Annotated in this window: 53 protein-coding genes, 1 tRNA gene, 1 pseudogene and 2 other annotated features (2 of these 57 cut by a window edge); of the genes and pseudogenes, 10 read left to right on the top strand and 45 right to left on the bottom strand. The window is 39.9% G+C overall.

Annotated features, from left to right (window positions below):
- Window positions 1–53, top strand: partial view of a DegV family protein gene (locus tag EUBREC_RS00895; RefSeq protein WP_012741122.1) — the 3' portion only. It extends 844 nt beyond the left edge of the window; the window shows 53 of its 897 coding nt (coding positions 845–897); its start codon lies beyond the left edge, outside the window; the stop codon is at window positions 51–53.
- Between the two features lie 132 nt (window positions 54–185).
- Here the strand turns inward: EUBREC_RS00895 and EUBREC_RS00890 are convergent, their stop codons facing one another.
- The 4 genes from EUBREC_RS00890 to EUBREC_RS00875 form a co-directional block, all read right to left on the bottom strand.
- Window positions 186–1,898 (bottom strand): carbon starvation CstA family protein, encoded by a 1,713-nt coding sequence (locus EUBREC_RS00890; protein WP_012741121.1) that lies wholly within the window; start codon window positions 1,896–1,898, stop codon window positions 186–188.
- A 157-nt stretch (window positions 1,899–2,055) separates the two neighbouring features.
- Complete coding sequence (locus EUBREC_RS00885; RefSeq protein WP_012741120.1) at window positions 2,056–3,084, bottom strand: bile acid:sodium symporter family protein; 1,029 nt, start codon at window positions 3,082–3,084, stop codon at window positions 2,056–2,058.
- 81 nt (window positions 3,085–3,165) lie between these two features.
- Window positions 3,166–3,405 (bottom strand) — a binding site (T-box leader).
- 126 nt (window positions 3,406–3,531) lie between these two features.
- Window positions 3,532–4,440, bottom strand: a complete 909-nt coding sequence (locus tag EUBREC_RS00880) for a DUF5684 domain-containing protein (RefSeq protein ID WP_041253773.1) — start codon at window positions 4,438–4,440, stop codon at window positions 3,532–3,534.
- A 116-nt stretch (window positions 4,441–4,556) separates the two neighbouring features.
- Window positions 4,557–5,621, bottom strand: coding sequence for a hypothetical protein (locus EUBREC_RS00875; RefSeq protein ID WP_012741118.1), 1,065 nt, complete (start codon window positions 5,619–5,621; stop codon window positions 4,557–4,559).
- A 242-nt stretch (window positions 5,622–5,863) separates the two neighbouring features.
- Window positions 5,864–6,172 (top strand) — a binding site (T-box leader).
- 59 nt (window positions 6,173–6,231) lie between these two features.
- Here EUBREC_RS00875 and tyrS point away from each other — a divergent pair.
- Window positions 6,232–7,458, top strand: coding sequence for a tyrosine--tRNA ligase (gene tyrS / locus EUBREC_RS00870; protein WP_015517640.1), 1,227 nt, complete (start codon window positions 6,232–6,234; stop codon window positions 7,456–7,458).
- 52 nt (window positions 7,459–7,510) lie between these two features.
- Here tyrS and EUBREC_RS17640 read toward each other — a convergent pair whose 3' ends face one another.
- Entirely contained in the window at window positions 7,511–7,663 is a 153-nt protein-coding gene (locus EUBREC_RS17640; protein WP_015517639.1) for a hypothetical protein, read from the bottom strand.
- Window positions 7,664–8,139: 476 nt separating this feature from the next.
- Here EUBREC_RS17640 and EUBREC_RS00865 point away from each other — a divergent pair, with 476 nt between their 5' ends.
- The 3 genes from EUBREC_RS00865 to EUBREC_RS00855 are packed head-to-tail and all read left to right on the top strand — an operon-like array spanning window position 8,140 to window position 10,940.
- Window positions 8,140–9,144: an ABC transporter substrate-binding protein gene (locus EUBREC_RS00865; RefSeq protein ID WP_012741114.1), complete on the top strand. Its 1,005-nt coding sequence runs from the start codon at window positions 8,140–8,142 to the stop codon at window positions 9,142–9,144.
- A gap of 38 nt (window positions 9,145–9,182) precedes the next feature.
- Window positions 9,183–10,145, top strand: a complete 963-nt coding sequence (locus EUBREC_RS00860) for an ABC transporter permease (protein ID WP_041254398.1) — start codon at window positions 9,183–9,185, stop codon at window positions 10,143–10,145.
- On the top strand, window positions 10,146–10,940 hold the full coding sequence (locus tag EUBREC_RS00855; protein WP_012741112.1) for an ABC transporter ATP-binding protein: 795 nt from the start codon (window positions 10,146–10,148) through the stop codon (window positions 10,938–10,940).
- A 70-nt stretch (window positions 10,941–11,010) separates the two neighbouring features.
- Here the strand turns inward: EUBREC_RS00855 and EUBREC_RS00850 are convergent, their stop codons facing one another.
- From EUBREC_RS00850 to EUBREC_RS00820, 7 genes are all read right to left on the bottom strand, one after another.
- Window positions 11,011–11,676, bottom strand: coding sequence for a cytidylate kinase-like family protein (locus EUBREC_RS00850; protein WP_012741111.1), 666 nt, complete (start codon window positions 11,674–11,676; stop codon window positions 11,011–11,013).
- 33 nt (window positions 11,677–11,709) lie between these two features.
- Window positions 11,710–12,450 carry an amino acid ABC transporter ATP-binding protein gene (locus EUBREC_RS00845; protein ID WP_118326727.1) on the bottom strand — a complete coding sequence of 247 codons (741 nt, stop codon included), beginning with the start codon at window positions 12,448–12,450 and terminating at the stop codon, window positions 11,710–11,712.
- 10 nt (window positions 12,451–12,460) lie between these two features.
- Entirely contained in the window at window positions 12,461–13,219 is a 759-nt protein-coding gene (locus EUBREC_RS00840) for an amino acid ABC transporter permease (protein WP_012741109.1), read from the bottom strand.
- A gap of 128 nt (window positions 13,220–13,347) precedes the next feature.
- Entirely contained in the window at window positions 13,348–14,247 is a 900-nt protein-coding gene (locus EUBREC_RS00835) for a transporter substrate-binding domain-containing protein (RefSeq protein ID WP_306718548.1), read from the bottom strand.
- Between the two features lie 142 nt (window positions 14,248–14,389).
- Window positions 14,390–15,586 (bottom strand): helix-turn-helix domain-containing protein, encoded by a 1,197-nt coding sequence (locus tag EUBREC_RS00830; protein WP_148207793.1) that lies wholly within the window; start codon window positions 15,584–15,586, stop codon window positions 14,390–14,392.
- Between the two features lie 53 nt (window positions 15,587–15,639).
- Complete coding sequence (locus tag EUBREC_RS00825; RefSeq protein WP_012741106.1) at window positions 15,640–15,867, bottom strand: hypothetical protein; 228 nt, start codon at window positions 15,865–15,867, stop codon at window positions 15,640–15,642.
- Between the two features lie 31 nt (window positions 15,868–15,898).
- Entirely contained in the window at window positions 15,899–16,534 is a 636-nt protein-coding gene (locus tag EUBREC_RS00820; RefSeq protein ID WP_012741105.1) for a lactate utilization protein, read from the bottom strand.
- A 221-nt stretch (window positions 16,535–16,755) separates the two neighbouring features.
- On the opposite strand from EUBREC_RS00820, the gene EUBREC_RS00815 reads away from it, so the two are divergent.
- The gene (locus EUBREC_RS00815) at window positions 16,756–17,217 is read left to right on the top strand and encodes an NUDIX hydrolase (protein WP_012741104.1); all 462 of its coding nucleotides are present in this window, start codon (window positions 16,756–16,758) and stop codon (window positions 17,215–17,217) included.
- Between the two features lie 2 nt (window positions 17,218–17,219).
- Here EUBREC_RS00815 and EUBREC_RS00810 read toward each other — a convergent pair whose 3' ends face one another.
- The 30 genes from EUBREC_RS00810 to EUBREC_RS00665 all read right to left on the bottom strand — a co-directional run bounded on the left by EUBREC_RS00810 (window position 17,220) and on the right by EUBREC_RS00665 (window position 49,431).
- Complete coding sequence (locus tag EUBREC_RS00810) at window positions 17,220–17,603, bottom strand: response regulator (protein WP_012741103.1); 384 nt, start codon at window positions 17,601–17,603, stop codon at window positions 17,220–17,222.
- Window positions 17,604–17,619: 16 nt separating this feature from the next.
- Window positions 17,620–17,889, bottom strand: a complete 270-nt coding sequence (locus EUBREC_RS00805) for a hypothetical protein (RefSeq protein WP_306718547.1) — start codon at window positions 17,887–17,889, stop codon at window positions 17,620–17,622.
- Between the two features lie 128 nt (window positions 17,890–18,017).
- Window positions 18,018–19,016: a PDDEXK nuclease domain-containing protein gene (locus EUBREC_RS00800; protein WP_012741101.1), complete on the bottom strand. Its 999-nt coding sequence runs from the start codon at window positions 19,014–19,016 to the stop codon at window positions 18,018–18,020.
- A 182-nt stretch (window positions 19,017–19,198) separates the two neighbouring features.
- Window positions 19,199–19,468, bottom strand: coding sequence for an FYDLN acid domain-containing protein (locus EUBREC_RS00795; RefSeq protein WP_041254395.1), 270 nt, complete (start codon window positions 19,466–19,468; stop codon window positions 19,199–19,201).
- A 32-nt stretch (window positions 19,469–19,500) separates the two neighbouring features.
- On the bottom strand, window positions 19,501–19,842 hold the full coding sequence (locus EUBREC_RS00790) for an arsenate reductase family protein (RefSeq protein ID WP_012741098.1): 342 nt from the start codon (window positions 19,840–19,842) through the stop codon (window positions 19,501–19,503).
- Between the two features lies 1 nt (window position 19,843).
- Window positions 19,844–20,266 (bottom strand): (deoxy)nucleoside triphosphate pyrophosphohydrolase, encoded by a 423-nt coding sequence (locus tag EUBREC_RS00785; protein WP_012741097.1) that lies wholly within the window; start codon window positions 20,264–20,266, stop codon window positions 19,844–19,846.
- Window positions 20,263–22,623 (bottom strand): DUF3427 domain-containing protein, encoded by a 2,361-nt coding sequence (locus tag EUBREC_RS00780; protein WP_306718546.1) that lies wholly within the window; start codon window positions 22,621–22,623, stop codon window positions 20,263–20,265. The genes EUBREC_RS00785 and EUBREC_RS00780 overlap by 4 nt, the downstream gene beginning before the upstream one ends.
- 78 nt (window positions 22,624–22,701) lie before the next feature.
- Window positions 22,702–22,774, bottom strand: a tRNA-Ser gene (locus EUBREC_RS17415).
- Between the two features lie 96 nt (window positions 22,775–22,870).
- Complete coding sequence (locus EUBREC_RS00775) at window positions 22,871–24,589, bottom strand: type I restriction enzyme HsdR N-terminal domain-containing protein (protein ID WP_148207792.1); 1,719 nt, start codon at window positions 24,587–24,589, stop codon at window positions 22,871–22,873.
- A 198-nt stretch (window positions 24,590–24,787) separates the two neighbouring features.
- The gene (locus EUBREC_RS00770) at window positions 24,788–25,741 is read right to left on the bottom strand and encodes a DUF4868 domain-containing protein (protein WP_012741093.1); all 954 of its coding nucleotides are present in this window, start codon (window positions 25,739–25,741) and stop codon (window positions 24,788–24,790) included.
- Window positions 25,742–25,745: 4 nt separating this feature from the next.
- On the bottom strand, window positions 25,746–26,324 hold the full coding sequence (locus EUBREC_RS00765) for a hypothetical protein (protein ID WP_012741092.1): 579 nt from the start codon (window positions 26,322–26,324) through the stop codon (window positions 25,746–25,748).
- A gap of 106 nt (window positions 26,325–26,430) precedes the next feature.
- Window positions 26,431–28,146, bottom strand: a complete 1,716-nt coding sequence (locus tag EUBREC_RS00760) for a recombinase family protein (protein WP_306718545.1) — start codon at window positions 28,144–28,146, stop codon at window positions 26,431–26,433.
- A gap of 773 nt (window positions 28,147–28,919) precedes the next feature.
- Entirely contained in the window at window positions 28,920–30,095 is a 1,176-nt protein-coding gene (locus EUBREC_RS00755) for a type II restriction endonuclease (RefSeq protein ID WP_012741090.1), read from the bottom strand.
- Entirely contained in the window at window positions 30,095–31,240 is a 1,146-nt protein-coding gene (gene dcm / locus EUBREC_RS00750) for a DNA (cytosine-5-)-methyltransferase (RefSeq protein ID WP_041253770.1), read from the bottom strand. Before dcm (EUBREC_RS00750) ends, EUBREC_RS00755 begins: the two co-directional genes overlap by 1 nt.
- 374 nt (window positions 31,241–31,614) lie before the next feature.
- Window positions 31,615–32,049 carry a very short patch repair endonuclease gene (locus tag EUBREC_RS00740; RefSeq protein ID WP_041254391.1) on the bottom strand — a complete coding sequence of 145 codons (435 nt, stop codon included), beginning with the start codon at window positions 32,047–32,049 and terminating at the stop codon, window positions 31,615–31,617.
- Window positions 32,050–32,062: 13 nt separating this feature from the next.
- Entirely contained in the window at window positions 32,063–32,272 is a 210-nt protein-coding gene (locus EUBREC_RS00735; protein WP_012741086.1) for a helix-turn-helix domain-containing protein, read from the bottom strand.
- Window positions 32,273–32,274: 2 nt separating this feature from the next.
- Window positions 32,275–33,030 carry an HNH endonuclease gene (locus EUBREC_RS16520; protein ID WP_012741085.1) on the bottom strand — a complete coding sequence of 252 codons (756 nt, stop codon included), beginning with the start codon at window positions 33,028–33,030 and terminating at the stop codon, window positions 32,275–32,277.
- Window positions 33,027–34,286 carry a DNA (cytosine-5-)-methyltransferase gene (dcm, locus tag EUBREC_RS00720; protein WP_041253767.1) on the bottom strand — a complete coding sequence of 420 codons (1,260 nt, stop codon included), beginning with the start codon at window positions 34,284–34,286 and terminating at the stop codon, window positions 33,027–33,029. The genes EUBREC_RS16520 and dcm (EUBREC_RS00720) overlap by 4 nt, the downstream gene beginning before the upstream one ends.
- Before the next feature lie 16 nt (window positions 34,287–34,302).
- On the bottom strand, window positions 34,303–35,202 hold the full coding sequence (locus tag EUBREC_RS00715; RefSeq protein WP_012741083.1) for a PD-(D/E)XK motif protein: 900 nt from the start codon (window positions 35,200–35,202) through the stop codon (window positions 34,303–34,305).
- Window positions 35,203–35,205: 3 nt separating this feature from the next.
- Entirely contained in the window at window positions 35,206–36,537 is a 1,332-nt protein-coding gene (locus EUBREC_RS00710) for a DNA cytosine methyltransferase (protein ID WP_012741082.1), read from the bottom strand.
- On the bottom strand, window positions 36,537–37,217 hold the full coding sequence (locus EUBREC_RS00705; protein WP_306718544.1) for a DUF6339 family protein: 681 nt from the start codon (window positions 37,215–37,217) through the stop codon (window positions 36,537–36,539). Before EUBREC_RS00705 ends, EUBREC_RS00710 begins: the two co-directional genes overlap by 1 nt.
- 47 nt (window positions 37,218–37,264) lie before the next feature.
- Complete coding sequence (locus EUBREC_RS00700; RefSeq protein ID WP_012741080.1) at window positions 37,265–38,206, bottom strand: hypothetical protein; 942 nt, start codon at window positions 38,204–38,206, stop codon at window positions 37,265–37,267.
- Window positions 38,206–40,293 (bottom strand): hypothetical protein, encoded by a 2,088-nt coding sequence (locus tag EUBREC_RS00695; protein WP_012741079.1) that lies wholly within the window; start codon window positions 40,291–40,293, stop codon window positions 38,206–38,208. The genes EUBREC_RS00700 and EUBREC_RS00695 overlap by 1 nt, the downstream gene beginning before the upstream one ends.
- Window positions 40,283–43,096 (bottom strand): Z1 domain-containing protein, encoded by a 2,814-nt coding sequence (locus EUBREC_RS00690; RefSeq protein WP_041253763.1) that lies wholly within the window; start codon window positions 43,094–43,096, stop codon window positions 40,283–40,285. Before EUBREC_RS00690 ends, EUBREC_RS00695 begins: the two co-directional genes overlap by 11 nt.
- Window positions 43,097–43,222: 126 nt before the next feature.
- A complete protein-coding gene (locus EUBREC_RS17875; protein WP_012741077.1) occupies window positions 43,223–43,354 on the bottom strand; it encodes a hypothetical protein in 132 nt (43 codons plus the stop codon).
- On the bottom strand, window positions 43,351–43,674 hold the full coding sequence (locus EUBREC_RS00685; protein ID WP_012741076.1) for a hypothetical protein: 324 nt from the start codon (window positions 43,672–43,674) through the stop codon (window positions 43,351–43,353). Before EUBREC_RS00685 ends, EUBREC_RS17875 begins: the two co-directional genes overlap by 4 nt.
- 10 nt (window positions 43,675–43,684) lie before the next feature.
- A complete protein-coding gene (locus EUBREC_RS00680) occupies window positions 43,685–44,185 on the bottom strand; it encodes a GNAT family N-acetyltransferase (RefSeq protein WP_041253761.1) in 501 nt (166 codons plus the stop codon).
- 272 nt (window positions 44,186–44,457) lie between these two features.
- Window positions 44,458–46,146 (bottom strand): methyl-accepting chemotaxis protein, encoded by a 1,689-nt coding sequence (locus tag EUBREC_RS00675; protein WP_012741073.1) that lies wholly within the window; start codon window positions 46,144–46,146, stop codon window positions 44,458–44,460.
- 184 nt (window positions 46,147–46,330) lie between these two features.
- The gene (locus tag EUBREC_RS00670) at window positions 46,331–48,700 is read right to left on the bottom strand and encodes an ABC transporter permease (RefSeq protein ID WP_012741072.1); all 2,370 of its coding nucleotides are present in this window, start codon (window positions 48,698–48,700) and stop codon (window positions 46,331–46,333) included.
- Between the two features lie 14 nt (window positions 48,701–48,714).
- Window positions 48,715–49,431, bottom strand: a complete 717-nt coding sequence (locus EUBREC_RS00665; RefSeq protein ID WP_012741071.1) for an ABC transporter ATP-binding protein — start codon at window positions 49,429–49,431, stop codon at window positions 48,715–48,717.
- Window positions 49,432–49,743: 312 nt separating this feature from the next.
- On the opposite strand from EUBREC_RS00665, the gene asnB reads away from it, so the two are divergent.
- Entirely contained in the window at window positions 49,744–51,591 is a 1,848-nt protein-coding gene (gene asnB, locus EUBREC_RS00660; RefSeq protein ID WP_012741070.1) for an asparagine synthase (glutamine-hydrolyzing), read from the top strand.
- Window positions 51,592–51,604: 13 nt separating this feature from the next.
- Here asnB and EUBREC_RS00655 read toward each other — a convergent pair whose 3' ends face one another.
- Window positions 51,605–52,726, bottom strand: a complete 1,122-nt coding sequence (locus tag EUBREC_RS00655) for a hypothetical protein (protein ID WP_012741069.1) — start codon at window positions 52,724–52,726, stop codon at window positions 51,605–51,607.
- A gap of 637 nt (window positions 52,727–53,363) precedes the next feature.
- On the opposite strand from EUBREC_RS00655, the gene EUBREC_RS00650 reads away from it, so the two are divergent.
- From EUBREC_RS00650 to EUBREC_RS00645, 3 genes and pseudogenes are all read left to right on the top strand, one after another.
- On the top strand, window positions 53,364–54,044 hold the full coding sequence (locus EUBREC_RS00650; protein WP_015517623.1) for a DUF6619 domain-containing protein: 681 nt from the start codon (window positions 53,364–53,366) through the stop codon (window positions 54,042–54,044).
- A gap of 319 nt (window positions 54,045–54,363) precedes the next feature.
- Window positions 54,364–54,504, top strand: a pseudogene (locus tag EUBREC_RS16785) (site-specific integrase); the annotation flags it as partial.
- Window positions 54,505–54,638: 134 nt separating this feature from the next.
- Window positions 54,639–54,857, top strand: coding sequence for a 3H domain-containing protein (locus EUBREC_RS00645; protein ID WP_012741066.1), 219 nt, complete (start codon window positions 54,639–54,641; stop codon window positions 54,855–54,857).
- A gap of 32 nt (window positions 54,858–54,889) precedes the next feature.
- On the opposite strand, the gene EUBREC_RS17410 is transcribed toward EUBREC_RS00645, so the two are convergent.
- Both EUBREC_RS17410 and gnpA read right to left on the bottom strand, forming a co-directional pair.
- Window positions 54,890–56,896 (bottom strand): phosphotransferase, encoded by a 2,007-nt coding sequence (locus EUBREC_RS17410; protein WP_012741065.1) that lies wholly within the window; start codon window positions 56,894–56,896, stop codon window positions 54,890–54,892.
- Between the two features lie 18 nt (window positions 56,897–56,914).
- On the bottom strand, window positions 56,915–57,671 hold the 3' end of the coding sequence (gene gnpA / locus EUBREC_RS00635) for a 1,3-beta-galactosyl-N-acetylhexosamine phosphorylase (protein WP_012741064.1). 1,409 nt of this gene lie beyond the right edge of the window; 757 of the gene's 2,166 nt are visible here — the last part of the coding sequence; its start codon lies beyond the right edge, outside the window; it ends in the stop codon at window positions 56,915–56,917.

The raw sequence follows: 57,671 nt of genomic DNA, 5'->3' as shown, positions 1-57,671 counted from the left end.
CGGAAGCTTTAGCAGTATTTTTCATGGGAAAGGACAGAGAATTGGGAGCCTGATATCAGGCTCCCATTATATTTTACCTCTTTTATTCATCATACTCACATAAACTAAGAAGTCTCAGAACCCACTTATTATCGGATTCTGAGACTTTTGACTTCTATTAATAATTGCAACTTCTATCTCAAATATTAAGCTGCAGCTTTCTTGCTTTCTGATTTCTCACAGAGCTTCTTCACACCCTGAATTGCAACAAGTACACCAAGGATGAGCAGTAATACTGCGAATATAAGCTGTAATGAATTTCCAAGGTCAAGTCCTACAGAGAATAATGCCTTTGTAAGCTTGTAGATTGTCATGCCAAGTGCAGTAAATGTAACTGCCATCATGAATACCATTGGAATCCAGAGCATGCAGCCCTGACGCTTTGTCTTCTTTAAGAATACTGCGCAGGCAACAAGTGCAAGTACTGATAAGAGCTGGTTAGCTGAACCAAACAGTGGCCATATCTCTGCATAGCCTACCTTTGTAAGCAGGAATGCAAGTACCAGTGTGATGATTGTTGCAAAGTATTTGTTTGTCATCAGCTTGACAAATGGACTCATATTGTCATCATCTGTGTCTGAATCAAGCCAGAACTCCTGGAATGACAGACGTCCGACTCTGGCTACTGAATCAAGTGATGTCAGAGCGAAGGCTGATACAGCAAGGTTAATCAGTGTGAACACAAGTGAGTGTGGTAAACCGAGTACTGACAGGAAGTTTGCGATAGCTCCTGCGAAAATCTGTGGCTGTGTTGTAAGTCCCTGAGCTGCTGCCTCTCCCTTACCGAATGATGCTACTGCGATAAGTGCAAGGATTGCAAGCATACTCTCCATAAGCATGGCACCGAATGAAACTGGAAGCATGTTCTTCTCATTCTTTATCTGCTTAGATGCAGTACCTGATGATACAAGTGAATGGAAACCTGAAACTGCGCCACAGGCGATTGTTACGAATAAGATTGGGAACAGATACTGTGGGTTTCCGTTTGCATCAGGGATTGCAAATGCTGTGAAAGCATCAAGGTTACAAGCAGGATTTGCAACAAATACACCGATTACCGCACCTACGATCATGAAGATTAACAGGTAGCTGTTAAGGTAATCACGTGGCTGAAGCAGTGCCCATACAGGTGTAACACTGGCTATAAGTATATATGCAAATATAATTATGTGCCATACGCTAAGGTTTAAATACATTGGGAAATTGAGTCCCAGTGCTATAGCTACTATAAGTAATGCGATTGCAACAAGTGTGTTAATCCATTTGTTGAACTTAGAGTATTTAAGGAAGAAACCAAGTGCAACTGCTTCTATGATGAAAAGCATTGATGTAGTTGCAACTGCTCCGTTGGCTACAACCTTTGTAACCTCACCTGCTTTATCAGCAGCAAAGCCATTGAAGGTTCCGGCTACGACATCTGCGAAGGCTGCAACAACAAGTATACAGAACAGCCAGCAGAATAACAGGAATAATTTCTTTCCTAATTTACCGATGTACTCCTCGATGATGTAACCGATTGTACGACCCTTGTTCTTAACTGAAGCGTACATAGATGCAAAATCCTGAACAGCTCCAAAGAATACACCACCAATTAATATCCAAAGCAGAACCGGAAGCCATCCGAAAATAGCTGCCTGAATTGGTCCGTTGATTGGGCCTGCACCTGCTATAGATGCAAACTGATGTCCGAATACTACATTGGTATCGGCCGGTACATAGTCTACTCCGTCCTCCATCTCGTAGGCAGGAGTCTTGGCATTTGGATCAATGCCCCATTTGTTTTGCAGATAACGGCCATATAATAAGTATGCTCCACCGAGCACAACAATGGCTATTACCATCATTAAGATTCCACTCATATTATTACCTCTTTCTTTTGTTTATCTTAATTTTATTTATATATTATGTTTACTCTTTTTTTAGCAAATTTCAATAAATATTTTATACATAATTTATTTTTAATTTCTATAATTTTTGTTTAATTTACCAATCGGTTATAATAGGTATTCATTCTCTTTATGCTGTCTTTGTCTCAGCGGCTTCTTCTGCCTTTTTAGCAGCCATTTTGTCCTTTAATGCAAAGGCTCCGGCAAGCAGTGTGCCTGAGATTGAATGCCATGTACATGACACTGCACAGATGATGGCTGATTCAGGTGTTGAAGCAAACTGTGCTGTAGTGGTGGCAAGGTTTGTGGCAAGACCTGCATTCTGCATACCAACCTCGATAGAGATGGTTCTCTTCTTGGCTGTGTTCATGCCTACCAGCTTTCCTGCACCGTATCCGAGCAGATATCCAAGTCCGTTATGTAACAGAACTGCCGCAAAAATTACTACTCCTGATGTAAAGAACTTTGAGCCCTGTGATGATACAACACCACCTACAACGAATGCCAGACCAAGCACCGCAATACCCGGCATGACCTTCTGAGCCTCGGCAAATGCCTTTTTCTTTCCAAGCAGGTAGTTGAGTAAAAATCCAACCGCTACAGGAAAGATTACAGTCTCAATGATTGACACAAACATCGGAAGCGCCTTGATTGAGACATGTGTTCCGCTTGCAAGCAATGATACCAGAAGCGGTGTCATAAATGGTGAGAGCAATGTGGAAACTGTTGTCATTCCAACTGAGAATGCCACATCACCACCGCAGAGGTATGACATAATGTTTGAAGAAACACCACCGGGACAGCAGCCTACGAGGATAAGTCCAAGTGCGATTCCGTCAGGCAGATTCAATGCCTTTGAGATACCAAATGCGAGAAACGGCATGATAAGATACTGTGCGATTGCACCTACACATATATCAAATGGTCTCTGTGCAAGTATCTTGAAATCCTGTGTCGTAAGTGTAAGTCCCATACTAAACATGATGATTCCGATAATGATTGACTGACATGTGAACTTGTTGGATACCGGATCCACAAACAGCATCTGATTTACCCAGGCCATCAGATTCGGAACCAGAAATGTGACTACGGCGATTGCTATGACAACTATCGATGTGTAGTCTGATAAAAATTTACTTACTTTTTGTAATGCTTTCATTGTAAGCCTCCTTAACATTTTTCTGCTCACTAAAACTCTTTTATGGAATTAAAAAATCCCTTTCCAGATTGACATAATCTGAAAAGGGACGAAATAATCCGCGTTACCACCCTGATTCCACAGTGTATTACTGTGACACTCTGCATACCAGCATATGCTTTCCATATAACGGTGGACACCGGCGAGGTTTACAGACACACTTAATGCTTTCAGCCCGCTTCTTAGAGAGGATATTCCAATCTGACCATTACCTGTTCGCACCGCCCACAGGCTCTCTGAAAATAAATACAAATCGGACCTTGTTCTCATCAACGAATTTTGGTGAACATATTTATTTAAATCTTGTTTTGTATTATAGCCCTCTGACACTATATGTCAAGAGAATGATACAAATTTGTACTATAACATTTATTTATAGTTTTTATTCATGTGCTTTATTCTTATTATTTATTCATAATCTTTGTTGTTATACTCATCATTCCATGACTGCTGTTGTGATGTACCGTAGGAATTTTGAGCATCCCCGCCCTGTGCTGTGCCATACGGATTCTGACCATACTGCTGGTTTGCTCCGTTTCCGTACATGTTCTGGCCGTACTGCTGATTTGTGCCATTTCCGTACATGTTCTGGCCATACTGCTGATTTGCCCCGTTTCCGTACATGTTCTGGCCGTACTGCTGGTTTGCTCCGTTTCCGTACATGTTCTGACCGTACTGCTGGTTTGCTCCGTTTCCGTACATGTTCTGACCATACTGCTGACCGTATCCGTTTGAACCGTATGGATTATAGTAGTTATTATTACTATTATATCCATCTCCCACATAAACAATGTTTTTGTTGAAGGCAATAATACAGATAAAAATCACATTGAGGAATATAAGTCCGCAGGCAAATCCTGCTCCCTTGCCAAACGCATGTGCCAGTCCGACACAGCAGAGGATATTCATAACCAATGCCGCAATCATTGCTCCAATAATCAGAATAACTGCAAATATCAGCATGCCCATGTGAGCCCCGATGCGGTTTCCGGCATATCCATAGGTAGAATCATAATACGACCCCATATAACTGGATGTCATAACGGAAAGTCCTGAGGCAATAATCTCATACATCAATAAAATACATCCTGCTATACTTGCGATACTTGCCACAAGATATCCCCAGAACAGCTTCTGTTTCCCTGCAATCCTGAATTTTACATATGAGCTGTAAAACGGTACAATGGCCGCCCAGCCGTGCTCTCCTGCCTTTGCATACATAATCCATGATGCAACAATTGTCAGTACCATAACTGCCAGATTGATAAACGACTTAAAGCCGTCAATCATACTCATAATAGTATAATATGTGCTCATTTTTTCTCCCTTTCATAACCAAAGTTTGTTTGTTATTCAAAGTATACATCACCACCGGTCAGAGTGCAATAATTAAAAAGCTTTTGGAGCTTGTATAATTCACTCATTTTAAGATTCTAACAATACTCCTTTATATATTCACCAAAATATGGAAGTGCAAGTGAGATATAGCCCTGTCTGGAATTTAATATCCCTCTTTTTATAAGACGATCCCTGTACATAGAATAGCTTCCTGACTTCTCTCCCATAAGCTTAAGCACTTCTTCACGCTTGTATTCTTCCTTTTCTGTCAAAAGTCCTGCAAGAAACCTGTCCATTTCAGTCATCTCTTCCCATATTTTTTCATAAGAATATGCAAACAATTCAGCTTTGAGTTTTGGTAAAATATCTTCTAACAACTCATCCAACTTTTTCTTAAAATACAACACTCCCAATTCCTGAAATGCATATGCGTATCCTTTTGTAATTTTCGCCATTTCACGAGCCTCATTACTGTCAATATCCAGCTTACTCTTATACATTTCAGTCATTCGTATCATATTAAGAGGCTCCGTTTTAACTGTTGCCGCTCTTCTGAAAAATGTAAGATTTTTGACATTGCTCAATTCCTGTATATTTTCATACAAGCCTGTACACACAAAATAAACCGGATACCCTGCTCTGAGCCATCTGCCATATTCAGACGCAAATTTTATCATCTCTTCGGACTTTGAAACCTCATCTATTCCTATAAGTATCTTCTTCCCCTTTTTCTGTGCAGCCTGTATCATTGTCTCAACTTCTACACCGATATCAAAGAAATTATTATTGTTTTCTGCCGTATAGCCGATTCCACCACCTGTTCCCATCACTGTTGCAGAGAGGTTTATCCCTGTTGTTTTCTTATCCTGTGAACCAAAACCGGCCTTTACAAGCATTGCCGCTATCTGTCCCAGTATATCTCTTGCAGGATTTACATCAAAAACAAGCCAGTTTATATATCTGCTTTCATTGGTTCTTAATTCTTCCTCCACCTTTGCAAGTATAACGGTTTTACCGGAGCCTCTGACACCGGTTATCTTATATACCGACTCCGACGGATTATCGTAAATAAAGTTTTCCAGTATCTCCTCTGTTTTCTCTGTATGGATATATGTGTATTCCGGAGTCTTACTGAAGGTTGTAGTAAATGGATTCTGCATAAATTCACCTCAATTTATTATATGAAATTCAAAACTATTTATATTTTTTTATACTTTATATTGTTCTTTATAGTTTTTTATAAATTTTTATACTTTTTCTTTTATTTTATACTTTTTTATACTTTTTTGCAATAGTTCTTCCGACCTGTATATACCGTTAAAGTAATCACCGCTTTTTACAGCCCTTGACAAACCCCTTCTTAAACGGCTATAATATCGTCAATTGAAGCACAATTACATTTCAACAGGCTTTGATGGGAACAAGTACATTTCTGCAATACTTACAGAGAGCTGCCGGCAGGTGAGAGGCGCAAGGAAACAGATCTGGAATACATCCCGGAGCTTTGCACCGAACGTCATACCGGATGATTAAATATCCCCGGTTCGATTAATAAGCCGCAACGTATTGGCACACGTTATAGTGCCGGAGTGTTAGCAGAATCGGCTATTTTCACATATGTCGAATAATGTGTGACAACTCACGGAGGCATTCCTGTGCGAGCAGGATGCAAATTAAGGTGGTAACGCGAGAAATCCCCCTCGTCCTTAAATGGATGAGGGGGATATTTTATTTTTCAGAATACAGATTCATCTTATCAGGAGGAAAATCATGACAATTTATGACGAATTAGTTGCCCGCGGTCTTATCGCGCAGGTAACAGACGAAAAAGAAATCAAAGAGCTTATAAACAACGGAAAGGCTACCTTCTACATCGGCTTTGATCCTACAGCAGACAGCCTTCACGTTGGACATTTCATGGCTCTTTGCCTTATGAAAAGACTTCAGATGGCCGGAAACAAGCCTATCGTGCTTATCGGTGGAGGTACCGCACAGATTGGTGATCCATCAGGACGTACAGATATGCGCCAGATGATGACAACAGAGACTATCAACCACAACGTAGAGTGCTTCAAGAAACAGATGAGCCGCTTCATCGACTTTGGCGAGGGCAAAGCTATCATGGTAAACAACGCTGACTGGCTGATGGACTTAAACTACGTGGATGTGCTCCGCGAGGTTGGTGCTCATTTCTCAGTAAACCGTATGCTTACAGCTGAGTGCTACAAGCAGCGTATGGAAAAGGGTCTTTCCTTCCTTGAGTTTAACTACATGATCATGCAGAGCTACGATTTCTACACACTTTTCCAGAAATACGGCTGCAACATGGAGTTCGGTGGAGATGACCAGTGGAGCAACATGCTCGGTGGAACAGAGCTCATCAGACGTAAGCTTGGAAAAGACGCATACGCTATGACAATCAACCTGCTCCTAAACTCTGAGGGCAAGAAGATGGGCAAGACACAGTCAGGTGCAGTATGGCTTGATCCTAACAAGACTACTCCTTTCGAGTTCTTCCAGTACTGGAGAAACGTTTCTGATGCCGATGTTCTTAAATGTATCAGAATGCTCACCTTCCTTCCTCTCGAAGAGATTGACAAGATGGAAAGCTGGGAGGGCGCACAGCTCAATGAAGCTAAAGAAATCCTGGCATTCGAGCTTACAAAGCTTGTTCACGGTGAGGAGGAAGCCACAAAGGCTAAAGAGGCAAGCCATGCACTTTTCGCAGGCGGAGCCAACAACGCAAATATGCCTACAGTTACCGTTACAGCTGAGGACTTCCCTGACGGAGAGCTTGATATCATCTCTGTTCTCGTAAAAGCAGGACTTTGCGATTCAAGAGGAGACGGCCGCAGAAATATCCAGCAGGGCGGTGTTTCCGTTGCAGATGAGAAGGTAACTGATATCTCTACAAAATACACTCTCGACGATTTCAAGGGCGAGGGTCTCATTATCAGACGTGGTAAAAAGAAATTTGCCAAGGTTGTAGCTGAATAGACAGAGAATCCCCGGTAGTTACTACCGGGGATTTTTTACTTTCAGCCATATTTTATTTTGAAAATTCATTTGCAGGAAATTCATATGGCACAAATTTACTGCTACATGTAACTGTATACTCCGTTTCTCCCGAAACAGTTTTTTGTTCTGTGCCAACACCCTCTCCACAAATCCAGTATGAACCATCATTTTTATTCTTTAGCATAATATCCCCACACTAAATTAGCATAGTGTACAATAGCCATATGTTGATAGCTGACAGGCCTTGGGTAGCTGTAATCCATAAAACTTCTAAAACAGCTCCCCAATCCAGTCCAAAAACTGGAAAAATTCTGGAAAAAAGTAGCTGAAACCGCTGAAATTTCTAAAACAGCTCCCCTAACCACAGCGAAATAGCCGGAAAAATCTCCAAAAAAGTAGCTGAAACTGCTGAAATTTCTAAAACAGCTCCCTAACCACAGCGAAACAGCCGGAAAAATCCATAAAAAAGTAGCTGAAACTGCTGAAATTCCTAAAACAGCTCCCCTAACCCAGCGAAACAGAATGGCTTATTATCCATCATTTATATATATTAAACCCTACTTTTTCCTCATCTTCCCTTGACTTCTCATTAATAAGTTAATATAATTTACCTAATTGATACATCAACGCTTTAAAGCGCTGACAAAAGGAGGAATTATCATGAAAAAGAGATCTAAAATTTTAGCTTCACTTGTTCTTGCCGGAACAATGGTTCTTGGACTTGCCGGATGCGGAGATTCCGGTTCAGCAAACGGTGGCACACAGTCAGGCAAGAACTCAGATGCCAAATATCAGGTAGGTATCTGCCAGCTCGTACAGCACGAGGCTCTCGATGCCGCTACAAAGGGCTTTGAGGATGCATTAAAGGACAAGCTCGGAGACGATGTCTCATTTGACGAGCAGAATGCCGCAGGAGATGCTTCTACATGCTCTACAATCTGCACCAAGTTCGTCACCAACGACTATGACCTTATCCTTGGAAATGCCACAGCAGCTCTTCAGGCCGCTTCAGCAGCCACAGACTCTATTCCGATTCTCGGAACATCTATCACAGACTACGCTACAGCTCTTGATATGTCAGACTGGTCAGGCACTACAGGAAAGAATATTTCAGGTACAACAGACCTCGCTCCACTCGATGAGCAGGCTAAATGTATCAAGGAGCTCTTCCCGGATGCAAAGAACATCGGTATCATCTACTGCTCATCTGAGCCAAACAGTATCTACCAGTCAACAACTATTACCAAATACCTTGAGGACGAGGGATACACTGTAAAAGAGTACACCTTCTCTGATTCAAATGATGTCGCTGCAGTAACACAGAGTGCATGTGATGCATCTGATGCAATCTACATCCCAACTGACAACACTGCTGCTTCATGTACAGAGGCTATCAACAATGTCGCTTCACAGGCTAAGAAACCTATCTTCGCCGGCGAGGAAGGAATCGCTAAGGGCTGTGGTGTTGCTACACTTTCTATCAGCTACTACGACCTTGGATACACAACAGGTGAGATGGCTTACGATATCCTTGTAAATGGTACAGACATCAAAACTATGGAGGTTAAGAGCGCTCCTAAGTTCACTAAGGAGTACCTTCCGGACCGCGCCAAGGAGCTTGGAATCACAGTTCCTGACGGCTATGAGGAAATCTCAGCTGAATAAACAGCTGCACTATGGAGGTATTTAATAAAATGATTCTAATGAGTTATTTTGCAACCTTAAATCCGGTTGCATTCACCAATGCCCTTCCGGGCAATATAGCCCAGGGCCTGATATGGGGTATCATGGCACTCGGTGTTTATATCACTTTCAGACTGCTGGACTTCGCCGATCTGACGGTTGATGGCTCATTTGCAACAGGTGGTGCCGTAACCGTTATGATGACGATTAACGGCTACAATATCTGGGTTTCACTGCTTTGCGCATGTATTGCCGGTCTGCTCGCAGGACTCTGCACCGGTCTCTTACATACAAAGCTCGGCATTCCTCCGATTCTGGCAGGAATCCTTACACAGATAGCGCTCTACTCTATCAACTTAAATATCATGCAGCGCCACGCCAACCAGGCACTTAGCGCAGATAAATATAATCTGGTGCTTTCATCACGTAACCTGACACATGCGATAATTGTCGGTGTGATTTTCTCGGTTGTAATTATCGCGGTGCTTTACTGGTATTTCGGAACAGAGCAGGGCTCTGCTATCCGTGCCACTGGCTGCAACCCTGCAATGAGCAAGGCTCAGGGTATCAACATCGACAACATGAAGCTCATCGGTCTTGCGCTTTCAAATGCAATTGTAGCGCTCTCAGGCGGCCTGCTTTCACAGTACTCAGGCTTTTCCGATGTAAACATGGGCCGTGGTGGAATCGTCATCGGTCTTGCCGCAGTTATCATCGGTGAGGTGCTCGGCGATGCAATCCTCGGAAAGCACATGAATTTCATGGGAAAGCTTATCTTTGTCATATTTGGTGGAATTGTTTACTACATTGTAATCGGAATTGTTCTGTGGCTGCAGATGCCAAGTGATGACTTAAAGCTCTTCACTGCAATCATCGTGGCAATTTTCCTTGCAGTGCCTTACCTGAAGGGCAAGAGCAAGGCCTCCTTCAAAAAGGCCGGCAAGCGCTCTGCCGCAGCACTTAATGCAAAGGAGGGCAAATAAATGCTAGAGATTAGAAACGTACATAAAACCTTCAATCCGGGCACAATCAATGAAAAGCATGCCCTTAATGGTGTAAACCTAAAGCTTGAGGAGGGCGATTTCGTCACTGTTATCGGTGGAAACGGTGCCGGAAAATCTACCATGCTCAATGCTGTTGCAGGCACATGGCCTGTGGACGATGGTTCAATTCTCATTGATGGAGTGGATGTCACAGGACTTCCTGAGTTCAAGCGTGCATCATTTCTGGGACGTGTGTTCCAGGATCCAATGACAGGAACTACCGCAACCATGCAGATTGATGAAAACCTCGCACTTGCAGCGCGCCGCGGAAAGCGCCGTGGTCTTGGCTGGGGTATCACAAAGGCTGAAAAGGAGCACTTCCACGAGCTTTTAAAGGAGCTTGATCTGGGACTCGAGGATCGAATGACCTCAAAGGTTGGTCTGCTCTCAGGTGGACAGCGTCAGGCTGTTACACTGCTCATGGCTTCACTCCAGAAGCCGAAGGTACTGCTTTTGGATGAGCACACCGCAGCTCTCGACCCAAAGACAGCCTCAAAGGTGCTCGCTCTCACAGACAAAATCATCAAGGAGAACAGCCTGACAGCCATGATGGTCACACACAACATGCGTGATGCCATCGCTCACGGCAACAGACTCATCATGATGAATAACGGACAGGTTGTCCTTAATATCTCAGGCGAAGAAAAGAAAAACCTCACTGTGGAGGATCTGCTCATGAAGTTTGAGGAGGTTTCCGGCGAGGAATTTGCTTCTGATAAGGCTTTGCTTGGATAGACGATATCTATATAATAATAAAAAAATTTGCAGCTCAACACACGAGCTGCAATTTTTTGTTATATACTTTTTATATGAGCTCTCCCGCCGGTTTAATCATATCAGCCTTGATAAAGCCCTTTATGATCAGATACTGCTCTATCGTCTTCACACAGTTTTCCACACCAACACGCTCACTATTTAGTGTCAGGTCGTAGTTCACCGGATTGGTCCAGTAGTTTCCGTGTGTATAGTACTTGTAATAGTCTGCCCTAAACTTATCTGTTCTCTCAATCGTGGCATTTGCCACCTCCGGTGTCACACCCATATTGGTTATGGTACGCTCCACACAGAATGCACGCGGTGCCTCAATGTATATGCTCACCACATTTGGGCGGTTCTTTAATACATAGTCGGCACATTTTCCTACTATGACGCAGGATTCCTTGTCTGCAAGCTCGTTGATAATCTGGCTCTGATACTCAAAGAGCCTGTCATCTGATTTGAACTTCTCATTTCTTGATATATATCCCTTTGCTCTTGGAAGACCTCGCAAAAAGCTCGTAAATCCGCCCTCTTCACGCAGCTTCTCATTTACCTCCTGAAACACATTCTCGTCAAGTCCGCTCAGCTGGCTTGCAAGAGTCAGAATACGGTTCTCATAACAGTGTATTCCAAGCTCTTTTGCCAGCTGTGATGCTATTGCTTTTCCGCCTGTTCCAAATCCTCTGGCAAAGGTTACTACAAAATTATCCATTTATCATTTCCTCCTTCTGAATGCCAACCATATCTAGCCTGCCAGATATCTGCTTAAGAATTCTCTTGTTCTTGGATTCTTAGGATTTGTAAACAGCTCTGACGGTGCTGCATCCTCTGCCACATATCCTGAGTCCATGAAAATAGTTCTTGTAGAAACATCTCTGGCAAATGCCATCTCATGTGTGACGATTATCATCGTAAGTCCTGTCCTCGCGAGGTCCTTCATGACATTTAGCACCTCTCCGACCATCTCAGGGTCAAGCGCCGAGGTCGGCTCATCAAACAAAAGCACCTCCGGGTTCATACAAAGCGACCTGGCAATTGCAACTCGCTGCTTCTGTCCTCCTGATAGCTGCGATGGCTTTGCATTGATATAAGGAGCCATGCCGACTGCCTTCAGATGCGTGATTGCCCTGTCAAAGGCCTCCTGCTTTTGCAGATGAAGCACCCTTCTTGTACAAAGCATACAGTTCTGAAGCACTGTCATATTGTTGAACAAATTGAAGGACTGGAACACCATTCCCACCTTTGAACGGTAATCATTGATATCCTTTTGTACATTTCTGACCTCTTTATCGTGATATAAAATCTTTCCTGAGGTCTGTTTCTCAAGCTTGTTGATGCACCTAAGCAGTGTTGATTTTCCCGAACCTGAGGAGCCTACAATACAGATGACCTCGCCGGAATGCACATCAATATCAATCTTTCTAAGTACCTCATGATCACCAAATGATTTGCTTAAATCCTTAATTGAAATTACTGTCTCACTCATATTGTGCCTCCTATTCATTGTCCATGTACTCAACTGCGAGTGCATAGTCTGTCTTGCCCTGCAGCTTCTTTTCAATCAGCTTGAAGAGCTTATCAAATACAAAGCAAAGTACAAAGTAAATTACTGCGATGACCAGATATGACTCAAAGTACTTGTAGTAGTTTCCACCGACTGTCTTGGCAGCCATGAAAAGCTCCTGCACAGCGATAACATTGAGCACTGATGTCATCTTCAGATTTAAAAGGAATGTATTTGCCATCTCAGGAATGATGTTCTTGAATGCCTGCGGCAAAACTACATAGAGCATTGTCTTAAACGGTGACATTCCCATGGCCCATGCGCCCTCGCGCTGTCCCATATCTATTGAACCGATTCCTGCTCTGACTGTCTCTCCCATGTAGGCCCCTGTATTTAATACAGTTACGAGAATACCTGCAAATACAGGTGTCAGGTTTTCATAGCCCATCTGACGTATTCCATAATACACAATCATCGCCTGAACTATCATTGGTGTGTCCCTGAATACTTCAACATAAACTGTAAATATCACCTTTACTATACGGATAAGGACCTTTTTTACGATGTTGTCGCCATCGTTAAGCTTTACATCATTTACTATGCCTACGATATATCCCAATACGAAGCCAAGCAATGTACCAACTACCGATATGTACAGCGTAAGCCAGGTTCCTTTGATAAACATGCTTGAATATTTCTGCGCCAGAAATACCATCCATTCTAACGAATTACTTGGATTACTTATCATCATACTGCTACCTCACTTTTATCTCTCTAATCCCCAGCTTACGCCGGTTTATCAGACTATTGTGGGATGATGCGATATAACATCATCCCACAGTCTTTCATCTTTTCGTGAATCAGATAAATCTCTAACAACTAGTTGGCTGCCGGCTGCTGTGTCAGAACCTGATCCATCAGCTCATCCATCTTTGCCTTGTCATTCCAGCCGATTGCATTCATGGCATCCTGGATTTTATCTCTGAGTGCTGTATCATCCTTTCTTGTTGCGATACATACATTTACCATTTCATCATCACCTGTGAATGTATCATTCTCATCCAGCTCGATAATCTGTAAATCATCATTTGTCAGTGCTGCTGACTCTGCTGTCGGAACATCGATTACACATACATCTGCGCTGCCGTTTGATATTGCGAGGAAGCACTCTGATGTAGTCTCAAAGTTTCCTGACTGCTCAGCACCCTTTATCTGGTCTAAAAGTGGAATCCAGCCTGTTCCAAGCTGTGTCGTTACTTTGCAACCTGTATCTGCGAGATCTGAAAGACCCTTTACAGTTGAATACTTGCCGCCCTTCTTAACAACAATACAGTTGTTTCTATAGTAATAAGGCTCTGTGAATGCGTATGACGCTTCTCTTTCCTTTGTCTTTCCCATACCGGCGATGATACAGTCATAATCTCCTGCATCGAGTGAGATACCGATTGATGACCACTCAACCTTATGTACCTCAAGGTCCATTCCCATCTGGTCTGCAAGCTTCTGTGCCACTGCTACATCATAGCCGTATGCATAGTAATCAGAGCCTGCTATCTTGACTGCCTTGCTGCCGTCCGGTGTGGTATCTGTATCCTGTGTCCAGTTGAATGGAGCATATGCACATTCCATACCGACCTTTAAAACCTTCTTTGATGAGCTGTCTGCCGCTGAGCTATCTGAGGCAGCTCCTCCTGATGACGAACCACATCCAAACAATGTTGTCACTGCCATTACACCTGTCAATATCAATGCTGCAAATCTCTTACTTCTCTTCATCATAAGCTTTTCCTCCTTGATTATTGAAATACGAAAAGGCGCCGGAGTTTTTCTCCAGCGCCTTTGCTTAGTTCGTATAATAAACTTAATGAAGCAGCTTTGCAATGTTAATTTTGCACAATTTGTTTGTGCATTTTTACAGTGACTAATTAAACATAAGCCTTTTTACAAGAATACAATTAACTACATCCAGATATTCCATCGAGTCATCAAGGCTGATTTCCAGTATTTCCTCTATCTTTTTCAGACGGTATTGCAGGGAATTACGATGAACGTACATAATCTGTGCCGTTTTTCCGACATTAAAGCCACACATATAATAATTGAGCAGCGTATCTATGAGAAACGAGCCGTTTGCATTGTCATACATCTCAAGCCGCTTTAGCTTCTCGTTGCAATAATCCATGATTTCCTGCTGATTGCCACTGTTGAACATATACTTGTATATGCCCATGGAGCTAGCACTGATTACCTTCTTGTTGGTCGGATTGGGTAAAATATCCTTTTTGGGGATGAGATTTTTCGCCTCCTGATAGCTCTTGCCAAAATCCGCAGGCTTCCTGTATGCAGCACCGAGTATGCATGTGCTGTGAATGAGCCCTGCAAATGGTGCACGACTGTCTAAATCCCCAAGTATCCTTTCAATCTGATGCTCTGTCTCCATATCCTTTGTCTCCTCAAAAAGAAGCACAAATTTGTTCAAAAACCTCATATACATAGGCTTTTTCTTCATATGGATAACCTCGCGGTTCAGGCAGTCGGTATAGTATGTATATGTGTGCTCGTCCTGCTCCAGATTCACTCCGTATTTGCGGTCTATCACGATGATTCCCACTCTGTACGGCCGGTCAAAGGTCAGACCAAACTGTGCAGAAATCTTCTCGATATACTTATCATTTACCTCATATCCAAAAAGCAGATTGTACAGGTAGTCCCCGGTCCTTTTATTATCCACACTGGTCTCTAAAAGCAGCTCTCCGACGCTCTGCGCAATATCTACAAAAGTAGCTCCTTCCCACCGGATATAAAACAACGGCAGCTTGAGCTCATCAGCCTTGTCCTTCATCCTCTGCGGGGTCTCTTCCCTGTCCTCCACAACCGAAATCGCAAAACCCGATATTCCCAGCTCATTCAGCTCAACCATGGCATCATATGCCTCGTCCATGGAAAATCTCTTATAATCTACCACAAGCAGCGCAAAGTTGCCCGGATTCATATGATCCTTATAAGGCTTTGTCTGCACCAGATACGTCCATGACACCATCCGGTCAAGCCCTGTTGCTCCCGCCACAAGCTCCATTCCGTCCATTTGTAAATTGTTAACATCCCTGCATGAAATCATCTGCGTCTCCCTGATAACATTAAGCTTCGGTAATTATCCCAAGCTGCTTCACATTACTTATATCCACAGCCGCTTCGCCCCGGCATATCCTCTCCGTGCACATACCTGGCATTGAACTCCATATTTATCTCACGAAGCTCCTTCTTTCCGTCAATATAGTCCTGATACATCTCGGCAAGTCCCGACATGCAGCCATCGCAGGTGGCCTCGATATTGCCAAGCGACTCTGCCACAATTGCCTCGCGTTCCTCTTTTGTTGTCTCACTAATTAAATATCCCATTTCGTATGTTTCCTTTCCGGCTGTTCACATATTAAAAGCCCAGATTCTCATCCACAAGAATAATCTGGAAACGTCCCTTCACCCTTGAGAAGCGTGTGGTCAGAATCTGACAGCAGATACACTGTGGGCTCTTGCAGTCAAAGCAGGTGCCGTTCTTGGAGCATGGTGTGTCGATGCCAAAGCGCTGTGCGTTGATAGGCGCAGCCTCATTTCTCGCACGGCTCATAGCGTCTGCCTCTGTCTTTACTACCTTGTTCATGCCTACTATAAGAAGCACATGCTTCGGTCCGTAAGCATATGCTGCCACGCGGTTTGCATTTCCGTCAATATTGATAAATACGCCATCCTCGCTCATCGCATTGACACTTCCAAGGAAATAATCCGATGTAAATGCCTTTAACGCTATCTCCTGCTTCTCCTCCTGCGTAGACACCTTGTCCCTGTCATAAAACTGATATTCTCCGTTTGAGAGGGCCTCATACAGACCACATTCCTTCACCGATGTGGCACCGCCCATATTGATTGAGCTTCCCTTTGGAATCAGCTCCAGTGCCTTCTTAACAGCATCCTCCTTTGTCTCTACATAATATGCCTCCATGTTGCGCGACTCAAGCGCAGCCACAAGGCGCTTTCCCAGTAATTCGTTTCTCATTTTTCTTACGTCCATAGTGTAAACCTCATTTCATGCTTATTGCCAATTCCAGTTTGTGCAATTAGCTGTATTAATTGTTGTTATTATACTACTTTACAGGGGGCGTCTGCAATTTATTCGGGAATAAATAAGCTTATTATAAATTTTCCTATAAAATTTAGGCTGCTATGCAGATAGATATTTTTCCTGTCTTCCCCCGCACATTTTATGTTATAATCATCTGACGGAGGTACATCATGAAAATAACTACTCTATGCTACATAGAACACGATGGACAATATCTCATGCTTCATCGTATTAAGAAAGAAAATGATATAAATGAAGGAAAATGGATTGGTGTTGGCGGTCACGCCGAGAATGGTGAATCACCCGAAGAATGCTTGCTCCGCGAAGTCAAAGAGGAAACAGGGCTCACACTTACATCATACCGTTTCCGCGCGCTCATAACTTTTATAAGTGATAAACAGGAGCCTGAATTGATGTGTCTTTTCACCGCTGATGAATTTTCCGGCAAGCTTATAACATGCAACGAAGGTGACCTCAAATGGGTGGATAAAACTATCGTGCCCACACTTCCTACCTGGGAAGGCGACGCTATCTTCTTAAAGCTCCTGCTAGAAAATGAAGAAAATTTCTTCACACTTAAGCTTGTATATGAAGGTGAATCACTGGTTGATCAGAAGCTTGAGATTTATTAGTATTATCCTGCCACAAGACTATTTACAAGCTTCTGCATATCTGCCTCCCAGTTTCTTTCCCTGCTATAATAAACACAGCCATATATTTCCGGGTATTTGAGATTCACGCTGGAGCAGAGAATTACAGGTATTGTGATTTTGTTCTTAATCACTCTGTCAATCAGAACATCTCCTGATTGTTCCTCTCTGCCACCCGGCTCATCGGGATAATACATATCAGTAATTATCAGATCATACGGATTATTACTATCTATTGAGTTTTTAATCTGTTTCCACCCGTCTGCGAGATTATTGGACCATTCGACATCTTTAATCCCACATCCTGACAGGGCTTTGCAAATATCATTGTGTTTAAATGTATCATCTTCGATATTCAGTACTCTCATGTGAATCCTCCTGCCTTTATCTGTTTAAGTATTCATTCCATCTTGCATTCGTCTCCTCAAGCTCATGCTTTTGCATTATGCGATTGCGGTCGCTGAGTATCGCAAGCATCTCATCAGCGATTTCTTCCATGGGAAGCTTTTTATAGTGTGACAGATATCCTATCATCCTTTGAGTTGTCCAGTCGGTATTTAGGTTTTTCGTTATCTCATCGCAAAACGGCTCCGGATACCCGCGCCTAATCAATATATCATATAGCTCCATACTCTTTGCTGTTTTTGGTTTCATATAGTGCCTCTCCACGTCTGCCAGATGCATATGTTTTCCAGTACCCTTTCATGTCAAGTATATGAATTCATAAATTTAATTCTAAGTTTTTTCAACAGGCTGCTATTTTAGTTATACAATACTAAATTTTATTTAATCCGTTTCTGGATATCTTCAACGGATGGCAGTTGTTCTTCCAGTTCATCCGGCAGAATGCTTGTCACTTTATATTCGCTCACACCAATTGGTTTGGAAATATCTTTGAGCGAATATTCCGCTACCACGTTGTTCTTGCTCTTACAAAGGAGCAGACCAATGGACGGGTTATCCTGCTCTTTCTTTAATATGCCATCCACTGCCGACAGATAGAAATTCAGCTGCCCGGCATATTCCGGCTTGAATTCCCCGGTTTTTAGTTCTATGACTACATAGCAGCGCAGATTCAAGTTATAGAATAACAGGTCAATATAAAAATCATCGCCGCCCACGTTCAGATGATACTGATTCCCCAAAAATGCAAAACCTGTTCCAAGTTCCAGAAGCAGCTTGGTGACATCCCTCACCAATGCCTGTTCAATATCCCGTTCCAACATGTCCTCTCTAAACGAAATAAAATCAAACACATATGGGTCTTTCATCGTCTGCGTTGCAAGCTCACTTTGAGGTGATGGCAGTCGATTTTCAAAATTTGTGACCTTGTCCGCCAAAACCTGCCGTTGATATAAACCACTTTCTATCTGATGCACAAGAACATTATGCGACCATCCATTTTCTGCTGTTTTATGAATATACCATACACGTTGTTCTTGGTCTTTTACCTTTTCCAAAATTGCAATATTATGGGACCATGGAATTTGTGCAGACACCGTCTGCACAAATTCACGATCCGGATAAGTCTCAGCGAATTTTGCCATATACTTCAGATTTCTGACGGAATATCCCTTGCTCTTTGGAAAAGCACTTCGTATATCCGTGGCAAGATTGTCTACAAACTTGTTCCCCCACGCTTTATGCTCATTGATTACACAACCAATATCATGATACAAAAGCAACATATCAGCATTCACATGAATCGTCGCATGATATTGTGCAGCCTTTATTTCACTTTTTATATTTTCGATAACGGATAGATACTCCGATGTATTCATCAACACACGCCTCGCCTCACTTTCTCATAACTGTTTAAGCATTCATTCCATCTTGCATTTGTCTCCTCAAGCTCCATACTCTTTGCTGTCCTTGGTTTCATATAGTGCCTCTCCAATCTTCTCAATCAATGTCACATCCGCCGGCAGCTACTTTACATCTGCATCTACATATATCTGCATTCTTATATCCAGCTAAAATCGCCACCTGTCACAGCAAGCGATAACAGCTTATCCATCTTCTCTACCTCTTCAACGCCTCTAACCATCTGAATAAGATTCGCAGATTCTACAACCTTTGGCATCTCCTCATCAGGTCCTATCTCCATATCTGCCTCTTCTCCACAGTATGGACATACCAATGTTGGTGCAATTTTTAAATCCAGAAACCTGCTTCCACACTCTTTACACTCATAATAACCGCACTGCTGGGTGCCATCCGGTACATAATACATATATAATTTCCTGCCTTTCATTTCCTTTAGTGTTATTTCCATGTCTTCCATACATCCGGCTGGTACCCGATTGTTGACTGCCTGCCGTTTCTAACCACCGGTGTCTTAATCACCTGCGGATTTTCAAGCACTTTATCCAGCTTGTCCTCATCTGCTATGTACTTTATAAGTGCCAGCAAATCCTTATCTTTGCCATCCCAGTTAATCATATTGTCAAGACCGCCATTCACTTGGGCGACAGAATTAAATTCGCCCTTGCTCATGCCTTTTTCCTTCATGTCGATAAACTGAAACTTTATCCCACGCTCCTTGAAAAATCGCTGTGCTTTCTTTGTGTCATTACATTTCTTTGTTCCGAAAATTTGTATGTTCATGCTATTTGCTGTCCTTGGTTTCATGCAACTCCTCTCCAATCTTCTCAATCAGTGTCACATCCGCCGGCAGCCACTCCACGTCCGCCAGATGCTCCTTTGTAAGCCACTTTGCGTCCTCAGCCTCCTTTAGGATAAGCTCACCGTGAATTACCTCACACCAGAAGCAATCCATAGAGAGATGGAAATTAGGATAATCGTATTCTATCGTATCTATTAATTCTCCGACAGCAATTTCTGTGTCCAGTTCCTCCATTATCTCCCACTTTAGCGCCTGCTGCGGTGTCTCGCCAGACTCAATCTTGCCTCCAGGAAACTCCCAGCCGCCCTTGAACTCTCCGTAGCCTCTTTGGGTTGCAAATATAATCGGTTTATTTTCTTTATTGACTGCTCTTATGACGGCAGCCACTACGCGTACTGTTTTCATATTGCCTTAAGCTCCTGTGTATTATTTTGTAATCTTTGTTGTAAATTGCTCTGCAGATATCGAAGCAGATCCTCTCTTACAGGGTGGTGCATCTTCATCTCAAACTTGGTGATATCGCGCTCTTTGCCATTGTTATCACGCTTTCTGGCAGCGCGCACATCAACTATATCAAACTCTCCCATATAGTAAAAATTTGACTCCGCATCACTCTTTTTCACGAGCAGATGCTTTCTTTTTGTGTTCACTACATCTGAAACATATGAGCTGTCCACGCCCCTGCCAATCTGCGAATCCCATCTGAAAATCATATTATCTTCAAACGCATCCGCGTAATCCGGCTTTCCATCTACATAGTTTTTCTGCTCGTCTGTGCTTTCCTCTTTATGATATGTGACAAAGATAAATACATCATCATCTATGCGCTTCATTCCGTACATGGTAGAGGAAAGATCCCTACCACAATTCATCAACAGACTAACATCACGCCTGGAGTATTTCTCATACAATACAAACGGACTCTCATTTTTGAGTGCGGTCTGATATTTATCATGGTATCTTTTGAGTCCTACCTCTATTATGTCATCTATCTGCTTTTTGAACTCTTCATTTTGAAGCCTTGTGGTAAAGTTATTCATCCTGCGGAAAATATTATTGTTATCCTCCTTTAGAATATCTATTCTGCAAAATCTCTTGTACTCATCATCCTTGCTGACAAACTTTCCCTGCAACACATCAGCCGCATTGTCAAGAGACTGCACATTTACCTCGTAATCGTATCTTTGTGTGAAAACCTCTCTTATCTCTTTCATTGAAAGAGACGGTTTCTTCATAAGCTGCCTTAAAATCTCCAATTCAAACGGTCTCGTACCACTTAGGATAGTTTTAGACAAATACTCAAGAGTTGTTTTTTCCTGCTCATTTAATCTGCCGGTATAAAGCTCCTTCTCAACCGCTTCAAGAAATGCCTGATAGGTCTTGTACTCTTTTATTATTACAAGCGGGTCTACCTCTCCATTTTCATAAAAATCCAATAGGTACGGCACTCTTCCAAGCCTGTTTTTCAAAGAAACATAGCTCTCTCTTATAATGGATTTCATACCCTTTATTTTGCCTATCGACGCAAAAATCCTGTCCTTTGCAATCTCATCAAAATGCACTGTCGAAGCGCCGGGAATCGTATTATTTCCGCTGATAACATACTTTCTGATTGTATCTGCATTGTAAGAGCGGTCGCCCGACAATGCGACTGGTATCATAAAATTGTTGTTATAGTTGCCAATGAAATCAAGTATAACAACATATTCCTTGCCATTTGCCTTTCTAAGTCCACGTCCCAGCTGCTGTATAAATACAATTGGCGATTCTGTCGGTCTGAGCATGATGACCTGGTTTACCTCCACGATATCAACACCCTCATTTAAAATCTCGACGGAAAATATGTAATCCAGAGGCTGCATGTTTTCATCGGCTTTATCTACTTTATCCGTTTTCTCTGTTCTCTCCGTGTCAAATATCTGATCTGCATTAGTTTTGTTAGTGGTATCTAACGTATTTTCATCCATCGCAAGCCGCTCAAAGGCTCTCTGTCTCTCCTCCTCTGTGGCATCTCCATTTAATGCGATTGTACGGAAAAATCTGCCTGTCTCAGGATTTATTGTCTGATTAAACTTATTCGATAATTCGACTGATTCATCTATCCTGCTGCAAAAAATCAGTCCCTTCACCCTGTCGCCGCTATGTCCAAAATAATTGGCCTGCTCAATGATATGCTTTACCCTCTCATCACCAACAAGCTGGTTGAACGATGATTCTGTAAGCTTTTTACTCTTTATCTCCTTGTCACCAAGCAGTGAAACATCTGTTATTCCAAAGTAATGGAACGGGCACAGCATGTTTTCCTCCATAGCCTGCTGCAAACGAATCTCATACGCAATCTGATAATTAAAAATCTGGTAAATGTTTTTTCCGTCAATATCATCATCGCGCTTATCAGGGGTCGCTGTCATTCCAAGCCACAGCTTTGGTGTAAAATAGTTCATCACCTTCTGGTATGTGTTAGCCGAGCTGTGGTGTGCCTCGTCCAAAATTATGCAATCAAAGTCATCCGGTGCATATTTTCTCAAATGCTCATCACGATTTAAGGTCTGTACCGTTGCAAAAACATAATCCCTGTCATAGTCACTGTACCCTGCACCGACAAGTCCCATAGAAACTGATTTATCAAAAATCTTTTCATATGATTTCTTTGTCTGTCTTGCAAGCTGACCTCTGTGTACGAGAAACAGCACTCGCTTGAATCCCAGCTCACGCATGGCAAACGCAGATGCATATGTTTTTCCGGTACCCCCTCGTGTCAAGGGTGTGATGGGGACTTTTTTAAGTAATTTTCATTTTCTCAAATGGCATCTTTACCAATAGCAATATTCAATTTTAAAGGCGAGGTGCAGGAGTCGAACCTGCGTCCTTTACCAGAACTGGTACTGCGCCTCTCCGCTGCGCTATCCTCGCTTAAGGCGGTGGCGGGTTATGGAAACAGCTTTGCAATCATCTATATTGTACCATTGCTAAATAGATTTACAAAACATCTACCGTAAAACATTCTTTTTATTCAACTGTATATTTTCCAATCTTTACAGGATTTAATAATTTTACTCTTTCTCGACTAACCTTGCTTTCCATTCTTCGAATATCTTCAAATAATGCATTTAAGTCTAACTCATCTTCTGTACTATATTTTTCAAAAAGATGTGCCAACAGAAAAATAGGTACTGCATGTCTATTTTTTTTATTATCGTGAAACTGAATCCGCTTATCAACAAACAGATACAGAATATCCAAATTAGTAATTTTATCAAAATCTATTTCATTATCAAAAATTTTTGATATTTTCTCTTTTCCTAACCCTAAATAGAATTGATGTTTTTCTAATTGTCTTGAATACACTTTTCTAATAGCATCTTCTATCTGCAAATAATCATCATGATTCAAATATACATTTTCTTTCCATTTACATTCCAGAACTAACAATTTTTTTGTCTTTATGTCATAAATTGCAACATCAATATCGCTCTTCAAATCTCTACCATTAAATTTAAGACCAGGCTCATTATATAGATAATTTGATCTTACCATTATATTCTTATATTTTTTACTATGGTTTACAACATAATCTACAATAGATTGAGACACAGTATCATCCTTCTCATAAAAATCAACAGCTTTATAGTAATGGCCATTTACTATGGAAAATTGAAAATCGTTCAGCACTATAGAACTTGGAATCCAAATAACCTTTTCTCGACATACTATGAACGGAAATTCCAAAAAAGATCCACCTTGAACACTCGGGTCAACAGAAAAATATTTTACATAAACCTTCATTACATCATTAGAAAGGCCTACTTGCTTTCCTAATGCCAAGAGTTTGGGCAGTTCATACACACAATAATATTTCCCATCTCCATAACCTGTCGTAAATGTAAGCATTCTTTTTACTGAATCTACCCTGCTCAAATAGTAAAATAATGTTAAAAATGAAGCAAGTTCATCCTTACTATTTATTACACTTTCACCATTATCTCTATATCTACTTTTTAATGTTGAACTTGATATTTTATTAAGATCTATCAGTATACGTTTTTTACATAACTCAAAATACTTTAAATCTATCACCGATGTCATTCTTCGCAAAATATTAAAATATGTTATTACCAATTGGGGATTTTGGGACAAAACAAAAACATTTATTTTATCAAGCAAATATTTCTCACACTCAGTAAAAACATGCCTTTCTGCTTCTGAAGCAAGGGCATCATCCAATCCATAATAATAAATCATCTCTTTGCTATATTCGTCCTTTATTACTGGAAAATAAAAACCTAAGTTACCATTTTTTTCTTCTCTGATTTCAACCTTTGAAGAACCATCTCTTATACTCTTTATCAAATTCGCTTTTGAATATTCATCATATATCTTTAACACCCATTCTATAAATTCATATTCACCTGGTAACTGTTCGCCAAACACTGCACTCTGATACTTTAATTTTCCGTTCTTTTCCATTATATTTTTAATGTACCAATAGACAGCTTCTCTCAATGGATTGACTGATATCATTAATTCATTATTAGCAAACAATCCATTATTAAGAGATTTCATCGACATATCATTAAATTTTTTCTCAACCACAGACAATGGATAAAGTATTTCTTTTCCAAAATCATGTGAAATTTTTTCATATACCCCCTGAAAATTATTATCTATATCTTTATTAATTTCTGAAAATAAAACTTGTCTTAATTCATACTCTTCTTGTCTTTCCAAGCTAATCATCCCTCCCACAAATTTTCATTACTTTTTTCATCATAAACAACTTTAATTTGCTATCAATAATATGGTATTATGAAATGTCTCTCAACCTATAATTATCCACACGTGGTTATAGAGTACGGGCCTTACCCCTTTTTGATGCTTTATAGCTATGCACATACCATAGGGGAAATTTAAAACATTACAATCCATTTACTCATCTTGACTTTCACTATTTAATAATGTTTTGGACGTACTATCATACTCCATATCAGTCAATTCCGATTTAACATAATCATCATTAAGCAATTTCATAAGATTATCGACATCTTTTTTCGTATTTGTACGAATCTTTCCATTTTCAATATGTATAATATTTTTATATCGAGGAACTAATGGTATTTTATTTATGAGTTCATCTTTATCCATTGCCAACACTGGTGAATTCTTCACTTTCATAAGTTTTTTGGATATAGTTAATTTTTCTCCAGTTTGATATTCCTTCAATGTAGCTATATTTCCAATAATATCTAATTCTTCCAGTTTGGAAATAACACTCTGTGCTTGGTTACGGACAAACACTTGAAAGCCAAAAAAATCTTGAAGAACCTTAACATTTCTTACCAATATAGTATTATCTAAGATAAGTAACTCTCCTCTTTTATCGATTTTCAGCATTTCTTTATCGACAATTTCAAACACATTATCTTTTTGTATTATTCTTAGATTATTTTTTGCCTGCAATCTGGATCCTACATATGCTTGCTGATATATAAACAATTTCTTGCTATTTAGATTTATTTTGAATAAAAAGCCAAGGACATTTCCTATGTCCTTTTCGTCAAAATTGAAAACCTCATCCATACTATCATCATTTAGCAAGGCAAATGGTTTGTACTCATCACTTTGCTCCAAAACATAAACTGCCTTTTTATTATCTATAACATCTAAAATATCACAGTACACCACCTCATCTTGCAAATACTGTGTATTAATAATCTCCAAAGCAATAGACCGAATTCTATCTTTCAAGGAATTCATCGATATCATCTTCTCAATATAAAATCCCTGCTCCTCACCTTTTAAGCAGACGTATACATCAACACCGCACACTGCACCTGTTTCTGTAATTTCTTTAATTTTTGATGTTATCTCTTGTTTATTCATGAATTTATCCTTCCTTTCTGATAACTAAAACATTGTCCTCTATCTTCTTGTACTCTATTGTGTTGCGACTATCCATATTGCCTCTTATCAATGCAATATACTCTCCATCTGGCAAATGCTCATTGTCAACAAATTTAAATTTATACACCTTATATTTCAATATTATTAGTACTGGGTTTTGATAGTATAAATTGGTTTTCGACAACAAACATATTATTATAACAACTAGAAAAATCATCAATAATAAACCATTCCACGTCGAAATATCGTTAACCAACAATGGCAAAATAAGTGTAAGAAAGAAATTCAATCCGGCATCTTTTTCTTCTTTGATATCCTTAACTTCATAACCTCCAACTACGTCATATCGTTGAAAACATACAAATTTAATAAATATGATCAAAGACACAATAACCCAAATCAAACAAATCCACATTCCTATATATAACGGCAAATGTTTATAAACCATCTGAATATTGAACAAATTGCCAACCACACAACCAAACTTCTCAAATGGAAAATATTGCAGTATTGTTAATAAAAATAACGGACTTAACGACAAAATAATCAATTGCTTCTTCAATCACTTCACCTCTTTTCCTTCTTGACAATATATTTGTTTTGACTTTTCGCTCCCATTCCAATTATACCACCTCCTCTCACTAATCTCCACCGAATATTCAGTATTATCAAGGCTTTCGAGCCTTTTCTGTCTCCCAAAACTCATCCTTAAACTTCCACTTTATCTCCACCCTGTCCTTTGCATACACAACAATCTCCTCCACAAAAGCATCCACCATTTCCCTGTTAAGTCCCGTCAGCTTCAGCTGCCCTTCCAACATCTCCAGACCTGCCACTTCCGGCACATCAACATCTGCCATCTTGGTGACTGCTGCCCTCTGCTTTTCGATATTCTCCCGCAGGCGCTCAAGCATCTGCTCATATATCTTACGCTGTTCCAGATATGTTTCCTTATCCGTCATGCCAAGCTTGTAACTTTCATAAGCTTCACGCAGGTTCTTTTCGATCAGTTCACGGCTATGCTCCATATCTGAAAGATGCTTTTCTGCCTGCTTTAATCGTTCTGCCTGTTTCTCCCGTTGCATATCCACAACCTTTCTGGAATCCACCAACACATCAATCATCATCTGAAGTGCTTTCTTCACAACACTTTCCATATAGGCATCCAACACGCTGATATTGCATTTTCCATCAGTCTTATCCAGATAATGATTTGCACAATAATACTTCGGTCGACCGGCATAAGTATGGGACAGGCGATGCCCACAGTTTCCACAGATCATCTTGCCGGTCAGGCAATGTGTTTCATGCTTTCTTTTGGCACTGGCACATGTATTTCCTTTTCGCATGGCAGCGGCTTTTTCAAAATCCTCCTTGCTGATAATTGCCTCGTGACAATTTTCCACACGCTTCCATTCATCCTTTGGAAGTGCTTTTGCATGTTTATCGCCAACATTCTCAATCTTGAAGCGGCTGTAAATCATCGTGCCGGTATATTGCTCATTTTCGAGGATTCTTCCTATTGCAACATTATTCCAGAGAGGCTTTTTCTCACGATATCTGGCAAGTTGCTTTTCACTTTCTGTCTGCATGGCAATATACACGCCCGGCGTATCTATTCCATCCCGGTTCAGTCCTTCTGAAATTTTGTACATAGATTTTCCAGACAGAAACTCTTTGAAAATGCGCTTTACAATCTGACTGGCAAACTCATCCACAACCAGCTTATGCTTGTCCTCCGGACTTTTCACATAGCCATAAGGAGCATAGGTAGCTATGTACTTACCATTGCCACGCTTTGTATCAAGTGTCAATGATACTTTGGAAGACTGCTCCTCACTGAAGAAATCATACATGATTCCCTTAAATGCAACATCAATCTCACCAATACCACCCACATAATCTGCGCTGTCATAATTATCGTTTATAGCAATAAATCGCACACCCATAAAAGGAAATATCTGTTCAATATATTTTCCCTGCTCGATATGATCTCTGGAAAATCTGGAGAAATCCTTTACAATAACGCATGAAATCTGCTTTCTTTTCACAAGGTCCAGCATTCTCTGCATATCCGGGCGGTCCATATTTTTACCTGAATAGCCATCATCCACAAACTCCATCACACTCATTTTGCGAAGTTCCTTATTTTTATTAATAAATCCACGGATAAAAGCACGCTGATTGGTAATACTGTTGCTCTCATCTTTTACAAATTCATCTTCCTTTGATAATCTCAAATATATTGCTATCTGCTCCAGATATGCTATCAACAACTCCTCTAGCGTTGATTGTTCACCATATGACATGGTTACTTTTATGGCACTCCCTTTATCTGTATCTATTTCAATTGTTTTATCTGTAATATCTATTTTTTCTTCCATCTGCGCTACCTCCATAAAAAAACGCTATCCATAGCTCATTCGAAAATGCATAAACTATGGATAACGATTTTGGTTATCACTAATTCTGTTCTGGACTTCTTTTAACGTCCTATGAAGGTATACGCCGGTCTTCCTAACCCCTCATCGCCCCGTATACGTAAAGGTGTACTCACCTCCGGGAATTACAGACGAGCCACTAGCTGTGTTCACGACGCCCTCCTCCATTCTGGAGAAGCACTATCTCCCCTACATGCATTGCGGGGATCGGGACGAACCTCTCGCCCCTCATGGGTTATTATCCTTACGCAACATACCTGCTCCCGCATTGCCCGGACTTCTGTCCAGCCTCTTGGCCTTCATCTCTCAATCCATCAGCCTACTAATATGATAACTGTGACTTTCATCCTGCGGGTATATGATCCGTAATTTTACTCAAATCTGTAACTGCTATTCAGTTGTCAATTTTCATTTTCTCATTGGCTTGTCTCAAGCCTGGATATAGTATAAACCCATCCTGTCTCGTCCACAAGGGACTATCATGGTCTATTTTTGCGAAAAAGTGTCAGTTTGTGACATTTTTCTGATTTCCACAAAATATCATACTGCCTCGGTCAGTGATTGTACACTTCTGCAGAGTATGAAATTTGCAAATCGTGTGTTCATTATACAATGGGGTTTTGTGTTTGTCTATGGACAGGGTTGGTGTTTTTTTAGTAAAATTCACCATAATTTGGTGTTATTAAAAATCCGCATATTATTAACACTGTAGAGACTTAATCAGTATTTTGAATACTCTTAATATACCTTACAAAACGAGATATTGTCCAAATTCTATCTTGTCTATCTCTTGGATAACATGATATGTATGGTTTAGGTACCACAAGAATAACTTTTTCTGCCTCCATCTCATCCATTTGCATAGGTGATACTCCCTGTTGCAATGTGCATAAAAACTTATTTTCATCTTTTAATCGATTTGCCTCATTCAGAATTTGACGCCATCTATCCTTACAAGTTGTTTTAGCTGCCAAGGTCGCCAATTTACTTACAGGATATGTCAAATCACGATATGCCACTGCTGATGGAAATAGAAAATCTGGTTTCTTTTTTCCTTCTGTAACAGGTTGCGCATCATAAATAATTTCATTAGCTACAAATATTGCCTCCAAATGATGTTCTAAACTCTTTCCTGCTCTGCTCTTACGTCTATTTAATACAGAATTCGCAACACTAACAAATTCTTCAACTGACGGAAATCCACATCTTACAATATCTCCGTATCTATATTCTTCCAGCGCTCTAAATAATGCATATTCCATATTAGTCCATTCTATAATCTTTTTATCAGGATTTGTAATCAAATACTCAACATGATTATACACTGCATCAGAAATATTTCTTGCAGCCGATGACATCACCTCTGTCTCTGGAAATTCTACTTCCAACGAGGAAATAAATGTTTCGATAGCCTGCTGTTCTATAACACTTCTTTGTACGCCTCCGGCTCCAAACAAACAATTAGTCTCTGTTGCACTTATCCCAAATGTACTCAAAAATTCTTCTATTTCATCCTCCGTATCCATTATAAATACGGAATAATCATCCCAACTTTGTTTTGTCAAGACAAATAAAGAACCTGTTCTATCCGGATTAATTATATCAAAGTCTCTTCCAAATTTCGTAATTCTCAGTTCCTTTTTGCTACTGTAATAAGTAAATGTACTTTCTGTAACCAAATCTCCTTGCCATGTTATCTTAACATCTCTCTTTAAAATATCATTATCTGGCAATATTTCTACAAATAACATGCGACTTGCAGATACTGACACAAGAACTCCGCCTTGATGTCCACCTGTCGCTCCAGTATCATTCGCAGATAAAAATTTGCAAAAAGCCAATTCACTTGCAACAGTTGATTCTATTGCTTTGTTTAGTATTTCTGTTGACATTAAATCGCCTTCCTTTTTTCATTCTGAACATCCGATTCTAATAAATCAATTTTTTCTACAATCAGTTTTGCAACATTCTCTATTAATGGAACAACTACCGAATTTCCAAACTGTCTATACGCTTGCGTATCAGACACCGGTATTACAAAGCTTTCTGGAAATCCCTGTAATCTCGCGCACTCACGCGGAGTCAACCTCCTCGGATTTTTTCCCTTTTGAGCTATTAATATTTCTGATCCATCCTTATGATATCGTGCACTAATAGTTCTAGATACTCCATCCAAAGGCGCAATTCCATAACCAAATCCATTACCAGCTGCCCTATGTTTAGCAGCATAATTCTGAAGATATGTCCATAAATTATCAGACAATGTATATTTATCATCTACCTTTTTTTCTAAAATGTCTCGCATCACTGGTTTCGGATTGACTGGCGTAATGTCAAAATCAAACTCAATATCATCACCATATCTCTCCATGTCAAAGCCAACAATTATAATTCTCTCTCTATGTTGCGGGACAAAATTCTGTCCGTCCAACACTGCAAAGAAAACCTTATATTTCAACTCATCTAATGATTCTAGAATCGTTTTAAAGGTCCTTCCTTTATCATGACTCTTCAAATTTTTTACATTTTCAAGCATAAACGCTTTGGGGCGCTTTTCTTTTAAAATTCTGCAAACATCAAAGAATAATGTTCCTTGTGTTTTATCTTCAAACCCAGTCTTTCTTCCCAAACTAATCTTCTTCGAGACGCCCGCAATAGAAAACGGTTGACACGGGAACCCTGCAACCAATATATCATGATCAGGAATTGTTTTAGCGTCCACCTTTGTAATATCGCCTTCCGGTTGTTCCCCAAAATTAGCATAATATGTTTGCTGACTATACTTATTCCATTCGTTGGAATATACGCATCTTCCACCAACATTCTCATATGCAAGTCTCATTCCTCCAATTCCCGCAAAGAGATCAATAAAAGTAAATTGAGATTTTAAAATAGGTATCTGTTTCTTTTTCTTATCTGTAATATAATATACTACTGCTTCTCTTACACAAGCTTGCATTGATTGTTCTGTTTCAACAGAATATGTATTAAGTTCTTCATACAATGCATCATCTACTCTTAAATGCATCTGTTTCATATAATTGCCTCCGGGAAAAAATATGTACCACATGTTTCCCTTACATTATACAGCATCATTTACAAAAAAGCAATATGATTTTCGAATATATGTTCGTTATTTTAATCGCCATTTTTTTGTTGTGACATCACGTTCTACAATCCCTTCGCTTTCCAACGTTCTCAATAATCCAACAAGCCAAAAATTCTGTTGCGTCGACGTAGCTGTAGGTTGTTCTCCCCAGTCTAATCCACATACTCTAAACAGCTCCGCTTGCTTAATACCTTCTGCACTTGGTTGACACGCTTCACTCTGTTGCATAAAACTCATTACAAGTTCACGCGTCTGTTTCCTAATATCCTCCCCCCATTATTTCAAATCTACTCTTCATAGAATCAATCCTCCATCTTTATATCAAATATTATCTCTTCTATAGCCTTTACACACTCATCTGTATGCTTTTTTATATCTTTACCCCAAAATCTTATAACCGTCCATCCCATAAATAACAATTTTTTATTAACCATATCATCCCTTTCTCTATTTTTAGAAATTTTGTTCACCCAAAATGCACTATTATTACTTTTCTGTAGCCTTGGCTTTAGCACTTCCCAGTCTTTTCCATGAAAAAATTCCCCATCGCAAAATATTGCTATCTTATATTTTGTCAACACAATATCCGGATTTCCCGGTAACTTTTTATAATTCTTCCGGTACCGATAACCTTTTGCCCATAAAGCTTTTCTAAGGATAATTTCAATTTTAGTATCTTTTCCATGAATATTTTTCATGTTTTTATGCCGTTGTTCTTTAGTCAAAACATCCGCCATATATATCACCTTCTTATACTGTGTCTCCATCATCCAACACAAAACTTCTTTCAAAAGTAACTCCCGCGGCTTCTGCTATATCCTCAAGCTCTGCCACAGTAAAACTTTCTCTTTTCAGTTTTGCATTAAAATTTTGAGGTGTTGTTCCCAATCTCCTTGCCAACTCTGCCAGACTTATTTTCTGTCTGACACACAATACTTTTATTTGCTCAGATATTGTCATTTTTATTCTTCCTCCTTACCATGAGTCAGATGCAAATCCAATATAATTTTATCAGTCTTTCCGTCTGGATAAATATACTGTAATTCATCATAATCAAATTTTGGATTTAATACATGAATCAGACTATGATGATTTGGACACAATATAAGAAGATTATCTGATGAATTATCAACACTCTTTGAAAAATACTTAATATGATGAGCTTCTGCAATATTAACGCCATGTTCTTCACCGACATTTTGACCACATATCTGACATCTATACGCATATAAACGCTTTAACATTTCTACCTTCTTTTTGGAATAAGTACGTTCCATCACAGATTTTACCGTTTTATTTAATGCTGCCGTATTGTCATCAAAATTTAGATACGTTTCAACATCATATTCTGAAACAGTTTCTTCATCTACTTCCAAATTAATCACCTGAGATTCTTCCATTGTTCCATCCAAAACTGATTTTACAATTTCTGTTATTTCTTCAAACTCCATTACATTCCATTGCCCATACAGTTCTTTTACCGTCTCTGTTGGTTTTCTGTTGCGTTGTCCAACTCTTCCGTTATCAAAAAACACATCAAATTCATCCCGCCTTCGCCTTAAATAAGCATTAGGTTCAACACCCGGACCGGTAATTCGTACTGATAAGTCATCCATCGCTTTTGACACCGGTCCACCATATCCCAATTCACGAAATGCGTCATCATTAAACTTTGAAATGTAAAATGCCACTAAAGACTTTTTCTGATTTATTGTCATTTTCTTTCACCTAAAATCTTCTCATTAATATCCATTATCTGTCTGAAAATAGCTTCCAAAACATCAACCACGATACTATTACCTGCTAGTTTAATAAGCTTCTCTGTTGAATACAAATATCTATTCTTTGTTACCATAGGATTATCACTGATTATCCTGTCAAAATCCGATTCATCAAATCCCATCAACTTAAAGCACTCTCTTGGAGTCAGATATCTCCATTTTGTCTTTCCTCTTGCCCGATTCTTATAAATAATCAAGCCGGAATTAGGATTACGGTCCTGCTTTGTCGTTACTGTATTAACAACGATGTCCCTAATCTCTTTTCCATCATACAGCAATTCATTATCTTCCCATATTTTTCTTCTGGAAGGCGTATCATTAGGTTTACTTGCATCAGCTTCTTCCTTATATCTGGGAACATCATCGTAATCTAAACAAAGAATGTCTTTTAACCTTAAATTCCTTTGCTTTAAACGCGTTGCTTCATCCTTTTCCAAATTATGTTCTTCAAAGTACTTTTCTACTTGGGCTATCGTTTCGGCATTATTTTTGCACAATATACTGATCATATATGCTCTTTCTCTTTTTTGAGGAATACCAAAATTTTGAGCATTAAGCCTATATATTTTATTATAATATCCCAGATTTTCTAAAGTTGCCTTCCAATCACCAAAATCTGCAGCATGCGGTTTTGACAGAATATTGGTTACGTTTTCCATAAGCAGAAAACGAGGTAATTCTTTTCCCATTTCATTCATTTCAAGCAATATACGTTCAACTTCCCAAAGCATACCAGAACGATTATGTGCATCCCTTGCTATTCCACTTTTATTCCCATGCCAGCATCCACATAATGATAAATCCTGACAAGGAAATGAATATGTGAACAAATCAATATTGTCGGGTATATCACTTCCCATAACATCCGTAATACTTACCATATTTCTTGTTTCTTTTATTGCTGCATACAATCTTCGTTTCAAATGCATTGGCATTCGCCTAAACGTCTCATCACTCATAGGTTTCTTTCCATCGGAACTCAGCGATAAACCTTTTAAAAAATTTGTAACATCTTCATCTGAAATTTCTGCATATTTATTAATATCAATTTTGCCTTTATGTATCAGACAATATGCCAGTATTGCGTTAATATCCCAATCTGCAGTATTTACAATTTCAAAAGGTTTTCCAATTCTTGTTAATGCTTTTGCCTGACTTCCAATTCCACTAAAAGTTTCAATTACTCTAAACATTTCTTTTCTCCCGGGATCACCATACAGTATATTCCAAGCCATCCAAATCAATGGTATATGTAATTTGCGTTATTGACTCCGGTATATGATCATCCTTAAATGAGGCTTTTGTTATCTTCGGAAATTTATCATCAACCTCATATTTTCTTTTTTCTAATACTTTGTATTTTTCTTCCCTTATACTTGCACCCCGCTCATATCCCAACTGATATAACTGCTGTTCAATCTTATCTTTATCATATCCATCTGCAACTAGTCTATCCTTCATATCATTTATAGATATTCCTGTTCTTGACTGTTCTAATCTACAGAAATACAACTGTAATCTTTTTAAACTTTGGAGCTGATGCTGTCCAGATATAGTAATAGTAGCACCATAACGTTTTACTGTTGACTTAACTTCATAGCTGCTCTCATTTCCCTCTATATCGTGGCTCCCAGAATTAACAGCTGTCCATTCCACAGTATTATCCTGATTGTATAAATCATCTAAAACCATCATTTCCGCAATTACACTGTAGGCTTCCTTATTAGAAATGGTGTTTCCCATTAACTCACGCCATTTTTTCCACCATTCCAATGGCTCAGACATAAGATTTTTTCTATCCACACCATCAATTCCAGGCTCTACAAATTGCGCACAGACCGTAGCAAATTCATATCGTAAACTATCAAGCATACAACTCAGTATAAGATACTTCTTTTCTATCCCGCCAATTGCAAGAGTTCTTGAAAACAATCTGCTATTGGCAAATTTTTCTGAAATATCTCTGATATCATCAAATTCAATAGCAACACCATATCCTTCATTATCACGGATAACCATTGCTGAGTATTCTTTTGGTAACGTTTTAATTTCTCTTGCACCATTTTGTGTCGATGCAAAATACTCTCTAATCTCCTCCAGTATTCCCATGGTCTATTCCTCCTCAAAAGTATTCAACACTGTTCTTGCAACTCCATACGCCAATAGCGGGGGCACAGCATTTCCAATTTGCTTAAATGCATCCCCCATAGAACAATCAAAGAAAAAATCATCCGGAAAAGATTGTAACCTTGCTGCCTCTCTTACTGTAATTCCCCTTGGTTCAATCGGATGAATATGACTATACGTGTCCTTTGCCAAATGTGCCACTAATGTATGTGATGGTTTCGTTTCATCCAACCGCTTCCATTTATTTTCGAATTTATCTTTATCATATTGCGGAACCATTTTATTATAGAGACTAATGTATTCCTCACTATCCTTCTCGTACCCAAAAAGTTTTGCCTCTTCATAGAATAGCTCTTCTGCTATCTTTGTCGCCGCAATATAATTATCTCCTTGTTGCATTCTCTCAAAGATCGGGAAATCTCTGGTATTCCTTCTGAATGCATTTGCCGAAACACCAAATCCCTCTTTACCATACCAGGTTCTCATTAATTCTTGATATTCATTCTGTGCTTCCGTTTTATATGGATACTCAATATTTAATGACACCAATTTATATTTTGAGTCTGCTGTCGGAAATACTTCTGGTAAATCTGAAAAAGCATCTCCTACAGTAACCCATGGTTTTAATTCATCTGTTGTTCCATTGGGTTCCACAAAAAATTGACATTGCTTATATCCCTCAAATCGTTTTTGATGCTGGGTCAATACATCAACCTCATTTCGATGTGTTGGATTTGGTAATTTTATCTCTTTTCCTTCATCCCCCTTGATTGCTACAACAAAAACTCTCTCTCTTACCTGTGGAACACCATAGTCGGCAGAATTAAGTATTGTCCAATATGCCTTATAACCTTTTTTAGTTAACTCAGTACATACTATTTCTGGTATATTTTTACCGCCAAAATTTGTTGATTCCGGAACATTCTCCATCACAACAGCTCTTGCTTCCAATTCAAATACAAATCTCAAAAAATCCTGATACAGATATCCTCTTGCATCTTTTATATTTACTCTATCTTCACCGAGTGATCTAAGTTTCCCGCGACCTGCCATAGAATACGCCTGGCATGGCGGTCCTCCTATAACAATACACCCCTCATCTCCAAAACTATTTTTAAACACACTTGCTTCTATTTCTGTTATATCTCCACATATATGTGTTTCTTTTTTTCCATAGCGCCAGGAAAGATTATAAGAAATGGTTTTACATGCTTCTGGCATCAATTCAATTCCTGCCACAATATCAAAACCCGCTTTTTCAAATCCGAGTGCCAATCCACCACACCCTGAAAACAGATCAATAATTTTAGGTAACATTACACACGCACCCCCGCGTCTATAAATAAAGAGCGTACATATTCTTTTTCGCCACCCAAATATAATGCCGGATCCACAACCATCACTTTAGCAGTGTTCAATTTCATTACAATTCTGAATAAATCATCCTGCTGCGTTTTTGTGTTCGTATTGTATTCATCAAGAACCTGTTGCGGTATATGACTATAGTAATACATAATGTATCTATATACATTTATAAACGTTCCCTTACGTCCTGTTCTTTCCTCTAAATTCAATATACTGTCGGTTGTAAAACAGGGAGCCTCCAATACTTTGGCAGTTGTCTGCATATCTCCCTGCCACGACAAATGTACGTACCACCAAATTGATCTAAGCCATATTCTTGCAGGTTTGCTCCAATAATGACTCTCATTATCATATCCCCATCTTTCAGCAACGACATCTGGTATAACCTTTATCGAAAGATATCTCCAAAAATCGTCATTAGCTGCAGCTCTAAGGTTAAATCCCGGCACACGCCACAAATAATCGTACAACAAAATTCCAATGTGAGCATCTATGTAGTAGTCTTTTTTTGCTATACTATCCGGGCACTCACTTCTCACCTTTTGATTAAACTCTTGTATATCTTTACGTATCTTCAAATAATCTCCCTCGACTTCCGGCAATGAAGGATAATTCAAAACCCATTCTTTCATTGCATTCTGAGCCTCCGAACGATTTAATGTTTTAATAATCATACTTTCTATATCCTTTGATCAAAAAATTTTCTTATAGACAATGACATTGCCTCCGGTCCAGAAACATCCCACTCCAATGTATCAATGAAATAGTGGATAGCTTCTGACACACTACCATTTTGCAAATCCTCACCAGAAGTAGTTGCATCCCAATAATCTTCCTGTTCTTTTAATTTTGTAATAATAACAGCTAGTGCACTTGCCATTATTTCCTTTAAAAGTTGCTCATCAAATGTTCTTTTCGTTTTATCTAAATACTTGTAATTTTTGTGTGCAGTATTTATGTATATAGAAACACTGTCTGAAAACAGGTCATATGTAGGATCTATCCAATCACATTTTACATACCACAATGGCTGACCCGGTTCATGTATTTCATACATAGGAAATACTGAACCATTTCCATCTAGCCTTATTACAAATTTATTATCTAACTCTCCTAAAATACATCCATATTGATTAGCCAGATGTTCCTCTCCCCAAAGCGGAGTGCCTGCTTCTTTCAAATAAATAATTGTCGAAAATTCCACACTTCCTCTTAATTGAGCTTCTGAGAATTCATAATTTAACTCAAATTCCAAATCTCTTTGGGAATTTTCTATCTCTCCAATCGGAATAACACCTCTTTGCTTTGAATCAGGGGATGTCCACATTAATGCTATTCCCAGTTTTGCATTATTACATGCTATTCCGTTTGGTCCAAACAAACACTGATATGTACGAATTGAATACTTTCTTCTAATACATAACTGATAATCATCCGGAGACCATATTCCCTCATCATCGATCACTTTATGAACTATAGTACTGCTATCAACTTCTTCCGTACGCAATACATATTCCTGATCATTTCTTACATAATAAAGCTGATATGGTGATGCTTGGAATCTAGTTTTACTTAACAAATCATCCGTTATTACCGGAAAAAGTGAAATATTCGCTGCCATTATTTATCACCTTCATTCTTTTCAACATTAAACAATGGTTTAATATCTTTTCTATTCAACTGCAAAGTAATATCAAGTTCCATTTCTATCAAATGCTCAGCATCTGACCTTACATGTATACCATAACCAGCACCATTTTTCGTTTTAAGTAATTCACAGGAAATGTCACTTATTCCAGAACTTTCATTACTGCTAGCTACTGCCATTTTTAAATTTGTTTTTAGTTTATCTACTTTTGTAACAACAATATCTGCAGAAACTATCTCGAACGGCATGGATAATCCCATTTTTTCTTCCCAGTCTTTAGGTTTAATTGCACCTGTCTCAGAATCAATTGCCAAATTAATCCCTGTAGCCAAAATCTTTCTTCGCGATTTGATTGTTAACTTAACCGTCATCCCATTCGCAAAATATTTTGTTTTTGATGATTCATAACCAAAAACAACATTTTTATGTGTTTCGGTGTGTCCACTTCCGCCTTGTCCACCACTTGTTCCGCCACTTGGCTTTTTACCAAAATTTTCAGGTGGTAATAACAAATCTCCAAACATTTTTCCAAGACCAGAGTTTAATCTGCTAGTTGTATCTTCTTCCTCTACAAAAAATTCCTTAGAAATTTTACTATTAATCTGCGCTTGTACCTTTGACACAATTCTCGGGTTATTATTACCCATACTAAAGTCTCCCCAAGAAGTATGATCGGCCATCTCACTTTTTCTTACATATTCCTCAAGACTATATGGCTCTCTTGTATTAGTAAGTTTATTTTCTGAGTTTAGCACAAAAATAGCAAAAATAAATTCATCTTTACTAGAAGCACTTATTCCATCAACCCAGTTTCCCACATCCTCATATGATACAATCATCCCTGGTTTACGAGTAAAAAATAAAACAGGTTTATTCTTTTCTTTATCCTTTATTTCACAATTAAAATACATGTACGGCTCTGGTTTGTTATCTGGATATCCTGTTTTCAATATTTTACGTGGAACTTTCGTATACGCAATCGTACCAGCCTTTGTTGTTTCCAATACCTTACGCAAAAGAATGTCTTCTGATTTACACTCCACGCCGTCTTGTGCCAAAATATCATTCCCAGCCTCTTCTGACACAGCCCTATTGTAAAGTGCTTGTACAATCTGAAATGCAGGTTCCATATTGTCTAAACCAATTCCTTTTTTATTGATTCGTGCGCGTAGAAATTTCCCATATGGATATTTTTCATTGTTTAATCTCGGAGCATACCATCTTTGTATAGAGATTCGAAGATAATCTTCAATACTGCATCTCCAAAAAGGACGTATTCTATTATCTTCACTATCTTTATATTCTATCTGATTATTTTCAAGTAACATCTGTTCATCAATATAAGGAATGATTATTGTGGTTCCTGTTAAATCACCTTCATATGGTTCAATTCCAAATATATTTAAAATTTTTTCAATATACTTTTCATCTGTAATAGGTTTTGTTTTGTTGCTTCCGATTTCCTGTCCCCACCATGCTATACCTCGCTTTGATTTTCCCGGCAAAGCAGGAATAAGTGAGTCAGCATTCATTTCATTTTCCACCAGTGAAGCTGCTAATCGCGACTCATATATTCCTTCTTCATTCAGTATTCTGCTATAATAAACAACCAGTCCTATTCCAACTCTGAAATATACAGTTTTACCAAGTCCCCATGAACCACCTGCACCTTCTGCTTCCTGTGGTTTACTTATTTCATAAATCAACTTTAATAAATTTCCATACTGGTTATCTGTTACTTCATCATAATGCAGCTTGCCTGTCAGTCCAACAGTATTTGAATCACGTACTGCTATGAATTTGTACGTGTCTTTCCAATATTTTCTATTTAAAGTTTCTGTTATGCCCTCTAATTCCTTATTTAAAGATATTTTATTAAATTCTCCTGTAAAAAAATCTACAGTCACATATGGGTCTGTATCATTTTTTGCATCCAGACTATTCTGTATGGATTCTCGAACCAATAAATCTAAAATAGGCATATTATTATTTTGTATCAATTTTAGTAATGAACTCCCCGACTGAGTCATTCTACCAGGTTCAGCAATTTCAATTTTCATTTGTTCCCTCCAAGTCACCTTCGTCGTCAAACGGATTATTTTGCATATGTATAGATACAGTCGCTGTATAATCTGTTCCGCGCTTTCCACCCGGAATATTCATACAAATACCTACAATATCCTCAACCGAATCTAGATCTTCTCTCGTATCAAAGCCTTTTACCGCTTTTGAATCTTTATCTATTACATAAACAATCAACTGTGGAGTTGAATCTAAACCAGCTAAACTTCTAATCTCTTTTGCATATTTTGATTTAAAATTCTTAACCTTGCTCACAATCTCTTGCGGCTGTCCTTCCAAATCTATATCAGCTATAATATCTTTTGGATCCCTTAAAACACCAATATTTATTACCGTATCCGATTCATTATTCAATTTCTTCCTTGTACGGCTTACTTTTTTTACCGGACCTACTGGTGAATTCCAAACAGAACCACTACCTTTTCCAGCCAAAATAATATTCCAATTTTCAAGTTTCCCTTCTGCTGAAATTTTTTCAATCCAAGCAATAACAGAAGCTATATCATTGAAAACTCCTAATCTCGAATTAAATTTGTACTCTTCAAGATATTTTTTCACCAAAGAGAATTCAACATTCCTCCAAATAAAAGAATTTTCCGCATGTTGATTGCATTCTTTTCGTTCTTCCGGTTGTCCTAATGAAGCAATAAACTTTTCAGTCTCAACAATGTTATGTTTCAGCACTGCTACATCATTATCAAACAAATATGTCTGATTAAAAGAGCCACTGAAATCCATATCTGTTGCTTGTGCACTCTGCATCCTGTTTTTTGCAGTTATACGTATAAAACTTGCTTTAGGAGTATTTTTCACTCTTGGTCCATAATTTGCCGGACTCTTTCCTAAGGTGTCCATTTCATGTATTTCATCACGTAACTCCTGATCCAGCGCTGCAAGAAATTTAAATTGATCATTTGTCTTAGATGTAATCCATAATCTCGGCAACAACTCATACCCTTTTCTGTATCCAAACCATCTCCCCATTTGCATAAGTGTATCCGCCTGACTGACAGAACGAAGAAAAAATGTGCTGATAAGTCCTTCAATTGTTAAACCTCTGGACAAAGTTGCTCCACCCACAACAATAAACGCCGGTGCTGGTGTTGGCATATTATCAGCCGTAGGATATGCCAATCTGACATACATTCCATCGTCGGTAATTCCATTATTCTTGCAATTATCAATACACATATGAATTCCTTCGTGATATGCGAACTCATCGTCCTCATCCAATGGAATATTAGTTGGTTCTTTACTCAACAAAATTGTAATTTCCTTACGTATGTCCTCAAATGAAGGATATCTGTTTATTTCTTCATCCTTCCTATCGTATTGTGGATATTGTTCTCTAAACTTTTCAAATGTAAATTGACTGGTTTCTGTATTCCATACTTTTTCACATCTTCTAATCATCTCATCTACATCTTTGCTCACAATCCAATCTCTGACCGCTTCTGCAATATTCTGATGATGATCAGTTTTCTGACTTGTATGTATCAACATACTAATCGGCTTTCCGTATCCCCATATTCTCATGCAGGCTACGCCACACAGAAACCAGCATATAGCATCCTGTAACGCAAGTGGAACATACAGGGATCCTTCTTCATGAATTTCTTTGATTGCCTGAAGATCATCCTCATCAATAATTCTCACGATATCTAAACCATCATAATCATAATCCCCACCCTCAAGTCCAAATATCTGTTGTGGTCCAAAATATTCCTTTGACACGCTTAATGTTGATATAAAATTTCTAGGATATAACGAATCTTCTCCAGCCTCATTTAATATATTTGCATATGGCGTGGCTGTATATCCAATATAATTCATCGCCTTATATTTATTACTGATTTCCTGCGATTTCTCATTTCTTCCATTTACCAAATCTCTTATCAATCTATTAATTGTTCTAATCGTTGAACTATTAACATTTGCTGTGTTAATACCAGCCTGGTCAGCCTCATCATCTATAACCAGTATCTTCATCTGTTTTTGTTTATTACCATCAGATTGCAGCCATTGTATAAGCCCCCTGAGTCTTCCCGGATTTTTCAGACAAACTGTAAAATATCTCTGTTTTGACGTTTTATCAAAGTGTAAATCCTGTGTTCTTTGTCCTAACATTGGTTTTTTAGATAAATGCTCTAACCCATTCCAATTGAGATTGCCCTGACAATTTAAGTCATTTAATAACCGGTTTTGTGTTTGTTGCCTAAGATTTTCGATGGTTCCAGATAAAACTATAAACATATTCCATCCCCAGTCAGCCGCCATAGCCATTAAAGCTGCCATATTTGCAGTTTTTCCAGACTGAACATTACCAATAACCAATCCCTTAACTGGTTTCATTTCGGTTGTGTCACTGCTCAGTCTCTTCAAAATCTTTAATGTAGTTCTCTCCATCTCATCAACGATTTCTTCTTTAAAACCACCCTTAATCAATTTTTTTCTATATAACTGCCATGCGGATTGTGGATCTGCTGGTACCGTAACATCATTATCTTCGCCTTCACCCATAATCATAGCCTGACCACTAAGATAATCTATAACCTGTGTCTGTTCTTCTGCCTCTTTTTGTAAGCGAACGAGTTCTTTCCATTCACTGCAACTAACTTCTTTCCAAAAATTCAATAAGGACTGTTGGGTTAAGAATTCTGATAATCCTTCATCATTACCACGCCCCGCATAATCAATCTCTTCCCACTTCATGTTACGATTTCTCGCATTACGAATCCATTCTCTGTGTTGATCATATTCAGGCAAACTAAAATTAGACATATGCATTCCTCCATTGGTACATTTGAAATTTTATCGACAATTTTTTACCTTTTCCATAACCCTATTATAAAACCAGAGTTTTATATCGTCAACTTTGTTTTTTACTTTTCAAGGAAATGTCTCCAATCAAAGGTTTTTACCCTCTTTATGGTTATTTGACAAAAATTGCGGCTGATAAGCCAGGCTCGAATTGTATCCACTGTTGATGAAGCCGGTTTCCAAGCCGGCACGTAGTTCTGCTATTTTTTGTTTATTCATACTACCTCCCACAGCTCATTCCATCCGGCATAGCCCATCGATACAAAGTATCTAAACCATATGCGCCATGCATCATAAAACAAGCTGTCCTTGTTCTCCTCCGCCAATATCACCAGGTCAGCACACCTTACCACATAGTCCTTATCCTTTGTGAAACGACCTGTTGATATGCCATTTTTGTATAGCTCATACAGATTTTCAAGGGCAGCCTTTGCTGTTGCCATGTCAAAATTGCAGGCCCCACTTTCGCTGATTTCATTGAATTTAAGACACTCCCTATAATTTTTTTCTATAACGTTATCTGATACTTTATTTTCCATATTATCACATTCATCCCTTTAACACCATCTCATGCCACTCTTCTCCGCCCCAGGTAGAGTCAGCAATCCCCAGATCCTGCAATCCAAACTTCTTATACATCTCTACCTTCTGCTCTAAGCATGTCAGAAACAGCTTTTTTCGTCCGTTTGCCTTTTCACGCTGACTGTAGCGGTGCACGAGCTCTCTGGCGAGTCCCTGTCCACGATACTCCGGCAGCACGTCAAGGCCAAGAAGCATCACATTCTTACCGTTTTCATCGCATAAATCGATGTCCGTGAAGAACTCATCCCTGAACTTTTCCTCGTCTGTTGCCACACCATTTAAAAAGCCCGCCAGCTTACCGGTTGATTTGTCAATTACCACGAGAAATAACTGTGGTACCTTTGCAATTCTCTCTGTCATTGCCTTTGGAGAACATGCCTCATTCGGTGGGAAACATATCTGCTCAATTGCTATTGCCTGTTCTACCTCGTCTGGGTGTATACTTCTAAATTCAAAATTATCTGTCATTATTTTATACCTCATTCTTCTGTTTATCATATATTAAGATTTTTGTGTTACCGGCCACTCTCAAGCGTGAACAGTAAAATTTTTTGTATATGTATATAATACGTGTTTTTGCTGATATAATCAATAATCCCCCAAATACCAAAATCAGCCACAAAAGCATTTTACTGCTTTTACGACTGATTTACATTGAAAACTGACAAAAACCTCCTTTTTGCTTTAATGATAAACTTAAAGCGCAAAGGAGGTCAATGTTCATTTATGAATACTTACAATTAATTATTAAAGAACGATAATGCTTCCTTCAATCCATCAGACTCATCATTCATGTGTCCTGCCATTTCTGAAACTCCGTGCATCATCGCATTGAGCTCCTCGATGTTGGCATTCATCTCTTCGGTTGCTGCGGCATTTGCTGCGCTGACGTCTGTCAGGCTGTTGCTGCTCTTCGTGATGTCATCGTTCAGCTCAATCATCGCAGTGACAAGCTCTTCGATTTCATCAGCTTTTTCTGCTGTCTTTTGAATCTGCTCATCAAGTGAGCCAAATTCATCGAGTACTGCCTTAATCTCTTCCTTCTGCTTGGCATTATCCTCGACGATGGTGCCGGATGCCTGAACACAATACCTGCACTCTTCAACCAGTGATGATATTATCTGCTTGATATTCTCAAGCTCCGTATTGGTATTGTCTGAAAGCACTCGAATCTCCTGTGCCACCACTGCGAAGCCTTTTCCTGCATCGCCGGCTCTGGCTGCTTCTATAGATGCATTGAGTGACAAAAGATTGGTTTCACTGGATATTTCCTCAATGACAGAGACAATATTGCTCACCTTGTCAACCGTAGTATTTACAGTTTCTATGCGTTTTGAAATTGCTGAGATACCCTCATCCATCTTGTGGCTGCTATCCTGCATGGATTTAATCTTGTCATTCATGATTTTACTGCTATCCTGCACTGCTACCGTCTGGTTTTTGATTTCATCAACAGAGGCATTAATGTCCTTTGTTTCATTGCTCATCTCCAGAAGATTTTCATTAATCTTGGAAATAGATGCTGCCATGCCTGTAGAGCCCTCTGCAACATCCTCGACGGCCTTGGATATCTCGTTATTTGCAGCAAGTGTCTGACTGCTTGTGTCATTGAGCTCATAGCTGTTTGATGACATCGTATCACTGGAATTTCTTATCTTTCCGACTATACTTCCAAGCGATTGTGTGAGCTCCTTCATCTTTTCTATAATCAGGCCTATCTCATCATTTGACTCCTTGACCACACTGAAATCTGCCTCAATATTACCATTGGCAACATCCTCAATTATTGTACTGACCTTTACAAGCGGTCTCATGAGCCTGCGTCCCATTATGAATGAGATAGTAATTGCAATAAGCACAACAATAGCAATGATTCCAACGGCAACTCCTGTTACAGTAGTGATTCCTGCAAGTGCCTCAGATTCATCTGCTGTAAGCACAAGTATATTTTCATTGTTCAAAATCGTATATGCCGAATACTTTGTTGTTCCATTGAAATCATATTCTACAACAGTCGTGCCCGGTTTTTTGCCATCCTGAAGCTGTTGTACAACGCCTTTAATTACAGCATTCTCAACAGGCTGTCCAACCTTTTCCTTTGTAGGATGATAAAGCATTGTGCCATCATTTTGAACCACATACATGTATGCACTGTCCATGCCTTCAAGCTTTACATCTGAAAGATTATTGGCATAACCATCATAATCCAGATCATCAACACCTGAATTACTAATCTCATTTTCCATGATTTTTGACGTTGTATTAACAACATCTACCATGGTATGCTTGACACTGTCTGTAATTTGTTTTTTGGAGCTTTCAAGAATAAATACCATACAAATTACATTTGAAACTATAACAGCTAAAATCACCATTACTATGATTTTGGCTGCAAATGTACCTCTTTTTTTAGTTTTACTCTGTTCCATATGACCATCTCTCCAATCCTATTGCTACTGCTACTCCTTTAGCTTAAAATTATAAGACAATATTACCATTTTTGGTGAAATTATACAATAGTTTATCAGTAAATAAAAAATTTATCTACATTTTGCCTTTGATTAATTTGTCGCGCAAATAGGGTTAATGTTCAATCATAAACAGTTATACTACCTATTCCACATTCTTTAGTGCCATGTCCATCGGGATTCTCTTTATTCTACTGAAATCAAATACTGTCACTATCAGGTAACCGATGAGCACAAACGCAAACATCTTTACATAGCCGACATGTGTCATATGGAATGAAAACCAGCCGCTGAAGGTCTGAAGCATTATGCGCCATACAATGTCCATTACTTTTGCACCAAGCACTACGCTAATGATATCTGATATAACCACCACGATGGATGTTGAGGCCAGATAAAGACTTGCAATTTCTCTGTTGTCGTAGCCTAAAATCTTTGTCATCGATATGGCTGTCTCATTTTTCTCGATGATGAGCTTCGTGAGCAGATATATCATGACGGCTGAGAGCAGTATGCAAAGCACCTGGAAGTACTGCATGTATGAGCCCATGGAGTGGTCGAGCTGGTCTGCCATTTTGGTGATGTCGCGTATCGTGATTGTTGTTGCGATATTGCTCTCATCGATATCCTTTATCTTTGTATCCGACAAAAATCCGCTGAATCTGCCATCTGCAAAATCAAAGGTATCCGCGAAATGCTCTATCGGCATAAACACCGCGATGCTCTGGGATTTATCGTAGGTTCCCTTCACCTTGAATTTGTATGTTTTTTTCTCGTACTGTGCATCAAACTTTATTGTATCGCCCGGTTTTATACCATATTTATCTGCAAATGAGTCTGATATGTACACCTCATTATCCTTAAGCGAATCCATGTCCTTAAGCTTTACGTATGCACTGTCTGTTTCCACTCCGTAGACAGACACCTCCTCGTCAAACTCATCTGTCCTCCTTAAGAGCGATGTCATGTCAAATTTCTCTGCATCACTGTTATCGGTTTCAAGCACGTTTCCGTCTGCATCGACATAGGATTTGAGTACGTACTGGTATTTTGCAAACATCATACTGTCGGTATTTTTCTTGTAATAATCAAGTGTATCCGGCATGCCGACTGCCATCGCGAGCATTACCATGATGAAAAATATTCCCACAAAAAGTATCAGATAGTTTGCCACATTCTGGAACATGATTCGCAGTCTGAAACGGCTCATGAAGCTCCAGTGCGGAAGCCGCATTGCTTTTTTACGCTTTGTTTTCTTAAGGTCATGACGCAGAAACTGAAGCGGTGTGTGCTGCATCATGCGGATTATCACGATAAGATTTACAACCAGCATTATAATCACCGGAGCAAGCGTTGTTTTTATGAATGCGCCCGGATTCCAGATTGTGTGGTATGTCGGCAGGCTGTAGCTGTTGTAATACATGCCCACAACCACATCCTTGAACACCGTATAGCCCAGTATATTTCCTACTACTGCTGCCAGAAATGTTACAATGACAGGCATTGAAAGGTAATGCCTAATAAGCTCGCCCTTTGTGTAGCCCGACGCACGAAGCGTGCCTATCGCTGATGATTCATTTGCTATCGTATTGCTTATGGTCACTGCAAAAATGAATGCGATTATCACAATAAGAATGTCTAAAAGCACTCCTCCCATGGCCTTGTCTGAGCCCATATCGTCCGTGGCAAAATTTATTGCCGGATTTGAGTAGCGCGGTGTGTAGTCCTCCACTTCATTGCCTGCTGCCATAACCTGTGACACCATCGCCTCCAGAAAGTCATCTGATTTTTCCTTCTGCTCTATGTCGTCAGCCGGCTCATCCTCGTATTTCCATGCATATGTATAGTGAATGCTCTTGTGCAGGCGCTCAAAGCCCTCCTTTGTCACCATTGCCACATCAAACTTTATCGCATCAAACATCATATCGGTCTTCTTTTCATGCAGTGTGGAGTAATTGACATATGCGATAAGGCCCGATACCTTGAATTCTTTTCCGCTGACCTTTATTGTGTCACCGACCTTCATGCCCACGTTGTCTGCATGCATTCTGTCCACAGCGATTTCGTTCTCATTTTGTGGAAATGAGCCCTCGATGAGACATGCAAGGTTGATATTCCCGGTCTTTGTGTATACACGGATGGTTCCGTCCTTTTTGCCGTCTGCGTCGTAGTCCTCAGTCTCATTGCGATAGAAATTCTCGTAAAGCTTGACAGGAGTTTTGCTGCTATCGCTGTCTTTTTCGTCTGGAGCTGTTTTTACCTCGCCTGACTCGATAGCCGTAACAAGCTCGCTGTCAGCCTTATCCTTAAGCTCAAAATGTCCATCCTCCTGCTTGTATTTACTTACCCCCTCATCCGCAGAGGTGAGCATACTGTCGTTTGCCACATACATTCCGGATACAAAGCCAATTGTCAACACGAGGAAAAGAAATACAACAAGATATTTCTTCCAGTCACCGATAATTTCCTTTGGTATACGCTTTATCAGAGGATTTTTTATCTTTTTCCTGCTCATAGGTCAAATCCTCCTTACCACTCAAGCTCTTCGGCCGAAACCTTATTTGTATTGATATCGTTGTGGCGCACGGCTCCGTCCCTAAGCTTTATCACGTGGTCTGCCATGTTTTTGATGGCCTCATTGTGTGTGACCATGATTATGGTGTTTCCGTACTTTTTGTTGACATCCTCTATGAGCTTCAAAATCTCCTTTGAGGTGTTGTAATCAAGCGCTCCTGTAGGCTCATCGCAGAGCAGTATATCAGGATTTTTCACGATTGCACGCCCTATTGACACACGCTGCTGCTGTCCACCGGATAGCTGATTTGGAAGCTTATAGCGGTGCTCGTAAAGCCCCAGCGTGTGAAGCAGCTCATCGATATCCAGTGCGTTGTCAGACAGATAAGCGCCCACCTCGATATTTTCCTTTACATTCAGATTGGCAATCAGGTTGTACATCTGAAATACATATCCCAGGTGCTTTCTGCGGTACTGTGTGAGCTTTTTCTCGCTCATATCCTTCAGCTTGTCACCATTTATGCTGATATATCCGGAATCGGCGCTGTCGATGCCTCCGATGATATTGAGCAGTGTAGACTTTCCTGAGCCTGACGGTCCGAGCAGCACACAGAATTCACCCTTTGCCACAGAAAAATTCATGCCTCGCAGCACCTCCTGGCGCGTCTCGCCGCTTCCGAAGCCCTTTTTCAAATCCACTATCTCTAAGAACTTTCTCTCTTCTTCTGACATATGATATCCTCTCTTTCAACATTTCAAATTACATTTACCTTATATAAGGTTATAGCTTTAAAAACAATTACCAGTCAGATTGTACTTACTGTAGTTATCTGTCATTTATATATGTTAGTGTTATCTAACTTTATGTAATAAGAGTAACGCTATTCTGCCTTTATTGTCAATAAAAATTTTATAATCAGCTTGGTAATTGATTAATACAATGACTTTTGTCCACCATATCATTTTATTTTCTGACCGGATTAACAGCTTCAAGGCGTATGCATAATATAAATTAAATCTGTTTTTACGGAGATATGAATTTTTATGTGTGGTATTGCCGGATTCTGTAACTTTAAAGAAGACTTTGAAGAGAACACCGATTACTGGAACTTTCGTCTTGAGAAGATGCGTGCTGTGCTCGCCCACCGCGGCAACGATGCCAGAGGACGCTACCTTAAAAAGCATATTGGTCTGTCGCACAGCCGTCTGGCCATCCGTGATATCCTGTGCGGCGACCAGCCCATGACGCGCACCCACAACGGCTATGAGTACACTATCTGCTATAATGGTGAAATTTACAACACAGATGAGCTGATTCCCGAGCTGTCCGAAAACGGCTTTGTATGCTCCACAACCTCAGACACAGAGGTTATTCTGTACGCCTACATCCATTGGGGCGCTGATTTTGTCAATCGCTTAAACGGCATTTTTGCATTTGCCATATGGGATGCGGCTAAAAGCAGGCTGATTTTATACCGCGACCGAGTGGGTGTCAAACCGCTTTTTTATGCCATCCGAGGGGATTCTCTGGTGTTTGGCTCCGAGCCAAAGGCCTGCTTTGCTCACCCTGCAGTAAAACCTGAGCTTGACAAACAGGGCTTGCAGGAGCTTCTTGCTATCGGGCCTGCGCACACGAGCGGACTTTCCCTGTTTAAGGATTTGTTTGAGGTTTTGCCGGGACACTTCATGATTTACTCCCGGGATGGGCTGCATGATGAAACCTACTGGGAGCTTACAAGCCGGGAACACACCGAGAGCTATCGGGATACCGTTGCTCACACACGTTTTCTGGTGGAGGATGCTATAAAAAGGCAGATGGTTTCCGATGTGCCGGTATGTACTTTTCTGTCAGGCGGCATCGATTCAAGCATCGTGACCGCCATCGCCGCAAACTATATGAACACACGCGGTAAAACGCTCAACACCTTTTCCTTCGACTTTAAGGACAATGACAGGTATTTTAAGGCAAACGCCTTTCAACCGGAGAGGGATCTGCCCTATGTCAATCGTATGCTTGAGGAGTATGAGACAGCCCACTCCTATCTCGAGTGTGATGAGAACTCTCTCTTCAAAGCGCTCTTTGCCGCAGTCGATGCAAAGGATATGCCCGGCATGACCGATGTGGACTCGTCACTTTTATATTTCTGCAGCCTCGTCAGCCGAAAAAATAAGGTAGCTCTTACCGGTGAGTGTGCTGATGAAATCTTTGGCGGATATCCGTGGTTTTACCGCAAAGAGCTGCTGGAAAGATATGGCTTCCCATGGTCATCGGATGTCGCTCCACGCCTTGCTCTTTTGCGCGATGATGTGGGTTTGGAGCTTGATTTATCCAGTTATCAGGCTTTTCGATATGAGGAGTCCAGGTCAAAAGCACCTCTCCTTTACGGCGAGGACGGAGAGGACGAAAGCCGCCGCATAATAGGTTATCTCAATATCAAATGGTTCATGCAGACGCTTCTTGACCGCATGGATCGCACCAGCATGTACTCCGAGCTTGAGGCCCGTGTACCTTTTGCCGACCATCGTATCATTGAGTATGTCTTTAATGTGCCTTGGCATATGAAATATCAAAACGGTGTGGAAAAGACTCTGCTTCGCGATGCTTTTTCAGATGTCCTGCCACCTGAGCTTTTGCACAGAAAAAAGAGCCCATATCCAAAGACTTATCATCCCGGATATGAAGCTCTCCTTATAAAGGGAATGGAGGAGATATTAGACTCCCCTAACGCCCCTGTGCGCACTCTCATTGACGCTGACAAAACGCGCGAATTTTTAAAGGCACCGGCAGAATACGGCAGTCCGTGGTTTGGCCAGCTCATGGCAGGTCCGCAGCTTATCGCATATTTCATCCAGATTAATTACTGGATGGAGAAGTATCAGCTGTCTGCCTAATGCTCATCCATGACTAATTGACCTTGCGCTCTATATCAATGATGTTATTCTCTATGATATTGTTTTCTGTAATGTTGTTATCTATGCTCTCTGCCGAAGAGGTGCTTTCACTCTCCTGCTCTTTCGGTGTAAATCTTCTCACCTTATCCATGAGCTGAGTCTTCTTCAGCTCATGCTTAAGCTCAACACGCTCACTCTTCTGCTGTCGTTTTTTCTCCTTAAGCTCGTACCTGGCCTGCTTCTTTGCGAGCTTATTCTGCCTCTTCTGCTCCTTTATGGCAGCCTTTGTCTCTCTTTTGGCCTGCTTTGCCGCAAGCTTTGCTTCTTTTGCTTCGTTCTTTATGCGGCTCTTTTTGTTCTTCTTGACACTCTTTTTAGCCACCTTATGTAATTCCTTGAGGTCTGACTTTGCAGCCTTTATATTTTTTCTGTCCTTGCGGTATGGATTGTGCACAAAGTATCCCACAGTGCCTATCATCATAAGAAGCAGTGCCAGCGCCTCTCCAGCCATCGTGACATACTCCAGATACTGCGGATACAGCTTGTAGCCTGCCATCTCCGCCGCTATCAGGATAAGCGGAATGAAAAACAATATATTCTTTCGCTTTTGGGACAATAACGCTCCCTCCGCACCTACACACATGAGTACATACAGGCACAGCTGTGAAGTCGGTCCATAGGCATATGCCACAATCGCAGCCATTATTACAGATATGCAAAACACTATGAATGCTTCTCCGCGGAACAGGGCATTCCTGTACTCTTTTATGCCCTCCAGCTTGTCTACCGATATGCCATGCAGTGAATATACCTGGTCTGTGATATCCTCCATGCAGTCCTCATGGTATCGCTTCAGCTCCCTGTTGCTGTTTATATCGGCATCTATGGAGCGTCTGCGCTCTGTAAGCAGCTTCTGCTCCTCCATGATCTTCTCCCATGCCTCATCCTCTGCCTCACGCTGAAGCTTCACCTGCTCGTGAATCCACTCAGCCCGCTGGATGCGCTCGCTCTCCTGAGGGATAACCATCTGCTGCGCGTCAACAGTCTGCTGCGGTGTTTGAGTCTCCTGCGTCATGCTGTTATTTTCCTTTTCTTTGTTTATCATTCCGGTTTTCTGCCTCTTTCTTCTAGACATTTTCTTCCTCTTGCAATTGTTATTTACTGCTATATATCTCTATTAAAGCATATTTCAGCGGAATTTTCCATAGAATATGCGCATGATATCCGCAAACCCTGAAATTTTTGGTGCCCGATACCATTAAATTTTTCAAATTAGAATTGAGATTTCATCTATTCCAAGTAATTTCATAATTGTTATATTTTATTATCAAATACCTCTCAAGCCCTTGAAAACACTAAGTTTATCACAGGTTAGCTTTCCCTTATTATTTCCCTTGTGTTATATCGTCCCGTCAGTGTTTACGAACTCTCATAAGGGCAAATACAAGGGTGCAGGACATCCAGTGGATGTCCGCTTTGCACCGACCGTAGCGAAGCGGAGACCAAGAAAAATCTATAAAACAGTATAACACAAAATAAAAGTGACTTGGTGAACTGATTGAAATGCTTCTGATGTTTATAACGAATGATTGATTGAATGATAAGGAGATTCTCCATCTGACCGCCCCATACAGTGAAGAACGCCGAGAGGCGGCGTGGGAGTATGCCAGAGAACACGATGCTGCCGACAGGCTGAAATGACGTGGATTTGTTCATAAGTTTGTGTTATACTTCTTTAATAATTGGGCAACAAACAGAAAATGGAGGCATCTATGAAACATAACAACCTTATAATCATGTCTGCATTAGCACTTGTGATTAGTTTAACCGGGTGCGGAAATACAAATAAGCTTTCCGAATATGACATGACCGGAATTAGTTTTATAGAATATACTGACATAGATACAGTATGCGAAGATGAAGAACTGATAACTGCTGGAAGCAATTTGCTATCTGACCAAGAGGACAATTTGCTCCTCTCCTATGTAGTAGATAGCGCTATTGAACTTTCTACCGAGCTGGGAGATTATGACCATTTGGTGTTTACAAATCCCAAATGGATTGAAAACTTTGGCGATTCTGGCAAATTAAAACCCATAGAATATAGCAGCTTATCAAAAAGTATGCAAGAGTTTTTAGACAGTCAAATGCCGATATTGACAAACGACGGAAGTGTATTGCCAGAAGGAACAGGGTTATACGAATACGAAGGTGGCGGTCTGCTTGCATTTCCTATAAATGTAACTCTTGGATCAGCGAAGCCGATAGAAGCAAAAAATCCTCTGGTTATGCTAATAGACAATCCGGCAGAAATACTGAAAGCTGATTCTTGTATGTTGCCCTTGACCTCAAGTGGAAATGTGTTGTTTTTGGATAGCGATAATTTACAACAAGCTTTTGAAAATAGTGAGCTTAAAGATTACGGAGATATTCAAAAGTTTAATAAAAAATAACATTTTACAATTACATAACCAATCCGAGAGGACAGTCGAGAAAATCGACTGTCCTTTTTCTATGCCTATGATCAGAAAGGAGCGACCACCCATGACAAAGCCAAGAGAGAAAACCCGCGAGGAGCTGCAAGCCGAGATTGAAGGCGCAAAAGATCCGCCCATAAAATAGTAGCTCTATGCGTCAGCTATTTTACGGGCGGTATTCTTTATTAAGAATGATATACTTAAACGCAAGAAGCATTTCACCAGTTCCGATTGTCTGATATCGAAAGGAGACACACGATTATGGCAAAAGGATCTGTAAGAAAAAAAGGAAAGAAATGGAGCAGCACCAAAGGATGTGCAGGAACTGTTAGGGCACTCAGATGTCAGTACCACCATGAATGTCTATGCACACTCTGCAAGAAAAGCCAAGCGGAAATCTGCAAGGTTACTTGATAAAGTGGCAGGCAATGACTAAATAAAACTTTCCCTTATTTCCCTTACAATTATCTCATAAGGGCAAAAATAAGGGAAAATACATATCGTTTCGCTAATGCACAGGCTGGAGAGCCTGTAAAATAGGGAAAGGTTTATGGTGTTGTCCTGGCAGATATGAATATCCGTACAAGACGCGATGTCAAGAAATTTTTAGAAGGACTCTCTACCGGAAGTTCCAGCCTTCTTAAGAATGTAACCGGTGGTTATCATTACCATACGATTGAAGCTGAATCCGAAGAGATTTTAGATGATATTCAAAATGAACTCGCAGAAAAAGGTTTTCTAATGCAATCAAGGCGTCAGTCCGGTATTTCCGGAACTGACGCCTTTTAAGTATTGGAAATTGTCAATGCCACTGTTTTGTCTTACATATACTTCTTCACAATATTCTCCATTACTTTCCACTTATGTTCCATATCAGAGACAAGTTTAAACTGTGTCCTTGCCCGGTCCAAATTCTGCCCCGGTCTGTGAATTTTAAAATAAATGTCTCCCTGAATATAATCCATAAGAAACCTCATTCCACATTCATAGGTCATAAGCCTAGCGCCCATCGGAAGCAGCTTTATCTCTTCCTGTGAAAGTTTTCCACCACAGCCCTCTATAAAGCCCTTCGCACATGCTTCAAAAAGCTCTAAATCGCACCACACTTTATCCAGATTTTGTTCATCCTCTAATGCTGTACTTGCTCCAATCCGCACCGCATCTCCAAAATCATTCATGGCTACCCCGGGCATTACAGTGTCCAGGTCAATCACACATATTCCTTTTTTGGTATCCTTATCCATGAGGACATTATTAATTTTTGTGTCATTATGAGTCACACGAAAACTGATTTTCCCACTTCTCAGCAAATCCTGAAAGCAGTCCACAATTTCTTCCCTGTCCAATACAAACTGAATTTCCTCCCGGACCAAATCCGCTCTGCTGCACACATCCTCTTCCACTGCCTTTTTGAATGTCTCAAATCTTTCTCTGGTATCATGAAATCCCGGAATTGTCTCATGAAGTGTTTTCGCCGGATAATCCGCTAACATACTTTGAAATCTGCCAAATGCCAGACCACCCTCATAAAGTATTTCAGGATTATCTATCAAATCATAGCTTACGGTATTTTCAATGAATACATAAGCTCTCCAATACTCACCTTCCGAGTCCACGTAATAGGGTTTCCCGTCTTTTGCAGGAATGACATTTAATGTCTCCCTCTCTGGATTTCCACCGTTAGCTGAAATTTTTCTTTTTAAGAATTCAGTGACTCCAACGATATTTTCCATTAATTCAACCGGGTTTTTAAAGATACTCTTGTTCATCTGCTGTAAAATATAATGCTTTTTTACTCCCTGTTCGTTTTCAAATGTAACACGGTAAGTATCATTAATATGTCCATTTCCCCATGGAAGTTCTTCTTTATATACACCTTCAAAACAGAAGTTTGCAGCCGCTTCTAATTTTCCGCAGAGCTGTTTTGGATAAAAATCATTCTCTTCCAGCTTTTTCACTGCTGCCATAACCATTGGTTTATCTTCCCTGTAGGTAACTCCATACCACTTTTCTGTTGTAAGAAGAACTTTTACTTCTGCTTTATTGCTATCTAACAGTCTGCTGACGACCGACGGAAGATAATATTCACATTTCAGTGGATTATGTTGCAGACCCTCCTGCAGAAAATCACGAAATCCATACGCAATCTCTGACAAAAATCCCTTGCTAAATCCCCATAAATTCATGGAAACAATCGTATCTCCTGACAAATCCGTATAACTTTTTCCATCGTCTTCCGTATATGCAGCATTCTCTCCACGTTTTACAATCGTTGTATGTTCTGTTACACTGACAAGTTTTCCATTACTATCAATATCACAGACGCCTCTTGCCACACTTCCATTCTCCGTCAAAGTATTTTTCAACTGATATCCTACCATTGCATACTGATACTTATCATTATCTTCATGCACACTCAGATAATCATAAATCTGCTTAAATGCTTCTCTTCCATAATAGTCGTCTGCATTAATCACTGCAAATGGTCCGTCAATCATATCTTTACAGCTTAAAATTGCATGCGCAGTTCCCCATGGCTTTACTCTTCCGGCCGGAACTTCAAATCCCTCCGGCAGATTTTCCAGCTCCTGAAATGCATATCTTACTTTCATAATCTTTTCTATACGATTCCCTATGACATTATGAAAATCTTCCACATTCTCTCTCTTTATTACAAAAATAACCTCTTCAAATCCTGCAAGATAAGCATCATAAATAGAAAAATCAACAATAATATGTCCATATTCATCTACTGGATCAATCTGTTTCATTCCACCGTAACGGCTTCCCATTCCGGCTGCCATAATTACAAGTACAGGTTTCTTCATCTTCTTTATACCTCCTGATTAAACAGCGTACCATTTAATCTCATTTGCCTCCATTTTCAACGCAAAACTGCTTCCATCTCCGCGATAGATAACCGTATTCTGTGGCTCGTAGGTATTATTTACAACACAGAATTTGCCATTTTTTACATATGCATGTACTTCCACATTGAAATTTGTACTAAACCACTGATGTAATAAACTTTCGCCATGTGTACTCCACAAAATACTCCGATAAAGAATTCTGCTGTTCTCAAAACTATAAGGCAGTCCGCTGATATAAACCGAGCGGCCCTCGCCAAATTCATGCACAGCCATCTGAACTTCTTTGTCCCTCTGTACCAGAATTTCTGTTCCCTCATACGCAAACATATTCTTCTTGCCCTCTCCGAAGTCAACAGGCTTTGTTGTATCTGCAAGAATAAAGTGATTTTTGTGTTCTTCCCAGTTATACTTATCGTAGTTTAAGGTAAATCCGGTTTCTTTTTCCACACCAATTAAATCGGCAAGCTGCAGATAATGTCCCTGATACTGGTGTCCTGCCGGTTCCCCGACACCGATAAATCCACCGCCCCGGTAGACAAATTCACGAATGGCTGTGGAAATAACTGCATTCTCCCAGACTGCCCCGCCGGTGTGTGCCGTATCCCCGTCCCCGACATTGATAATGACATCAATATCCTTTAATATATCCTTATCCTTTAAAATATCATCAAAGGAAATAAATTTCACATCAAACGGTGCGCCGCTTAACGCCTCGATAATTCCCGCATAACTG

This window comes from Agathobacter rectalis ATCC 33656, from assembly GCF_000020605.1.
GTDB classification, from domain to species: domain Bacteria; phylum Bacillota; class Clostridia; order Lachnospirales; family Lachnospiraceae; genus Roseburia; species Roseburia rectalis.
This window is presented reverse-complemented; position numbering and strand designations above follow the sequence as displayed.

Bases quoted from the DNA above. Each gene is read 5' to 3' on its own strand.
- EUBREC_RS00890 (WP_012741121.1), bottom strand. From the start codon at position 1,898: ATGAGTGGAATCTTAATGATGGTAATAGCCATTGTTGTGCTCGGTGGA.
- EUBREC_RS00885 (WP_012741120.1), bottom strand. From the start codon at position 3,084: ATGAAAGCATTACAAAAAGTAAGTAAATTTTTATCAGACTACACATCG.
- EUBREC_RS00880 (WP_041253773.1), bottom strand. From the start codon at position 4,440: ATGAGCACATATTATACTATTATGAGTATGATTGACGGCTTTAAGTCG.
- EUBREC_RS00875 (WP_012741118.1), bottom strand. From the start codon at position 5,621: ATGCAGAATCCATTTACTACAACCTTCAGTAAGACTCCGGAATACACA.
- tyrS (WP_015517640.1), top strand. From the start codon at position 6,232: ATGACAATTTATGACGAATTAGTTGCCCGCGGTCTTATCGCGCAGGTA.
- EUBREC_RS17640 (WP_015517639.1), bottom strand. From the start codon at position 7,663: ATGCTAAAGAATAAAAATGATGGTTCATACTGGATTTGTGGAGAGGGT.
- EUBREC_RS00865 (WP_012741114.1), top strand. From the start codon at position 8,140: ATGAAAAAGAGATCTAAAATTTTAGCTTCACTTGTTCTTGCCGGAACA.
- EUBREC_RS00860 (WP_041254398.1), top strand. From the start codon at position 9,183: ATGAGTTATTTTGCAACCTTAAATCCGGTTGCATTCACCAATGCCCTT.
- EUBREC_RS00855 (WP_012741112.1), top strand. From the start codon at position 10,146: ATGCTAGAGATTAGAAACGTACATAAAACCTTCAATCCGGGCACAATC.
- EUBREC_RS00850 (WP_012741111.1), bottom strand. From the start codon at position 11,676: ATGGATAATTTTGTAGTAACCTTTGCCAGAGGATTTGGAACAGGCGGA.
- EUBREC_RS00845 (WP_118326727.1), bottom strand. From the start codon at position 12,450: ATGAGTGAGACAGTAATTTCAATTAAGGATTTAAGCAAATCATTTGGT.
- EUBREC_RS00840 (WP_012741109.1), bottom strand. From the start codon at position 13,219: ATGATGATAAGTAATCCAAGTAATTCGTTAGAATGGATGGTATTTCTG.
- EUBREC_RS00835 (WP_306718548.1), bottom strand. From the start codon at position 14,247: ATGATGAAGAGAAGTAAGAGATTTGCAGCATTGATATTGACAGGTGTA.
- EUBREC_RS00830 (WP_148207793.1), bottom strand. From the start codon at position 15,586: ATGATTTCATGCAGGGATGTTAACAATTTACAAATGGACGGAATGGAG.
- EUBREC_RS00825 (WP_012741106.1), bottom strand. From the start codon at position 15,867: ATGGGATATTTAATTAGTGAGACAACAAAAGAGGAACGCGAGGCAATT.
- EUBREC_RS00820 (WP_012741105.1), bottom strand. From the start codon at position 16,534: ATGGACGTAAGAAAAATGAGAAACGAATTACTGGGAAAGCGCCTTGTG.
- EUBREC_RS00815 (WP_012741104.1), top strand. From the start codon at position 16,756: ATGAAAATAACTACTCTATGCTACATAGAACACGATGGACAATATCTC.
- EUBREC_RS00810 (WP_012741103.1), bottom strand. From the start codon at position 17,603: ATGAGAGTACTGAATATCGAAGATGATACATTTAAACACAATGATATT.
- EUBREC_RS00805 (WP_306718547.1), bottom strand. From the start codon at position 17,889: ATGAAACCAAAAACAGCAAAGAGTATGGAGCTATATGATATATTGATT.
- EUBREC_RS00800 (WP_012741101.1), bottom strand. From the start codon at position 19,016: ATGAATACATCGGAGTATCTATCCGTTATCGAAAATATAAAAAGTGAA.
- EUBREC_RS00795 (WP_041254395.1), bottom strand. From the start codon at position 19,468: ATGTATTATGTACCGGATGGCACCCAGCAGTGCGGTTATTATGAGTGT.
- EUBREC_RS00790 (WP_012741098.1), bottom strand. From the start codon at position 19,842: ATGAACATACAAATTTTCGGAACAAAGAAATGTAATGACACAAAGAAA.
- EUBREC_RS00785 (WP_012741097.1), bottom strand. From the start codon at position 20,266: ATGAAAACAGTACGCGTAGTGGCTGCCGTCATAAGAGCAGTCAATAAA.
- EUBREC_RS00770 (WP_012741093.1), bottom strand. From the start codon at position 25,741: ATGAATAAACAAGAGATAACATCAAAAATTAAAGAAATTACAGAAACA.
- EUBREC_RS00760 (WP_306718545.1), bottom strand. From the start codon at position 28,146: ATGGAAGAAAAAATAGATATTACAGATAAAACAATTGAAATAGATACA.
- EUBREC_RS00755 (WP_012741090.1), bottom strand. From the start codon at position 30,095: ATGTCAACAGAAATACTAAACAAAGCAATAGAATCAACTGTTGCAAGT.
- dcm (WP_041253770.1), bottom strand. From the start codon at position 31,240: ATGAAACAGATGCATTTAAGAGTAGATGATGCATTGTATGAAGAACTT.
- EUBREC_RS00740 (WP_041254391.1), bottom strand. From the start codon at position 32,049: ATGGCGGATGTTTTGACTAAAGAACAACGGCATAAAAACATGAAAAAT.
- EUBREC_RS00735 (WP_012741086.1), bottom strand. From the start codon at position 32,272: ATGACAATATCTGAGCAAATAAAAGTATTGTGTGTCAGACAGAAAATA.
- EUBREC_RS16520 (WP_012741085.1), bottom strand. From the start codon at position 33,030: ATGACAATAAATCAGAAAAAGTCTTTAGTGGCATTTTACATTTCAAAG.
- dcm (WP_041253767.1), bottom strand. From the start codon at position 34,286: ATGTTTAGAGTAATTGAAACTTTTAGTGGAATTGGAAGTCAGGCAAAA.
- EUBREC_RS00715 (WP_012741083.1), bottom strand. From the start codon at position 35,202: ATGGGAATACTGGAGGAGATTAGAGAGTATTTTGCATCGACACAAAAT.
- EUBREC_RS00710 (WP_012741082.1), bottom strand. From the start codon at position 36,537: ATGTTACCTAAAATTATTGATCTGTTTTCAGGGTGTGGTGGATTGGCA.
- EUBREC_RS00705 (WP_306718544.1), bottom strand. From the start codon at position 37,217: ATGAAAGAATGGGTTTTGAATTATCCTTCATTGCCGGAAGTCGAGGGA.
- EUBREC_RS00700 (WP_012741080.1), bottom strand. From the start codon at position 38,206: ATGGCAGCGAATATTTCACTTTTTCCGGTAATAACGGATGATTTGTTA.
- EUBREC_RS00695 (WP_012741079.1), bottom strand. From the start codon at position 40,293: ATGAAAATTGAAATTGCTGAACCTGGTAGAATGACTCAGTCGGGGAGT.
- EUBREC_RS00690 (WP_041253763.1), bottom strand. From the start codon at position 43,096: ATGTCTAATTTTAGTTTGCCTGAATATGATCAACACAGAGAATGGATT.
- EUBREC_RS17875 (WP_012741077.1), bottom strand. From the start codon at position 43,354: ATGAATAAACAAAAAATAGCAGAACTACGTGCCGGCTTGGAAACCGGC.
- EUBREC_RS00685 (WP_012741076.1), bottom strand. From the start codon at position 43,674: ATGGAAAATAAAGTATCAGATAACGTTATAGAAAAAAATTATAGGGAG.
- EUBREC_RS00680 (WP_041253761.1), bottom strand. From the start codon at position 44,185: ATGACAGATAATTTTGAATTTAGAAGTATACACCCAGACGAGGTAGAA.
- EUBREC_RS00675 (WP_012741073.1), bottom strand. From the start codon at position 46,146: ATGGAACAGAGTAAAACTAAAAAAAGAGGTACATTTGCAGCCAAAATC.
- EUBREC_RS00670 (WP_012741072.1), bottom strand. From the start codon at position 48,700: ATGAGCAGGAAAAAGATAAAAAATCCTCTGATAAAGCGTATACCAAAG.
- EUBREC_RS00665 (WP_012741071.1), bottom strand. From the start codon at position 49,431: ATGTCAGAAGAAGAGAGAAAGTTCTTAGAGATAGTGGATTTGAAAAAG.
- asnB (WP_012741070.1), top strand. From the start codon at position 49,744: ATGTGTGGTATTGCCGGATTCTGTAACTTTAAAGAAGACTTTGAAGAG.
- EUBREC_RS00655 (WP_012741069.1), bottom strand. From the start codon at position 52,726: ATGTCTAGAAGAAAGAGGCAGAAAACCGGAATGATAAACAAAGAAAAG.
- EUBREC_RS00650 (WP_015517623.1), top strand. From the start codon at position 53,364: ATGAAACATAACAACCTTATAATCATGTCTGCATTAGCACTTGTGATT.
- EUBREC_RS00645 (WP_012741066.1), top strand. From the start codon at position 54,639: ATGAATATCCGTACAAGACGCGATGTCAAGAAATTTTTAGAAGGACTC.
- EUBREC_RS17410 (WP_012741065.1), bottom strand. From the start codon at position 56,896: ATGAAGAAACCTGTACTTGTAATTATGGCAGCCGGAATGGGAAGCCGT.